Origin of the sequence: Roseococcus pinisoli, from assembly GCF_018413645.1 — a bacterium.
GTDB lineage: Bacteria > Pseudomonadota > Alphaproteobacteria > Acetobacterales > Acetobacteraceae > Roseococcus > Roseococcus pinisoli.
Window position 1 is genome coordinate 497,092 of sequence record NZ_JAHCDA010000004.1, and the last position, 52,424, is coordinate 549,515.

Here is a 52,424-nt window from a genome sequence, read left to right on the forward strand (position 1 = left end):
CCGTCCGGCGTCCAGTCGATCGCCCCGCCCCAGCTCTGCGCCACGCGGATCCGCCCCTTCAGCTCCGGATAGGTCTCGCCCATCGCGACCAGCGCCTCGTCGATCAGCGACTGCTGCGGCGCCGGGTCCAGCATGCGGATGCGCTCGAAGGGCGAGACGCCGTCCAGCGACCAGCGCGACATCGCCTCCGGCCCATCGAAGAAGGAGCGGCCCAGGCGGATGGCCAGCTTGTCGCGCCGCGCCATGAACATCGGCCAGAACTGGCGGGCATAGCGAAAGCCTTGCGGCGCGAGCTCCAGCCGGCCGCGCCCGCTGAGCCCGATCGTGTAGCCCCCGTCGAGCCGCCGACGCAGCGTGAATTTCGGCGTGGAGAGGCCGCCCGTCACCACCTCCGGCAGAGGCTCGGTGCGGAAGGAGGTGGAGCGGATGCTCGCCTGCGGCAGCGAGACCCCGTGGTGGCGCAGGAACATCGAGGCCCAGGCGCCCCCGGCCAGCAGCACGGAGGCCGTGCGGATCGTCCCCTTCTCCGTCACCACGCCGCTCACGCGGCCGGCGGTCAGGTCGAGGCCGCGCGCGGCGCAATTCTCGACGATGACGGCACCAAGGCGCATGGCGGCGCGCGCCAGGGCCGGCGCCGCCAGGCTGGGCTCGGCCTTGCCGTCGGTAGGCGAATACACGCCGCCGATCCAGGCGTCGGCGGTGCCGGTCGCCATGGCGCGCGCCTCGGCCGCGCCCAGCATGCGCGTATCCACGCCGAAGGGCTTTGCGATCCGCCCCCAGGCCTCCCAGGTGGCCAGCGTGGCGGGGTCCTTCGTGACGTAGATCAGGCCCTTGCGCTGGAAGCCGAGATCCTCGTTGGTCTCCTGCGACAGCCGCTCCCACATGGCGAGGCTTTCCATCGCCATGGGAATCTCGCGCGGGTCGCGGTTCTGCTGGCGCACCCAGCCCCAGTTGCGGCTGGACTGCTCGCCGCCCACCACGCCCTTCTCCACCAGCGCCACCGAATGCCCGGCCTTGGCGAGGGTGAGCGCGGCGCAGACGCCGACGATGCCGCCGCCGATGATCACGACATCGGCCTGGGCGGGCGGCGTGGAGCTGCCGGAGATGGGATCGGCGAGGAGCGGCACGGGCGTCACCTGAGCAATTCGCCACGATGATGCCGCCGCTCAGCGCGGCGGAACAGGCCCCACATAGATCGCCCGCGGCCGGATGAGCTGGCCGCGCGCCCGCTGCTCCAGCCCATGCGCGATCCAACCGATGGTCCGCCCGAGCGCGAAGAGGCCGAAGGCCGTGCCCTCCGGCAGGCCCAGCGCGCGCCGCAGCACGACCAGCGCGACGTCGACGGAAGGAGGCTCGCCGGTGAGGGCGGCGACCGCCTCGATCAGCCGCGCCGCCTCGGGGAAGCCGGGCAGGAGGCGCGGCAGCAGGACGCGCGCGCGGATATCGCCCTCCGGATAAAGCGGATGGCCGAAGCCTGGGATCGCCTCCCCGGCAGCGAGGCGCCGACGCAGCTGCGGTGCAGGGTCGCCCAGGTCCAGGCCGTTCCACAGCGCCTCCAGCCGCGCGGTCGCGCCGCCATGCCGGCTTCCCGTGAGCGCCGCGAGCCCGCCGATCACCACCGCGCGCAGACTGGCGCCGGTCGAGGCGACGCAGCGCGCCGTGAAGCCCGAGGCGTTCAGCTCATGGTCGGCGCAGAGGATGAGCGCCATGCGCACCAGCTCGGCGCCTTCCGCGTCGAGCCGCCAAGCGGCGGCGAGCTGGCGGTGCAGCGGGCCGGCCGCGGGCGGGCGGCCCAGCACGGCGCCGAGCATGGCATGGAGCAGCGCGCCGCAGCCCTCGGCCAGGCGCCGCGGGTCTTTCTGCCAGAGCGCGGTGGGATCGTCCTCGGTGGCCAGGGTGAAGCGGGTGAGCAGCACCTCGTCGAGCGGGCCCCGGGGCCCCTCCGGCGCGGGCGTGGCAAGCGCCGCGGCAAAGGGCAGATCCCAGAGCAGGGAAGCGACCTCCTCCACCGTCGCCGTCCGCGCCAGTTCGGCGACGTCGCGGCCGCGATAGAAGAAGCGGCCGTCGCGGATCAGGGTGATCGCGGATTCCAGCACGGGCGCGCCCCAGTCGAGCGTGGCCTTCGCCACTTCCCTGGGTTTGCGGCCGCGCCGCCGCTCGGCGCCCAGCCGCTCCACCGCCTCGGCCGAATAGCGGCTGCGGCGCGGGTCGTCGCCGCCATGGGCGCGCAGCAGCCCGCGGCTCACATAGGAGTAGAGCGTCTGGCGCGACACGCCGAGGCGGCGGGCGGCCTCCTCGGCGGTCAGGTAGCTGGACATGCGGCACCGCCCTCGATGTCGATTATCTCAATCAAGATTGACGATATGCTAGAAGAGGCCTGCCATGGCCAGGCACAAGCGGGACGCCGGACATGGACCAGATCACGCCTCACGCGGCCGATACGGACGCCGCCTTCCTCCGGGACATCTGGGAAGGGCTCGGCGGCGACGCCGCCCTTGCCGAAAAGGTGCGCTTCATCGGCGAGGGCGGGCTGCCCTCCTTCTTCGCCACCACGAGCCTCGCCGCCGCCTCGGTCGCGGCGGCCGGGCTGGCGGCGGCGGAGCTGGTCGCCGCGCGCGGCGGCCGCCTGCCCGAGGTCGTCGTGGACCGGCGCCTCGCCTCCTTCTGGTTCGGCTGGTCGATCCAGCCGCAGGGCTGGAAGATGCCCGCGACCTGGGACGCCGTGGCGGGCGACTACGCGACGCGCGACGGTTGGATCAAGCTGCACACCAATGCGCCCCACCACCGCGCCGCCGCCCTCGCCGTCCTGCAGGCGCCGGCCGAGCGGGAGGCCGTCGCCCGCGCCGTCGCCACCTGGTCGGCGGATGAGCTGGAGGCGGCCATCGTCGCGGCGGGCGGCTGCGCCGCGACGATGCGCCCCATGGCGGATTGGGCCGCGCATCCCCAGGGCCAGGCCGTCGCGCAGGAGCCGCTGCTCTGGCGGAAGGATACCGGCGCGGCGCGGCAGCGCGACTGGACCTTCGATCCCCCACGGCCGTTGGCCGGCCTGCGCGTGCTCGACATGACCCGCGTCCTGGCCGGCCCCGTCGCGACACGCTTCCTGGCGATGCTGGGCGCCGAAGTGCTCCGCCTCGATCCACCGGAATGGGAGGAGCCCGGCATCGCTCCCGAGGTCACCTACGGCAAGCGCTGCGCACGCCTCGACCTCCGTCAGGCCGAGGGCCGCGAGCGCCTGGGAGAGCTGCTGCAGGGCGCCGACCTCTTCCTCAACGGCTATCGCCCGGACGCGCTGGAACGGCTCGGCTTCGGCACCGAGGCGCGGCATGCCCTGCGTCCCGGCCTCGTGGACGTCCGTCTCGACGCCTATGGCTGGACCGGCCCCTGGAAGGGCCGCCGCGGCTTCGACAGCCTGGTGCAGATGAGCTGCGGCATCGCCGGCGAAGGTATGCGCCGCAGCGGTGCCGGCAAGCCGCATCCCCTGCCCGTCCAGGCGCTGGATCATGCGACGGGCTACCTCCTGGCCGCCGCCGCGCTGCGAGGGCTCACGCGTCGGGTGACAGAGGGCGTCGGCTCCGCCTCACGCACCTCGCTCGCGCGGACGGCAGCGCTGCTGATGTCCCGCCCTGCAGCAAAGGAGGCGCCGCTCGCGCCGGTCGGCGAGGCGGATCTGTCCGCGACGACCGAGGAGACCAGCTGGGGCCCTGCCCGCCGCCTCCGCCCGCCGGTGACCATCGCTGGCGTGCAGGTCGGAAGCGGCATTCCGGCGGGGAATCTCGGCTCGTCTCCGCCCCGCTGGGCGGAGGCCCGTTGAAGCGGCCGCTCAGCGTTTTCGTAGCAGAAAGCCCACGATGCCGCGCGGCAGGAAGAGGATGAAGAGGACCAGCAGGATCCCATAGGCGAAGGGCGCGGCGCCGATGAAGACAGTGCCGAAGCCCACGCGCAGCAGCTCCTCGAGCCCGATGGTGAAGACCGCGCCGACGCTCGGCCCCAGCATCGAGTACATGCCGCCGGCGATGGCGCCGAAGACGATCTGCAGCGAGATGCCGATGCCCGCCAGGGACTCCGGATTGAGGTAGAGCCGGTACTGCGCGCCCAGCGCGCCGCCCAGCGCCGCGATGCCGGCGGAGATGATGGTGACCCGCAGCTTCTCCCGCGTCACATGGATGCCGATGGAGGCGGCGGCGTCCTGATCCTCGTTGATGGCGGCGAGTGCGCGGGAGGCCATGCTCCGGTCCAGCCACCACCAGACCAGCAGCGCGAAGACCCAGACCAGCAGCGCCATCCACCAGAAGCCGGTCTTGCTGAACTGCATGGCGAGGAAGGGCGCGTCCGGCGCGAGGCGCGGCGTCATGCCGAGCGAGCCGCCGGTGTGCTCGCGCAGCGCCACGATCAGCAGCCGCACGATCTCGCCGGCGGCGAGCGTCACCAGGGCAAAATAGTGCCCGACGACGCGCAGCCGGAAGCAGGGATAGCCCAGCAGGAAGGCGAGCAGCATGGCCGCGGCGACGCCGATGGGCAGGCCAAGCCAGGGCGTCACCCCTACCTCGTTCCAGAGCATCGCCATCACATAGGCGGCCGTGCCGATGAAGGCGCCGTGCCCGAGGGAGACGAGGCCGAAGCGCCCCATCATCGCCCAGCCGGTGCCCGAGACGGCCATCAGCATCGAGGTGACGCCGAGATGGAGGAAGTAGTCCGGCGTGCCGAGCAGCGGCACGGCCGCGAGGAGCAGGACGAAGGCGGCGAGGGCGAGGTTCATCGCGCGAAAAGCCCCCGCGGCCGGCCGAAGATCACCGCGATGAAGAAGGCGAAGGCGATCACGTAGCTCATCTCCGTGTTCCACCAGAAGCTGCCGGTGGAGACGATCAGCCCCATCAGGAAGGCGGCCAGGAAGCCGCCCAGCATGTTGCCGAGCCCGCCCATGACGCAGATCATGAAGGTGATGGGCCCGAAGGAGAGGCCGATGAAGGGATGCACGTCGAGCTGCACGACCAGCAGGCAGGCCGCGAGCCCCGCCAGCGCGCCGCCCACCGCCGAAGCCACGACGTAGACGCGGCGCGGATCGACGCCCATCAGCGGCATCACCTCGCGGTCGCGCGCGATGGCCCGGATGGCGATGCCGATATAGGTGAACTTCAGAAAGGCCCAGAGCGCCGCCGCCCCCGCCAGCGCCGCGCAGAAGGCCGCGAGCTTGGTGCCGGAGACGAAGACGTCGTGCCATTCCATCGGCGGCAATTCGACGCCGAGGCTGCGGAAATCCGTGCCGAAGACCAGCATCGCGCCGCCCTGCAGGACGAAGAGCACGCCGCCTGTCGCGAGCAGCTGGTTGATGGGCGGCGCCCCCAGCAGCGGCTTCACCACGATCAGATGCAGCAGCACGCCGAGCAGCCCGACCAGGGGCAATGCCGCGGCGAAAGCCAGGTAGAGCGGCCAGGCCTGCTGCGTGTGCAGGAACCAGACGGCGTACATGCCGACCATCACGAGCTCCGCATAGCAGAGCCAGACCACGTCCACGACGCCGAAGACCAGGTTGCAGCCCAGCACCGGCAGGGCGAAGACGCCGCCCAGCAGGATGCCGTTGACCAGCGCCTCGAGCAGAAAGGGATCCATGTCAGTGCCCGCCGAGATAGGAGTTGCGGATCGCGGGATCGGCGGCGAGATCGGCGGAAGCGCCCTCGGCCACGACGCGGCCGGCATCGAGCACATAGGCGCGATCCACCACGCGCAGCACCTGCGCGACGTTCTGCTCGACGATGAGCACCGTCAGCCCCTCGTCGCGGATGCGCTTCACCAGCTCGAAGACCTGCGCGACGACGATGGGCGCGAGGCCGGCCGAAGGCTCGTCCAGCAGCAGGATGCGCGGGCTCGACATCAGGGCGCGGCCGATCGCGCACATCTGCTGCTCGCCGCCCGACATGGTGCCGGCCAGCTGATGCCGCCGCTGCGCCATCTTCGGGAAGAGGTTGAACACGTATTCCGACCGCTCGGCGAAGCGCTTGCGCGCCGAGGGAATGAAGGCGCCGACCTTCAGGTTCTCCTCCACCGTCAGATGCGGAAAGAGGCGGCGGTTCTCCGGCACATGCGCGATGCCGCTGGCCGGCAGCTCGTGGGCGGGCGTGGCGGCGATATCGACCTCGCCGAAGCGTGCCGTGCCACGGGTGGGGCGGATCATGCCGGAGATCACGCGCAGCAGTGTGGTCTTGCCGGCGCCGTTGGGGCCGACGACGCCCACCGCCTCGCCGGGGGTGACGCGCAGGCCGACATCGAACAGGGCCTGGAAATCGCCGTAGCCGGCACGGATTCCCTCCAGGACGAGGGCTGGCTCTTCCATCAATGCGTGACCCTCATGCCGCGCGGGTCTCCGGCGGACCCAGATAGACCTCGGCCACACGCTCATCCTGCTGCGCCTCGCGCGGCGTGCCCTGGAAGATCACGGCGCCGTGGTCGAGCACCACCACCCGGTCCACGACGGAAAGCAGCACGCCCATGATGTGCTCCACCCAGACGATGGTGATGCCGCGCACGTCCCGAATGTGCTTCAGCATATCGGCCGCCTGCCGCATCTCGCCGCCGTCGAGCCCGCCCAGGCTTTCGTCGGCGAGCAGCAGCTTGGGCTGCGTGGCGAGGGCACGCGCCAGCTCGAGCTTCTTCAGCCCGGCCGCCCCCAGGCCGCCGACACGCGCCGAGGCCTCCGTGGGCAGCTGCGCGAGCTGCAGCGCATCGCGCGCCCGGCTCTCGGCCTCGGCGCGGGTGATGCGGCCATTCGCGCCGTAATAGGCCGCGAGCGTCGCATTCTCGACCAGCGAGAGCTCGCGAAAGGGCCGCGGAATCTGGAAGGTGCGGCCGAGGCCCTTGTGGCAGATCGCATCCGCGTTCAGCCCCGCGACCTCCTCGCCGTCGAGCTTCACGCTGCCCGAGGTCGGACGCAGCATTCCCGCGATGCAGTTGAAGGTGGTGGACTTGCCGGAGCCATTGGGGCCCAGCAGGCCCAGGATCTCCCCCCGGGCCACGCTGAAGCTCACCTTGTCCACCGCCGTGAAGCCGCCGAATTTCTTCGTCAGCCCCGAGACCTGAAGAAGCATCAGCTCCTCAGCGCGAAGGGGCTGCTCGCGGGGAAGGGCAGCACGGGCGGGCCGCTGGCGATGGCGGTGGGCCACACCACCTTCGCCCGCGCGTTCTCGTACTGCATGACGACGGTCGAGCTGCGCTCGTTCTGCCCGGCCATCTCGTGGCCCGGCGGGTAGAACTTCAGCCCGTGTCCCTGGATGGTCCCGCCAACGGGCAGGTCCACGCTCTGCGTGGCGCGGATCATGGCGGCGATGCTGCCGCCGCCGTCGCGCACTGCGGGCTTCAGCACGTTCTCCAGGAAGGTCCAGGCGCTGTTGAACCCGGTGGAGGCGTGGGTCGGCAGGTCGCGCGCGCGCGTCTTGGCCTCGTAGCGCTGCATCAGCACCTGGCGGAGGTCGCGCACCTCGGGGGTGAGCTTTTCCGGCTCGAGCATCTGCGTGCCGGCGGGATCGACGTTGCAGAAATGGTTCATCTCGGCGCCAAAGGTCTCGGTCAGGCGGTCGATCTGGGAATAGCCCGCCCCCTGGCCGATGATCATCCGCGTCCGCAGGCCGCCAGCCTTCGCCTGCCGCAGGAAGAGCGTGATGTCCGGGTTGTAGCCGGTGTGCAGGATCACATCCGGCCGCTCGCGGCGCAGCTTCGTCACCAGCGTCGAGAGGTCGGGCGCGGTGGCGGCGTAGCCCTCGTGCAGGACGACGCGCATGCCCGCCGCCTTCGCCAGCGTATCGGTCGCCGCCGCCACGCCGGTGCCGTAGGGCCCGTCCTCATGGATGATGGCGACTCTGAGGTTATTGGGCGCGATGCGCATGGCGCGCTCGCTGTGCTCGAGCAGGAACTGGACCGAGGCCTCGCCATACTGGTCGGAATGCACGGTCGGCCGGAAGACATGGGTGAAGTTGCGGCCCTTGATGACGGCCGTCGAGATCGCCGTGGTGATCCAGAGCAGCTTGCGCTGAGCCTCGAAGCGCTGGGCCAGGGGCATGGCATGGGCGGAGCTGAAGACGCCCATCACGACGTCCAGCCCTTCCTGGCTGATCAGGCGCTCGGCCTCGTTGATCGCGACCTCGGCACGGCTCTGGCTGTCTGCCGCCACCACCTGGGCCGGGCGGCCGCCCGCGCCTCCCCTTTCGTTGAACAGGTCGAAGGCGATCTCCGCGCCCACCGCGCAGGCCTGGGATCCCGCCGCGGCCAGGGGGCCGGAAAGGTCGAACAGCACGCCGATGCGAATGGGAGCTCCCGAGGCGGGCTGGGCCCTCGCCGGGAGGGAAAGCGGTGCAAAGGGCAACCCGGCGCCGGCGGCGATCAGGCCGCGACGAGAAACGGACATGGACACACTCCCTGCATGATGCGGCTCTTCGGCTGCATTCCTGTTGCGAGAGCGTTGCGGGTTGATGCGCGCCGGTCAAGGAAAACCCGACATGCGGCGACAGCGGCCACCGGCCTTCCGTTACGGACATGCGCCCAGGCGAACAGGGCGCCCGGGACGACCGCCGGCAACCATGACGCGCTGAGGTGGTTACCCCTCCGACCGGACCGATGCTCGGTTCGCCGGAAGGATGCTCGATTATTGGCTGGCGCCGTCCCACCCCACTCCCTCTACTATTTCCATCACCTCCTCGCTGGCCCGCTCGTACGGTGGCCCGAGGATTTTGGTCGGATCGCATCACTCGGTTTCGAGAGCGTGGTGCTCGCGCCGGTTTTCGCGCCGGGACGGGACAATTCGGTATTCCTGACGGCGGATCATAGTCGTCTTCACACAGCCCTGGGCGGCGGCGACGCGCTGGAAGGCCTGCGCCGCATCACCCATGACGCGCGAGAGGCCGGACTTTCGGTCCTGCTGGATCTCACCACCGATCGCCTCGATACGGATGCCGTCATCCTGCGCCGTCATCCGGACTGGCGGTTGCACGACCCGCAGGCCGGCCTCCCACCCGATCCACGCCGCCCCATGGCGCAGGGCGCGGCCTTGCCCGCGCCGCCCCCGGACGATCTCCGCCTCTGGTGGCGGGAACGGCTGGCCGAATGGATGCAGGCCGGCGTGGCCGGCTTCCGCTGCCTCGATGCTTCCGCTGGCGGCGGCTTCTGGCGCAGGCTGATCAAGGAGGTCCGAGAGGCGCATCCCCAGGCCGCCTTCATTGCCTGGACCCAAGGCTGCGGCACCGCACAGGCGGCGGATCTCGAAGGGTGCGGCTTCGACCTCGCGGCCTCCTCCCTGCCCTGGTGGGATTATGAATCGCCCTGGTGGGGCGAAGAAGCGGCGCGGCTTTCCCGCGTGGCGCCCCTGCTCACCATGCCGGAGGCGCCCTTCGCACGCCGACTGGCGGCCGGCTTTTCCAGCCGCGTCCTGGCGAGAACCGCCGCGGAACGGGCCCTCCGCTTCTCGGCCCTGACCGGCACCGCCTGGCTGCTCCCCATGGGCTTCGAATTCGGCGACCTGCAGCGCATGGGCCATGGCGCCGGCCAGGCCGAGGCCTTCGCCGAGCTGCGCGGCAACCCGCGCCTCGATCTTCAGGAAGCGGTTCGGGAAGCAAATGCGGAGCGCAAGCGACGCAAGACGAGCGCCTCCGAGCCGCCGCTTCTGCTCTCCGGTGCAAGGGCGCCTGTGACCGTGGCCCTGCAGGCCGAGGAAGGCCGGCTGGTCCTGGCCAACCCGTCCCTCTCCCGTCCCGCCGTCGTTTCGGCCGCGCAGGTGGTGGGCATGTTGCCCAGGCCCGGCGCCCTGCCCGCCGACAGCACGGATGCCATCGGCCGCATCACCCTGGCGCCCGGCGAGGTTCTTTCCCTCACGGTCCAGGACACGAAGCCGGTCGTCCTGAAGCCAGGCCCCGGCGCGCGCAGCGCGAAGGCCTTCGCGGAATCGCCGCGCATCGCCGTGGAGGCCATCCGCCCCAGCGTGGATGCGGGACGCTTCCCGGTGAAGCGCGCCGTCGGCCAGCCCGTGACCGTCACCGCCGATGTCTTCACCGATGGCGCGACCAAGCTGGCCGTGCGCCTCCTCTGGCGCCCCTCGGACGAGAAGACCTGGCGCGAGGTGCCGATGCGCCACACGCTCAACGACATCCACACGGCGACCTTCGTGCCGGATCGCGTGGGGCGGCACCTCTACACCGTCTGCGCCTGGGTGGATTTCTACGCCGCCTTCCTGGACGAGATCACCAAGAAGCAGGCCGCCGGCGTCGATATCGCGCTGGAGCGGCGCGAGGGCATGGCGTTGCTGGAGGCCGCCAGATCCCATCTGCCGCGCGGCGAGGCCGCCGAGATCAATGCCCTGCTCAAGGCCCTGCCCCGCGCCGATGCGGCCGGCTCCGTCGAACTCTTCGGCATGCCCCGCGTGGTCTCGCTGACGACCAAGGCGGACCAGCGCCCCTTCCAGGTGGTCCAGGAGCCGCTGCTGCAGCTCGACGTCGAGCGCCGCGCCGCCGGCTTTGCCGCCTGGTACGAGATCTTCCCCCGTTCACAGAGCGGCGACGCGAAGCGCCACGGCACCCTGAACGACGTCATCGCCCAGCTGCCGCGCGTGCGCGAGATGGGCTTCGACGTGCTGTACTTCCCGCCGATCCATCCTATCGGGAAGAAGAACCGCAAGGGCCGCAACAACACCCTCACGCCCGGCCCCGAAGATCCCGGCAGCCCCTATGCCATCGGCTCGGAAGCGGGCGGCCATGACGCGCTGCATCCGGAGCTCGGCACGTTGGAGGACTTCCGGCGGCTTGTCGCCGCGGCGTCGAAGGAAGGGCTGGAGCTCGCGCTCGACTTCGCCATCCAATGCTCGCCCGACCATCCCTGGCTGAAGCAGCATCCCGACTGGTTCGCCTGGCGGCCGGACGGCTCCATCCGATACGCGGAAAACCCGCCGAAGAAGTACGAAGACATCGTCAACGTCGACTTCTACGCGAAGGGCGCCGTGCCGGACCTGTGGCTGGCGCTGCGCGACGTCGTGCTCTTCTGGGCGAAGGAGGGCGTGAAGCTCTTCCGCGTGGACAACCCGCACACCAAGCCCCTGCCCTTCTGGGAGTGGATGATCGCGGGAGTGCGCGCGCGGGACCCCGATTGCGTCTTCCTGTCGGAGGCCTTCACGCGGCCCAAGGTGATGTACCGGCTGGCCAAGGTCGGCTTCTCGCAGTCCTACACCTACTTCACCTGGCGCAACGAGGCCTGGGAACTCGGCCAGTACATGACGGAGCTGAACCAGTCCCCCGTCTCGGAATTCTTCCGCCCGCATTTCTTCGTCAACACGCCCGACATCAACCCGGTCTTCCTGCAGCAGTCGGGGCGGCCCGGACACCTGATCCGCGCGGCGCTGGCGGCCACGCTCTCGGGTCTCTGGGGCGTCTATAACGGCTTCGAGCTCTGCGAGGCGCGGCCCGAGAAGCCCGGCAAGGAAGAGTACCTCGACAGCGAGAAGTACGAGATTCGCGTCTGGGACTACGACCGCCCGGGGAATATCAAGGCCGAGATCACCCTGCTCAACGCGTTGCGGAAGCAGAACCCGGCGCTGCACACGCATCTGGGCACGACCATCCTCGCCTCCGGGCATGACGGCGTGCTGCTTTTCGTGAAGGCGACGCCGGATCTTTCCAACGTCGTGCTCGTGGCGGTGTCGATGAATCCGCACCAGCCGCTCGAGACGCATATCGAGCTGCCGCAGGCCGTGATGGGCCTCGGCTGGGGCGCGGCGCTGCTTGCGGAAAACCTCGTCCAGGGTGGCGAGGAGCGATGGGAGGGCTCGCATCGCCATCTCCGCCTCGACCCCCAAGCCCTGCCCTTCGCCATCTGGCGCCTTCGCGCCGCCGACAAGGTCTGATCATGCCGCGCAAGACGACACACACCGCCATGCCGACGCCTGGCCAGGATCCGCTCTGGTACAAGGACGCGGTCATCTACCAGCTGCACATCAAGTCCTTCTTCGACGCCAACAATGACGGCGTCGGCGACATTCCGGGCCTGCTGCAGAAGCTCGACTACATCGCCGAGCTCGGCGTCGACACGATCTGGATGCTGCCCTTCTACCCCTCGCCCCGGCGCGACGACGGCTACGACATCGCCGAGTACAAGACCGTGCATCCGGAATACGGCACCATGGCCGATATCCGCCGGCTGATCGCGGCAGCACATGAGCGCGGCATCCGCGTGATCACCGAGCTCGTCATCAACCACACCTCGGACCAGCATCCCTGGTTCCAGCGGGCGCGCCTCGCGAAGAAAGGCTCGGTCCATCGCGACTTCTACGTCTGGTCCGACGACGACAAGAAGTACGACGGCACGCGGATCATCTTCCTCGACACCGAGAAGTCCAACTGGACCTGGGATCCGGTCGCGGGCGCCTATTTCTGGCACCGCTTCTACAGCCACCAGCCCGACCTGAACTTCGACAATCCGCAGGTGCTGAAGGAGGTCCTTTCCGTCATGCGCTTCTGGCTGGATGCCGGCGTGGACGGGTTGCGGCTGGACGCCATCCCCTACCTGATCGAGCGCGACGGCACGAACAACGAGAACCTGCCCGAGACGCATGTCGTGCTGAAGAAGATCCGCGCGGAGCTGGATCGCGTCGCGCCCGGCCGCATGCTGCTCGCCGAGGCCAACCAATGGCCCGAGGACACGCAGCTCTATTTCGGCGAGGGCGACGAATGCCACATGTCGTTCCACTTCCCCCTGATGCCGCGCATGTACATGGCGATGGCGCAGGAAGACCGCTTCCCCATCACCGACATCCTGCGGCAGACCCCGGCCATTCCGGACAACTGCCAATGGGCGATCTTCCTCCGCAACCATGACGAGCTGACGCTCGAGATGGTGACCGACCGCGAGCGCGACTACCTGTGGGAGACCTATGCCTCCGACAAGCGGGCCCGCATCAACCTCGGCATCCGCCGCCGCCTGGCGCCGCTGCTGGAGCATGACCGCCGCCGCATCGAGCTGATGAACTCGCTGCTCCTCTCCATGCCCGGCACGCCCGTCATGTATTACGGCGACGAGATCGGCATGGGCGACAACATCCATCTCGGCGATCGCGACGGCGTGCGCACGCCGATGCAATGGTCGCCGGACCGCAATGGCGGCTTCAGCCGCGTGAACCCCGCGAGCCTCGTGCTGCCCGCCATCATGGACCCGGTCTATGGCTACGAGGCCGTGAACGTGGAGGCGCAGTCGGCCGACCAGCATTCGCTGCTGAACTGGACGCGACGCATGCTGGCGGTGCGCAAGCGCCACCGCTCCTTCGGGCGCGGCAGCTTCGGCTACCTCTATCCCGGCAACCGCAAGATCCTGGCCTATCTGCGCGAATACGAGGGCGAGACCATCCTCTGCGTCTGCAACCTGTCTCGCACCGCGCAGGCCGTGGAGCTGGATCTCACCAACTTCACCGGGCGCGTGCCGGTGGAGCTCGTCGGCGGCTCCTCCTTCCCGCCGATCGGCCAGTTGAACTACCTGCTGACCCTGCCGCCCTATGGCTTCTACTGGTTCCTCCTGGCGACAGAGGCCGCCATGCCCAACTGGCACACGCCAACGCCCGAGCCGATGTCCGAGCTCTCGACGCTCGTGCTGCGCAAGAGCCTGTCGGAAGTGCTGGCGCCCGCGCCGCTGAAGACCATCGAGACCGACATCCTGCCGCCCTACCTGTCGCGCCGCCGCTGGTTCGCCGGCAAGGGCGCGGAAGTGACGCAGACGCGGCTGGCCTTCGTGGAGGCCATCACCGGCCGCGACGGCGCCGAGGTCCTGCTGGCCGAGGTGGAGGCGGCCGATGCCAGCGGCCTCGGCCGCTACCTCCTGCCCCTGGGCGTCGCCTGGGAGGACGAGACCACCTCCCCCCTGCCGCAGCAGCTCGCCTTGGCGCGCATCCGCCGCGGCCGGCGCGTCGGCGTCCTGACCGATGCCTTCGCGCTGGATGCCCTGCCGAGCTCCGTGCTGCGCGGATTGCGGGAGCATGCGGTGATGCCGCTGGCCCAGGGCGAGATCCGCTTCCTGCCGACCTCGGCCTTCGACGGCGTGGAGATTCCGGCCGATGCGGAAATCCGCCGGCTCTCCGCCGAGCAGTCGAACTCCTCGCTCATCATCGGCGACCAGGCGGTGCTGAAGCTGGTGCGCCGCGTCACCGAGGGGATCAGCCCCGAGACCGAGATGACGCGCCACCTGACCGAGCGCGGCTTCGCCCAGACGGCGCCGCTGCTGGGCGAGGTGGTGCGCGTGACGCCGGATGGCGTGCCGCGCACGCTGGTCGTCCTGCAGGGCTTCGTGCGCAACCAGGGCGACGGCTGGGGCTGGACCACGGAATTCCTCAGCCGCGTCATCGACACCATGGCGGTCGCCGATCCGCCGTCCGAGGCGCAGGACGGCGTCTTCGACAACTACCTGGCCTTCGCCACCGCGCTGGGGCGCCGCCTGGCCGAGATGCATGCGGTGCTGGCGCAGGACAGCGACGACCCGGCCTTCCAGCCCGAGCCCGTCACGACCCAGGACGCGAAGGCCTGGGGCAAGGCCGCCGGCGCGCAGATCGAAGCCGCGCTGAACGCCCTCACCGGCGTGAAGAGCTGGAACTCCGAGGCGCATCAGGCGCAGGCCGAGAGCCTCGTGTCGCGCCGCAAGGAGCTGCTGCGCGCCGCCGATCGTCTGGCGGAAGCAGCGAAGGGCACGCTCAAGACGCGCGTGCATGGCGATTTCCACCTAGGCCAGGTGCTGGTGGTCCAGGGCGACGCCTGCATCATCGACTTCGAGGGCGAGCCCGCGAAGTCGCTGGAACAGCGCCGCGCCAAATCCTCGCCCATGCGGGACGCGGCCGGGCTGCTGCGCTCCTTCGACTATGCCGCCGCCGCGGCGGGCGCCGAGCGCCAGGGCGTGCAGGGCCTGCCGCCCGACCACGCCGCCGCGCTGCTGGAGCATTTCCGGCAGAGCGCCAGCGACAGCTTCCTCGCCGCCTATCGCGAGGCCCAGGCCCAGGCGCCCCGGCCCTGGGTCACGGCGGAGGCCGAAACCGCGCTGCTCGACCTCTTCCTGCTGGAAAAGGCGGCCTACGAGGTCTGCTACGAGGCCGCCAACCGCCCGGGCTGGCTGCACATTCCCCTGCGTGGCCTCGAGGAGCTCGCCACCCGCGTCCTCGATCAGGAGGCGGCGCATGGCTGAGCCCCATCTTCACCCGGAAGCCATCTGGTCCCTCATCGACGGCCGCCATGGCGATCCCTTCGCGATCCTTGGTCCGCACATGACCGAGGCCGGCCCCATCGTGCGGGCCTTCCTGCCGGGGGCCAGCGCCGTCACGCTGCTATCGGGCAGGAATGCCGTGCCGATGACGCGGATCCATCCCGCCGGGCTCTTCACCGGCGGGATCGAGCCCGGCCCCTATCGCCTGCGCATCGACTGGAACGGCACCATCCAGGAGACCGAGGACCCCTACAGCTTCGCCCCGCTCCTCGGCGAGCTGGACCTGCATCTGCTGCGCGAGGGCCGGCACCAGGATATCGGCCGCTGCCTCGGCGCGCATCCGATGGTGGTGGACGGCATCGCCGGCGTGCGCTTCGCGGTCTGGGCGCCCAATGCCCGCCGCGTCTCGGTCGTTGGCGATTTCGACAGTTGGGACGGAAGACGCCACCCGATGCGGCTGCGCCATGAGGCCGGCGTGTGGGAACTGTTCATCCCGCGCCTGCTGCCGGGCACTGTCTACAAATACGAGCTGCTTGGCCCGCAGGGCCAGCTGCTGCCGATGAAGGCCGATCCCATCGCCTGGCAGGCGGAGCCTCCGCCCGCCACCGGTTCGATCGTCGCCGATACCGGACGCCTCGTGCCGCCACGCCCGCTGAAGGCCTCGGGCGATCCGGCGCTCAAGCCCATCTCGGTCTACGAGGTACATCCCGGCTCCTGGGCGCGCGGCGACGGCAATGCGCCGCTCGACTGGGAGGAGCTCGGCGACAAGCTGATCCCCTATGTGAAGGGGATGGGATTCACCCATCTCGAATTCCTGCCGATCATGGCGCATCCCTTCGGCGGCTCCTGGGGCTACCAGCCGCTCGGGCAATTCGCGACGCACGCGCCCTTCGGCGCGCCGGAGCATTTTTCCCGCCTGGTGGAGCGCTGCCACGAGGCCGGCATCGGCGTGATCCTGGACTGGGTGCCCGCGCATTTCCCGACCGACGTGCACGGGCTCGCGCAGTTCGACGGCACCGCGCTCTATGAGCACGCGGACCCGCGCGAGGGCTTCCACCAGGACTGGAACACGCTGATCTACAATCTCGGCCGCCAGGAGGTGCGGAACTTCCTGATCGGCAGCGCGCTGCACTGGCTCGAGCATTACGGCGTGGATGCGCTGCGCGTGGATGCCGTGGCCTCGATGCTCTACCGCGACTACAGCCGCAAGCAGGGCGAATGGGTGCCCAACATCTACGGCGGCCGGGAGAACCTGGAATCCATCTCCTTCCTCAAGGAGCTGTCCGAGATCATCGCCGAGCGCTGCCCGGGCAAGCTGCTCATCGCCGAGGAATCCACCTCCTTCCCCGGCGTCACCCGCAAGGCGCAGGACGGCGGGCTCGGCTTCGACTTCAAGTGGAACATGGGCTGGATGAACGACACGCTCCGCTACATGGAGCGCGACCCGATCTACCGGCGCTACGACCACGGGCTGATGACCTTCGGCCTGGTCTATGCCTTCTCGGAGAAGTTCATGCTGCCGATCTCGCATGACGAGGTCGTGCACGGGAAGGGCGCGCTGCCGGCGAAGATGCCGGGCGACGAATGGCAGCGTTATGCGAACCTTCGCGCCTATCTCAGCTTCATGTGGATGCATCCGGGCAAGAAGCTGCTCTTCATGGGCTGCGAATTCGCCCAGCCGCGCGAATGGAATCACGATCGCTCGCTGGACTGGCACCTGCTGGACGAGCCGCGCCATGCCGGCATGCAGCGCCTGGTGCGGGACCTGAACGAGCTCTACGCCGGGATGCCCGCGCTGCACGCGCTGGATTGCGACCCCGCCGGCTTTCGCTGGGTGGTGCTGGACGATACCGAGGCCAGCGTCTTCGCCTGGCTACGTTTCGGGCCGGGCGGCGCCGCGCCCGCGCTGGTCGTCTGCAACTTCACGCCGGTCACGCGGCAGGGCTATCGCCTCGGCGTTCCCCAGGGCGGCGACTGGCAGGAGGTCTTCAACTCCGATGCGGGCATCTATGGCGGCTCGAACACCGGCAATGGCGGGCGCGTCTTTGCCTGGGACGAGGCGTCGCACGGGCTGGAGGCGTCGCTCTCGCTGACGCTGCCGGCGCTGGGCACGCTGGTCCTGACGCCCTCGACGCATTGAGCGAGCAAATTGCCGCCCGGCGGTCACGCCGGGCGGGCTTCAGGATCTGACCAGAACCCGCGGGATTGAGATTTCCGGCAGCAGATCCGTCCAGGTGCCGGGCGGCGGCGAAGGCGGGGTGAGATCGCGCAGCGCGCGCGTCGGGACGATCACGGCGAGGCGCCCGCCGCCGCGCGTGAAGCCGAGAACCCCCTCCCCGATCTCCAGCGCCTCATAGCCTTCGAATAATTCCGGCCGCGCGCGACGCAGCGTCAGCAATCGATGCGTCGCCTGCTGCTTCGCGATGCCGAGCGTATCCCCCGCCAGAGGCGGGACATCGCCCCCAAGAGCTTTCGCCCGCGCCGCATAATCCACCGGCCGGCGGTTGTCCGGATCGACGAGCGAGAAATCCCACCACTCCGTGCCCTGGTAGAGGTCCGGCACGCCCGGCAGCGTGAGCTGCAGGATGGTCTGGGACAGGCCGTTGATCCGCCCGGGCACGGCCAGGCGGTCGACATAGGCGGTCAACTCATCGCGGAAGGCCCTGGCTTCAGGGGCTTCCAGCAGGGCCGTCGCGAAATCCAGGCAGGCCTTCTCGTAGGCCTCCTGCGGGTTCTCCCAGCGCGTGTGGCGCTTGGCCTCGCGCATGGCCTTAGTGAGGTATTCGCGCAGCCGCTCCGCGTCGATCGGCCAGGCGCCGAGCATCGTCTGGTAAATCAGCCATTCGTCGGCCGGATCGGGCCCATCGGCCGGGCGCAACGGCGCGTTCATTTCCATCCAGCGCGTGGCGGCAGCGATCCAGGCCTCCGGCTCCAGCGAGAGAAGATTCAGCCGTGCCCGCACCTCCGGCCCACGCTTGGTGTCGTGCGTGGCCAGCGGCGTCAGATCGCGTGGCTCCCTCGCGGCGCGCGTCGCGGCCCAGGCGTGGAAGCCGGCAATGTCGCCGCCCGCCTCCTCCAGTTCCCCGCCCACCTCGTTGACCGAGGTCAGGGCCACCGCGCGGTAGAACTCCGTGTCCTCCAGGCCCTTGGCCATCAGCGGTCCGCTGAGCTGCTGGAAGCGCCGGCGCAGCTCCGCGGCCACCGGGCCCTCGCCGGAGAGGATGATCTCCGCCAACCAGCGCGCGGCGGCGCCCGTCCAGGGATCGCCCTCGACCTCGACGGCGGCGAGCATGCCCTCCCACAGCGCCAGGTCCGCCGCATCGGGCCCGGAACCGGTCAGGTAGCTGCGATAGACGGGGCAGTTCACCAGCAGCGAGGAGAGCGCAACGCGCAGGGTGGGCAGCGCGAATTCGATCGCGGCATCCGGGGTCGCGAGGGACTGCGCGAGGTCGGCGATCTGCTCCAGCTCGGGCGCGAAGCTTTCCTCCAGCATCTGGCGCTTGGCCGCGTGCAGGCGCGCCGCCGGCTCCCCCGTCACCCATCCCTGGCCATCCAGATGCTCGGCCAGCCGGCGATAGCCCTCGGCCGAGACGAATGTCCGGTTCAGGACATTCAGCCGCTCGTAGCCGGTGGTGCCGTCCACGGGCCATTCCGGTCGGATCTCCTCGCCATGGCCGAGGATCTTCTCGATCAGGATCGGCACTTCCGGCCCGACCGCCTCGCGCAGGCGCTGCGCATAGCGCGCGGGATCGGCGAGGCCGTCGATATGGTCGATGCGCAGCCCGTCCACGCGGCCCTCGCGCACGAGGTCGAGCGCCAGGCGGTGCGTGAGGAGAAAGACCTCCTCGCGCTCGACGCGCACGCCCACCAGCTCATTGACGTTGAAGAAACGGCGGGAGGAGAGCGCGTCGCGCCCGGAGCGCCAATGCACCGGGCGCCAGTGCTGGCGTTCCAGCAAGGCGGGCAGGTCCTCGGCCTTCAGCACGGCGTTCAGGACCGTCGCCTGCGACGGCGTCAGGCTCCGCAGCGCGGCGCGGGCACCGGCGAGATCGGGCGTGCGGTCCGACAGCCAGAGGCGCCCCTGATCGGCGAGGCCCGCGGCCGCCAGAAGCTGCGCCGCATCCTCACGGCGCAGCGGCCAGGCCTGCTCGCCATAGGCGCTGGCGACGAGCCATCCCTCCCCGTCCAGTTCGAGCGCGATGGAGCCCTGGGCCAGCGTCTCCACCAGCGTGTCGCCCAGCACGGGCAGCAGCACCTGCGGATGGCGCTCCCAGTCGATGTCGAAGATGGCGGCGGCCGGCCCCTCGCGCCCACCGGCCAGGGCGCCCATCCACCAGGGATTGGCGCGGTCGGCGGCCATGTGGTTGGGCACGATATCGAGTAGCAGGCCCATGCCGGCGGCGCGCAGCCCGTCGCTGAGGCGATGGAACCCTTCCTCGCCGCCGAGCTCCGGATTGATCCGCGTGGGATCGACCACATCGTAGCCATGGGTCGAACCCGGCCGCGAGGCGAAGAGCGGCGAGGCGTAGAGGTGGCTTATCCCGAGCCGCTCCAGATAGGGGAGGATGGCGAGGGCATCGTCGAAGGTGAATCCGGCGTGGAACTGCAGGCGATAGGTCGCTCGCCAATCCGGGCGGGTCATGCCCGCTCGACCCAGGCGCAGGCCGACCAGGGGCCGAGGCGCGTATGCGTCCCGTCAAAGACGACCTCGCCGATGCTGGCCCCATCCTGCCGCGGCTGGATCGCCATTTCGGAGGGGACGGTGCCGGGATTGGCCAGAAGGCAGAGCACCCCGGCCTCGAAGCGCCAGCGCCAGAGCAGCACGGAGACCTCCCGCCGCAGCTCGGCGTCGCGGTAACCGGAGGCCAGCAGCGGCCAGACCATCTTCCGGCGTTGCGCCGTGAGCGCCTGGAAGGGCGCCAGGGCCTCCGGCGTCATGCGGTCCCAGGGCAGCTTCGCCAGCTCCATCGCCCCGCGATCCAGGGGATCCGGCAGATCGCTGGCCTTCGCGAAGAAGTGGGAGAACTCCTCCGCCCTGCCCTTGCGCACCGCCTCCGCGAGATCGCCGGAGAAATCGCAGAAGAAGGGGAATGGCGTGTCGAGCCCGGCCTCCTCGCCCTGGAAGATCAGGGGCACGGCGGGGTTCATCAGCAGCAGGAAGCGCAGGAAGGCCAGCCGCTCGGGGGCGAGGCTGCCCACCAGCCGGTCGCCATGAGGCCGGTTGCCGATCTGGTCGTGGTTCTGCGCGAAATCGACGAAGGCGTCCGGCGGCAGATGCGCCGAGACCTCGCCGCGAAGCTGGCCGCCTCGATGGGCCGAGGCATCGCCCTGGTGGAAGAAGCCCTCGGCCAGGGTGCGGCCCAACGCGGCGAGGGCGTCTTCCGCATAGTCGGCATAGTAGCCGGAGTCCTCGCCCGTCGCGGTGACATGCAGGGCATGATGCGCGTCGTCGTTCCACTGCGCCGTGTAGAAGCGCGGGCGGCCCGACGCATCGCGCTCCAGCCAGCGCGCGGCATTGTGGTCGTTCTCCAGCACCAGCCAGGCCTCGGGCTTCACGGCACGGCAGGCCTCGGCGATCTCCGCGAGAAGCAGATCGCCGCCGGGCGGCGCGAAGGCATGGACGGCATCGAAGCGCAGCCCGTCGAAGTCGTATTCGGTGAGCCACATCAGCGCGTTCTCGACGAAGAAGCGCCGCACCAGTGGCTGCTCCAGGTCGATCGCCGCGCCCCAGGGCGTGCGATGGGCCTCCGTGAAGAACCGCCTCGCGTAGAGCTCGAGAAAATTCCCCTCTGGTCCGAAGTGATTATAGACCACGTCCAGCATCACCCCGAGGCCGCGCGCATGCGCCTCGTCGACCAGCACGCGCAGCGCGGCGGGGGAGCCATAGGCCTCCTCCGGCGCGAAGGGCAGGACGCCGTCGTAGCCCCAGTTCCGGCGGCCGGGAAAATCCGCCACGGGCATGAGCTCGATGGCGGTGATGCCGCAGGCCACGAAGTGGTCGAGCTTCGCGATCAGCGCCTCGAAGCTGCCTTCGGCCGTCGCCGTACCGACATGCAGCTCGGCCAGCACCACCTCGTGCCAGGGGCGGGGCGGGGCGGCCTGGCGCATCGGCGGCAGTCCGCCCCGCACCACGCTCCAGCCGGAGACGTCGCCCTTCTGCAGCCGGGAGGCGGGGTCGGGAACCGGCTGGCCGCCGACGAGGAAGCGATAGCGCTGCCCGGCCCGCGCGCCCGGTATCAGCAACTCGAAGAAGCCGTCCCGCGCTTCGGCCATCGCCATCGGTTCGCCGTCTGGCAGGACGAGCGACACGCCCTCCGCATCGGGAGCCCAGAGCCGGAAGAGCGTCCCTTCGGGTTGCAGAAGCGGGCCGAAGCGCGCCGTCACGCCCGGGCTTCCCAGACGATCAGCGATCGCCCCTCCGCGATCACCGTTTCGCCCATGTCGCGCCGCTCGCCCTCGAGCTGCGCGGCCGTGTCGAGCACCGCCTCCCACTTCCCGGAACCGCCGGGTGGAATGGTGAAGTCCACGCCGTGCTGCGCGGCGTTGAGCATGATGAGCAGGCTGACATCGCCCTGTCTGGCCGGGGCAAGGCGCACCACCAGGCACTTGGCGTGCGGCTTGTTCCACTCCTCCTCCGTCATGCGCGCGCCGTTCACGGCGAACCAGGCGACATCAGGCACGCCGCGCTCGTTGCGCACGCCGGTCAGGAAGGCCGGCCGCGACAGTGCGCTGCGCTTCTTGCGGAGCTCCGCCAGCCGCGCGACGAATTCCGTCAGCGCCTCATCCTGACGGTCCCAATCCACCCAGCCGATCTCGTTGTCCTGGCAATAGGTGTTGTTGTTGCCGCCCTGGGAATTACCCATCTCGTCGCCGGCCAGCAGCATGGGCACGCCCTGCGAGAGGAAGAGCGTCGCCAGCAGATTGCGCTTCTGCCGGGCACGGGCCTCCAGGATCTCCGGGTCGTCCGTCTCGCCCTCGACACCGAAGTTCCAGCTCTTGTTGTCGTCGTGGCCGTCGCGGTTGTCCTCGCCATTCGCCTCGTTGTGCTTGTGGTCGTAGGAGACGAGGTCCTGCAGCGTGAAACCGTCATGCGCGGTGATGAAGTTCACGCTGGACCAGGGCCGCCGCCGCCCCTCGCCGAAGAGATCCGAGGAGGCGGCGAAGCGCGAGGCGAAGGAGGGCAGAAGCCCGTCCGACCCCACCCAGAAGTCGCGCACGACGTCGCGGTAGTCGCCATTCCACTCGGAGAAGCCGGCCGGGAAGTTGCCCAGCTGGTAGCCGCCCGGCCCCACGTCCCAGGGCTCCATGATGAGCTTGCAACGACCGAGCACAGGGTCCTGCCTCATGGCGAGGAACAGCGGATGGCCGGGATCGAAGCCCTCCGGACGGCGGCCGAGCGTGGTGGCGAGGTCGAAGCGGAAGCCGTCCACGCCATAGACCGTGGCCCAGAGGCGCAGGCTGTCCATCACCATCTGCATCACGCGCGGATGGCTGGTGTTCAGCGCATTCCCGGTGCCGGTGAGATTGTCGTAGAAGCGCGGCTCCCCCGGCATGAGGTGGTAGTAGCTGGCATTGTCGATGCCGCGCCACGAGAGGGTCGGACCGAGGTGATTGCCTTCGCAGGTGTGGTTGTAGACCACGTCGAGGATGACCTCGATGCCCGCCTGGTGCAGGCAGTCCACCGCCGCCGCGATCTCCTCGAGCCCACCATTGCCGAGATAGCGCGGCTCAGGCGCGAAGAAGTTCAGCGTGTTGTAGCCCCAGTAGTTGGCGAGGCCCTTCTCGACGAGGTTGCGGTCCTGCGTGAAGGCGTGAACCGGCAGCAGCTCCAGCGCGGTGACGCCAAGGCGTTGCAGGTGCTCGACCATCGGCTGCGAGCCCAGGGCGGCGAAGGTGCCTCGCATATCGTCGGGGATCAGCGGGTGGCGCATAGTCAGCCCGCGCACATGGCCCTCATAGATGACGGTGCGCGGCCAGAAGTTCCGCGGGGCGGTGGTGGCGGTCAGCGGCAGGGTGGTGACAACGCGCGCCTTGGGCATGAAGGGCGCGCTGTCGCGCTCATCCATGGAGAGGTCGGCATCATCGCCCCCGCCCACGGGGTAGCCGTGCAGCGCGTCATCCCATTTGATCTCGCCCACGAGCTTGCGCGCATAGGGGTCCAGCAGGAGCTTCGCTGGGTTGAAGCGATGGCCGGCTTCCGGCGCCCAGGGGCCGTGCACGCGCCAGCCATAGACCTGCCCGCGGCCAATACCGGGAAGGTGGCAATGCCAGACGCCATCCGTGCATTCCGTGACGGCCACACGCTCCTGCTCCGTGCCGCCCGCGCCGTCGAAGAGGCAGAGTTCCACGCCTTCCGCATTGTCGGAGAACAGGGCGAAGTTGGTGCCGCGCTGCGTGACGGTCGCCCCGAAGGGATAGGGCGCGCCGGCCTCAACGCGCCTCACTTGTTGTTGAATCCGGCGGATTTTACGCTAGGTGCCGGGCGGGCCGGTGGCGCGGTCTCGGGGGGAGATGCATCCCGGGTACGGGGCTGAAGAAAAGTGTGTTCGTCCGACATGATGGCCTCCAACGGCCCGTTCCAGGGCAGTGAATAGAACCCTTTGTCGTGACGGGAGTTTCAGGGGACTTTGCCCCGCGCATGCGGCGCGCCGCACTAGATTCCTGATAGATCCCTCCCACTCCCAGCGCGAGAAGTAGTTCTACACCTGCTCATTGGGATCGTTCGGAAACGCCGGGCCGTTGGAAATCAGTCGGGAACACTTGCAACACACACGTTCAACATCCCCAGCGCATCCTTGGTGTGCGTCCCGCTGCCCCACGAGCGCCCATTCCAAATTGTGGAGGTCAGCCGAACCTCGCAGATCTCATCGATCTGCGGTGCATCGATGTCGCGCTATCCGCCCCATCCAAATGCCTCCCGCCAATCGGTTGCGAGAACCGCGAAACATGAGACGCTTCAGCCTCGTCACTTCCTCCGCGGATTGGCTCTTAGTAGCGACAACGACCGCACCTGGACCGTTTTCCACTTCGGGAAGCCAATCAACGTTCCGGCGATCACAATCTTGAAACCAGAAATAGAAACGCGTAATAATTTTCCGCTTAGCGCATCATTATTTGTTTCTGAGGATTTGGAATGGCGACAAGCTGGAGGGAGCGCCGAGGAGAAAATGAAGTTCAAGTCATTGACTTCGATCACCTCGAGGATGGCTCCTACGCGGCCCGTGCCCCTTTCCCTCCCGGGTTCGAGATAGCCGACAAGCCCCGAGCTTCGTACGCCTCAGCACGTTGGATCGCAGCCTTTTTGCCGACGTTCCTCACGGCGATCTATCTGTTTGGTTTTGCCGCTGATCGCTACGAGACAGAAACACAACTCGTCATCCGGACGGCCGGCCAAACAGCTTTTCCGCGCGCAAGCGGCGGCATCTCACTTGGCGTAGGCGGTCGATCTCATGATGTGAGTTCCGTCGCCCGTAATTTTATCCTGTCCCGGGATGCCTTGGCAACGCTCGAGGCAAGGCTGCCCATTCAAGCCATGCTGACGCCCCCGGCGCTCGATCCGCTCTACGCGTATCCGCCGCCCTTTCTGCCAGAAGGGCCGGAGGCTTTATTCGGGCGATACCTTCGCTTCGTTGACGCCGACGTCGATGCCAGCAGTGGCATCCTGACGCTCCGAGTGCGGGCGTTTGCCGCGCAGGACGCCGAACAAATTGCGCAGGCTCTCGCTGACGGCACGGAGGCATTGGTCAATCGGCTGAATCTCCGTCCTTCGACCTCAGCCGTGGAAGCCGCGAGGGGTGAAGTCGAACGCACACGCGCCGATACCGGAACCGCGCAGCAGGCGCTGACACACTGGCGCGCCGAGAATCGAATGGTGGATCCCGTTCGGCTTGCGCAAAGCTATGCCGATACTGTTGCGCGGCTATCGCTCGAATTGGCACAGGTCAGCGCACAACTGGGCGAATTGCGAGAAACCGCGCCGCGCAGTCCTCAGGCCGCGCCGCTAACTGCCCGGATGACAGCCCTGCGCGCGCAGATCAGGGACGAGCGTGAAACGATGGCGGGCGCAACGGCCGGCCTGGCCGATCATCTCGGTGAGTATGAGCGCCTGGTACTGAACCGTGAGTTTGCGGAGCGAAGTTTCCAGTCCGCACTCACTGTCGCAGAGGTGGCTCGCCGAGAGGCCGAGCAGCAGAAGTTGTTCCTGGAGCAGATCGTCCGCCCACAGCGCCCCGATGTTCCGCGATACCCGAGGATGATATTTTGGTTGCTCGCCGTCTTCGTGGGCAATTTCATCGTGATATTTGTGGCGCGGCAAATGATACGCGATGCGAAAACTCATGCCGGAGATTGAAAAGGGGTTGATCATGCCCACTCCGGGGGCCCTCCTGAGCACTGGCAGCAAGCATCCGCAGCCTCGTATTGAAGCGATCGAACTGAGCAAGATTTTCCGTACGGATATCGGCGCCCGCCCAGTCCTTGACCGGATCAGTTTTTCGGTAGGCCCTCGAGATCGCCTAGCCATCCTGGGGCGTAACGGTGCCGGCAAATCAACGCTCATTCAGATTTTGTCGGGCTGCTTAAAGCCCACCAGCGGTGAGGTTATCCGCACCATGACAATGTCCTGGCCGTTGGCCCTCGGAAGTCAGTTCGAGGGAATGCTGACAGGATACGACAACGTTCGGTTTATTTCAAAATTGTATAATCAAAATTACGATGAAATCATAGATTTTGTCGAAGATTTTACGGAACTTGGCTCGCATTTAAATATACAAACCAGATTTTATTCGAGCGGCATGCAAATGCGCCTGGCTTTCGCCCTATCTTTAGCCATCGATTTTGACTGCATGCTGATAGATGAAGTATTGATGGTCGGCGATGCTCGATTTCAACGCAAATGTCATATTGAACTCTTCGAAAAGAGGGCAAATAAGACGATGATTATGGCGGTTCATTCAGCGCCATTCGTAACCGAATTCTGCAATCTTGCATTGGTTCTCAAGAACGGGCGCGGCCGCGTGTTTGAAGACGTGAAGTTTGCAACCCGCATTTATGCCACCCTTTGAAAATCCTTCAGCTTTGCTGATCGATTCCCTCTTCTCCAAGGTGCTTCTCCCGAAAAAGTAATTCCCTCGAAATATAAAATACCCTCAATCGCCCCCCTGAAATTCAACAAATGCACGTCCAATGGCGTGCGGTGGCACGGATTCTCGATCGCGAAACGAACTTGAACAGGCCTTCTGCCATCCACCCTGAATGTCAGGGAAGCAAGTTGGTCTTTCGAACTGTAAACATTGATCCGAAAATCTTCGCCGTATAATTCTTCGCTCACTGAAAAGGAGAGCACGCATTGCACAAGCCCGCGCGGCATAAAGACGTACGGCCCTCCTACCAGAATGCGAGCCGGCCCGGTGACGTCGATAAAACCATCAACCGGCTCTGTAGGTGAATCGCCCAGCACGAAGAATCGTCTATCGAGAGACACCTTAAAATCATCAAGTGACAGCCAGTCACCCTCGATCAAATTTGAATGGCCTGGAATTCTTTCCGAGACGAGATTGGCAGTCTCAGCGGCAAAACGTTGGAAGGAAGAGATCACAGGACCGGCTTGATGCTGCAGATCCGGCATAAAATGCACCTCAGCCGCGGTCAATAATTCCTTCAATCCTTCCAAAACATCCATCTTACTCCGCACCGGCAAATATCGACATGTCTCCGCGCCTTCAGGAAGCCGCCCTATCAACTCCCGGTACATGGCCTTCACATTGGTGATCGCGCGCATTCCTGCTTCGAATTGACATGTGCCATTCGCCTCGAGTGCAGCCGCTGCGTGGGGAAGCGCCTCATCCACCATCAAACAGGGCACGGCACCTGACAGGATGTCTGCTATCAGGGTCGTGGAAGCGAAGTTCAGTACGACAATCTGTATTTCCTTTTCACTCACGTCGCTCGATATTGCGAAGCAATGATGCGCGTCATTTTCCGTGATGAACCGATGATCAATCTTCAACCCAGAAGACAAAAGTATTGACCGAAGTGCATCGACGATCCAGCCGTGGAAGAATCCTGGCACTGCGAGGATGGCGTACCGTTCGGGCAAGGCTATTCTCCGGGCGCGGAAGTTTAATACCGAGGGTCGATTGTGCATTTTCGACGCTCGCGGGCTAGTTCTCATGCGGAGGGTGAATGTTTTTCGTAAGGCAGGCAAAGTCGGATGCCGCTCCGGAAATTGACGATGCACCGAAGCCCGAGGCCCCAGCCGCTCTCGCGCGACCTCGGCAACAGATCTATCTTGGCGGCTTCCGAGCTCTCACAAGCCTGTTCAGCGGGCATAAGATCTTCGTCGACACGCGCGACGTGGGTATTGCCGCACACCTTCTCTGGGAAGGTCGGTGGGAACCGTGGATCGACCACCACGTCTTGGATGCGATCAAAGATGGCATGACCGTTTGCGACGTCGGCGCCTCCTTTGGGTACTACACGTTGTTGATGGCGGATCGCGTCGGCGCACGAGGCCGCGTCTACGCTTTCGAACCTAATCCTGGCGTCGCCACGCTGTTGCGGCAGAGCGTGGCGGTCAATGGATTTTCCTCGCGGGTAGAGGTCCAGGCAATCGCCCTCGGCGACAAGGAAGAGCAACTCTTCCTGCATGTGGACCCTGCGTTTCAGGGTGGCGCCTTCTTAGACAGCTTCGCTGAGGCGAAGGGCCTGGTCACAACTGCTGTGCCGGTACGGCGATTGGACGAATTTCTGCCTCCCGACATTGCGATCGACTTTCTCAAAGTGGACGTCGAAGGCTTCGAGGACGCCGTGATGGCCGGCGCCGGCGCGGTGCTTCACAATCCTGCTCTGAAGGGCGCTCTTCTCGAGTTCCGCCGCGATTCGGAGGAGATCGGTAGCCTACCCTCCTACATAAAAGCCTTGTTCGGACGCGGGATGACGGCCATGGTTCTTGAGCCCGATGGGCCGCACCCATTGCCGGACCTGGAGGCCGTGCTGGCCATCCCAAGGGGACACCTCACCAATATACTTTTCCGAGCACCTGAGAATTGCGCATCGCCCGCACCATGAAGGGCAAGCGCGTCGTCCTTGACGGCTACAATCTCCTCATGCCGCGAGGCACGGGCATTGCCACATATGCGCGCACCCTGGCCCTATCGCTTGGCGCCCTCGGCGCGGAGGTAGGGGTGCTGGCGCCCGTGCAATTTCGCACGAGCCGTAAATGGCCGGACTTGAACGAAGTCAAGTTTCATGAGGCGCTACCGGCGCCCGATATTCGACCGGGGATGCGCTGGGCAAGGAACCTTAGCGATTTCCTGGGGTCCTTCGGATCATTCCGGCCGGAGCCACTCAAGTTGCGAGGCGTCGCGTCCGGCAGCGGCGAAGCCTTGCTCCCCGACAACATAGAACTCCTCCTAGCACACCGCTTGGTAGAGCGAGCTGAGGCCCGCTTCTCCATGCTTGGCCGCGATTTGAACGTGCGCCTGCCCAACGCACCGAGCGTGTTTCACAGCACCTATCACTTGCCAATCCGGATCCACGGGGCAGCGAACATCTACACCATTCACGACCTCATTCCCCTTCGTTTGCCGGGAACGACGCGCGACAATAAGCGATACACTTATCGACTTCTGAAACATGTCACGGCGCGCGCCGACCATATCGTCACGGTCTCCGAGCACTCCCGACGTGACATCATGGAACTGCTCGACGTTCCGCCAGAGCGCGTGACGAACACCTATCAGGCGGTGGCAATGCCGGCAGACGTGCTCGCACGCGAAGCCGATCATGTCGCTGAGGTAGTACGGCGTATTTTCGATTTGGAATATCAGGAATATTTTCTTTTTTTTGGCGCCATCGAACCGAAGAAGAATGTCCTTAAGCTGATCAACGCCTATGTCAGCTCGGGTGCCGAAAGCCCGCTGGTTATTGTGGGTTCCGAAGCCTGGATGGCCGATGCCGAAATGGAGCGGCTGCGCGATCCGTCCTTCGAATCTTTCCATATTCTCGGCACGGAGATCCGCCGCCGCCACCGTGTCCGGCACATCAAGTACCTACCGCGGAACCTGCTCCTTTATTTGATTCAGGGAGCGCGCGCGGTGGTTTTTCCTTCGCTCTACGAGGGCTTCGGATTGCCTGTCCTGGAAGCCATGATGCTGGGTACGCCGGTAATCACATCCAAAACCAGTTCGCTAGAGGAGGTTGCCGGCGAGGCTGCGCTCCTGGTCGATCCACGCGACGCATCCTCGATTTCCTCCGCGATCCGCGTGATGGACAACGACGCCGATCTCCGACGACATCTTTCACAGCTGGGGCGGATACAGGCGCAGAAGTTCAGCGAGCATTCCTACCGCGAACGGCTCGACGAACTGTACCGCCGCGTCGCTTGACGACCTCAGCGGGGCTCTCCGAGGGAAACAGTGTTCCAATCGGCCTCCGGTGGTAGAGGGGATGTGACGTATCCAGCGAGTTCCGTGATGCTCGACCGCGCCGCTGTCCGATACTCGGAACTCCGTCTCCTGCCGGGCAAAATTCCGGGAGCATCTCGCGCCGCCTTCACCATGGCCTTCGCCCAAGCCTCCGGGTCGTCACATGGCAGCAAGTTTTCGCGGGCTGGAACGAATTCCCGATGGGCCGGGATGTCGGAAGCCAGAACTCGTACGCCCGCAACCAGCGCTTCCTGCACCGGATAGTCGTATCCCTCGTCGAGCGACGGCGCGAGCAGCCCGCTACTGGCGCCCAATAGCCGCCAATAGGCCTGATCGCTCAACCCTTCCGCCCGTAGCAGCCGCACCTTTTCCGCCGCCCCCGGAAGAGCTGCCAGCGACGAGGCCGCATCCCGGCCTGGCGCGCCGACAAAGACGATGTCGAAGGGCGTCACACAGGGTAGCCGGGCCGCGATCGATGCCGCCGCGCCCAGCACGGCGGCATTCTTGCGGCGGGTGAACAAGCCGGTGGTCACGAAGAACCGTCGCGCCGTGGCCAGAGCAGGCGGCGGTGACAGGAAGGGCGAACTCAACGGCGGCAAAATAACCCGAGGGCGCATTGGCCCAAGGCCCATTCCGACTGCCGTCGCACACAAGCAGTCAGCCGAAAATCGCGAGTTCGTCAGCACCTCGAAGCGCTCCGCGGCCACATACCGGAACATCTTCCCGAACGCCCTCGTCAAGGAGGGAAGGGAAAGCTCCGGAGCCCGCAGGGGGATATCGTCGTGCAGATAAGCAATGCGCCGTCCGAAGCCACGCAAAGCCGGATACAATCGCCCGTCATCCAGATTGCGATGTGACACGTTCACATAGGTGGCGGCCGCGCGGGCTTCTGGAGACAGGCGTAATGCCCGCCAACGGCCGAAGCGCAGCATCGCGAGGCCCCACTCGGCGAGTTCACCGACGCCCAATCGACCATCTCGCCATGTCGCGCACATGGGAGGGAAAACTTCACTGCCGGAGAGATAGGCGAGCACCCGACGTACCGCGGTATCCCTCGCATCCCCCCGCCATCGTCGAGCGGCCTCTTTCAAAAGTGCTTTAGCCGCGACGCTGTCAAATTGCCGAAGCCGCCCGCCGTCGGTGAAGACGAAGCGGACGTCGCCCCCGGATGCCAGCAACACCTCGGCCAGCGCGAGTTCCACCCGATCGATTCCACCAGGCGCCGCCCGTTGGGAGCGCCATAGAAGGCGGGACAGGTCCATGAAAATCGGAGGGTGCATATGGGTCTCCCTCACCTTGGTCGGCGGCTCGAAACGGGCGAGCCATACGCTCCCAGTCGCGCACGACATCGCGCACGCGCCATCAATTCAGGCCGTCGTCCAAGAAGAACCATTGGTCGAGATTCGCGAGGATCGGCGGCTCGATCAGACGATTGAGCATCAGCACATCGGCCAATGGATCCGAGCAGTCATCCGAAAACCGGACAGTCGGCATCCACCTCACGGTAAACCGACCATCATCCTCTCGGAGCACATAAGCTGGCACCACGGGCACTCGAGCTTTCCGTGCCAATCGGGCGATGATGGCGAGGTTCCCCTCTTTTTCCGGCGGCCGGCCAAGCAATGGCGCCATGATGCGGCCGCCACGTAGATGGTCAGCGAACAGGCAAATCACTCGGCCATCAACCAACTCCCGCATGGCTCGGCGAAGGCCCGTCGCGTTGGCCTCAAGAAGGTCGACGCCCACGTCTTGCCGGATCTCCCGCAGAATCCTCGTCTGCACTTCAGTCTCGGCCTCCTCGTAGAAAGTCGAGGCCTGCAGGCCCAGTTGCCGAACGGCTTCGCTGAGGATCTCCCAGTTGCCCAGGTGGAGGCCCATGAGCACTACACCGCCGGTCCGATAGGCGCTGAGCACATTCTCCGCACCTTCGATCCGGACCCGCCCGGCCGAGGATTGACGGCCAATCGTCGGCACCTCGCCCACGAAGGCCGCCAAGTGGTCGAGGAAGCGCGCGACCGCCATCTCCCGTTCCTCCGCGGTGTCGTGGGGCCGCAAGCGCTGCAGATTGGCGCGTGCATGTTCCGCTACCCAAGGGCGGTTGCTCTGCAGCTCACGCCGCGTGAGCCATCGCCCAGGCGCGGCGGCCCAGCGAAGCGGCAGGCGCCGAAGAAGCCGGAACATGCCGATTTCGAAGCGATCCCGCACGGCGTTCGACCAAGTGCGCTGCCGTCGCGCGGAACGGATGCTCTCATTCGGATCAACCGCGCTCATCGCGGCCTGACCTGGGCAAGGATCGGATGGCGCGGCCGCAGCGACAGGCGGCAGACAGGCGTTGCGACGAAGCCTGGCCTGAGCTCAAGGTGCATGCGCCCCATGATCGTCGCCAGGCAGATAACGGCCTCATTGATACCGAAACTCATGCCTGGACAGAGGCGCGGTCCGGCTGAGAAGGGAAGATAGCTGTATGGCTGTGGACGTGCTTCGCCCAGAAACCGCTCCGGCCTGAAGGCCATCGGATCGTCCCAGAGATCCGGCGACCGATGCAGCAGCCAGGGGCAAACGAGAACAAGCGCATCTTGCTCCACGTCCAGCGAGCCGATGCGGGCGTCGCGCAATGCCTGCCGCGGCAATATGGGCACCGGCGGATAGAGGCGCATCGTTTCATCGATGATGGCCCGGGTAAGAAGCAGATTTGGCACATCCCCGACCTCGACGGGTTGCCCACCCGAGATGGAATCCACTTCCTGGCGCAAGGCTTCTACCGCCCAAGGGGCCTTGCCAAGGATGTAAAGCGCCCAAGTCAGTGTTGTGGCCGTGGTTTCGTGCCCAGCCATGAACAACGTTACAGCTTCATTCCGAAGACCCGCCTCACCTTCGAAATGACCTCGACGCAGCATGGCGGCGATCATCGAATCCTCATCGCCCTCGCCCCGTCGATGCGACGCAATCACATCCTCGATCACGCTTCTGATGCGGCCGACGGTCTCCGCGAGTTTTCGATTGCCGTGAAGCGATCGCCCTTCCGGATTTCCCAGAAAGTATAATAAGTTAAGTGAATCAACCTGTGCCTGATAGGCCGCAAAGCCTTCCACGATTTCCCTGAGCGCTTCACCGGCGAGGCTCACTCCGAAGACTGCGCGCGCGATGATCCCGGCCGTCAGTGTGGCCATGGTGGGCAGGAGATCCACCTCTTCCCCCGCGCACAGCGTCAGCCAATGATCGACGAGTTCCGTGACGCCATTCGTCATCGCCGGACCGAACAGCGGCAGCCGCGCCTTGTGCACAAGATCGGCCACGAGGGGCCGGCGCCTCTGCCATGTATCCCCATCACTGATGAAGAGACCATCTCCGAGCAGCGGTTCCAGCGAGCGCCGCATCATGGCGCCCTTGCGCTCGAAAAGGCTGTTCTCGGTCACCAGCACGCTCTTGACCGAGGCGGGCGCATTAAAAACGCAGACCTGCCTTCGGAGAAGCCGGAACTCGAAATCGGAAGCGTCGTAGCAATCCTCTGTCCATCCATAGAGCAGACTTCGGCGAGCCAGCACTGCCTGACGAATGATGCCAGGCGGTGCTGTCAAAGCCGCCGGATAGGCAGGAACCAATCTCCCATCACCGACCAACTCTATCGTCAATGGGTCAGGAAAGAGCCTCTGCAGGCCTCGTGATGCCCAACCGGCAATGTGCCGCATCAGATCGCGGAGCGGCGGTACATCTTCGCCACGAGTCGGCCCTGCTGCCAGCGGAATACCGCATCCAGTATCCTGGGCATCTGGTGAAACAACTTGGTGCCACGGCCAGGTGCAACATGTCTTTGGCCACGCTCAGCCGCGGCTATAATTTCCCGAGCTGCACGATCAGCGGACAGAATCGCGTTGCCATGCAAAAATTCGGCCGCCACCGGCGGCCGTTGGCGCTTCTCCTCATCGAACTGCGGCGTGTCCGTGTCCGGCGGAAAGGCTGTTGTCACCGAGATTCCGTGCGGACGCAGTTCCAGCCGGAGAATATCTCCCAGCGCGCGAACCGCGAATTTAGACGGCGAATAGGCGGAGTAGCCGTAGAAAGTGCCCAAGGCAGCGGCCGAGGAGATCAGCACAAGGCGTCCGCGCCCAGCGCTCACCATTTCCGGTGCGCAGAGACGAACGGTGTTCATGGTTCCCAGATAGTTCGTCGTCCACTGAACTTCGTGGCTCTCGATTGGGAGGTCGAGAAAACGCCCAGGTTGCGCGACACCGGCGCACGTAATGACCCAATCCGGCGGACCATAAAGGCTGATCGCGGACGCCAAGGCCGCTTCCAGTGAAGCAGGAACACGAACATCGGCCGCGCGGAATTCCAGGCGCTCGCACAATTCCGCCGAAAGCGACCGGCGACGCCTCTCAAAGGTGCCTCGGCTACGAGCGATGATTAAAACGCGGTAGCCGGATGTGAGCAGGTGCAGGCAGATCGCCCATCCAATGCCGCTACTCCCCCCCGTCACGATGGCGAAACCCGCGGAAGCGCATGTCGACATTGGCCGACGCGCTACGGCGGCATCCGTTATCGCCATCACTCAACGCGTCTCCCGAAGCCAATCTACTGTCGCTCGGTATTACCAAAGCGATATTGTATCAACCATAGAGATAATTTATACGTAAATTTTACAGGAGAAATAGTAGTGCTTCGGCCTTTATAACCATGCCCTGGAATTCACCCATCAAAGTCAGTACCGCTATTGCCAATGGCCCAGCCCTAAAGCGGAGGATTACGCTCTCCGCTCCGATGCTGCTCCTATCGAGTTGTTCGATGGTACCTCGTGCGGGGCCAAATCGCCGGCAGATAGGCGGTCCAGGCTTGTCGTCCGACTCTGCCTCGAGCGGGTACTATGTTGTCGATATTGATGAATCAGTCATCAACACCCTCCATAGGTTGGCACCACCTTCGTTCAGCGGTCAGTTTGACGATCACCGGCCCGTGAATGCCCAACGCCTCGGCGTGGGAGATGTTCTGGCCGTGACGGTTTGGGAGGCAGCTGGCGGCGGTCTTTTTTCCGCACCCATCTCGGATCGCGCGGCGAGCGGCGCGCGTTCGGCCGTCATTCCCGAGCAGCAGGTCGGTCAGGACGGCGCCATTACCGTGCCTTTCGCTGGAAGAATCCAGGTTGTCGGCCGGACGGCCGATGCGGTCGAGCGCCTGATCGTGCAGCGATTGCAGGGACAGGCCATCCAGCCCCAGGCTCTGGTGACGGTAACGCGCAACCTCAGCAGCACGGCAACCGTACTTGGCGAGGTCACGACCGGCGGCCGGCTGGCGCTCACAACGCGCGGCGATCGCCTGCTCGATGTGATTGCTTCGGCTGGCGGCATTCGCACACCGCCGCACGAAACCTTTGTTCGCCTCTCACGCGACGGACGGTCCACCGCGATCCCTCTACAGTCCTTGCTGCAGCGGCCTCGGGAAAACATCATCGTCAGGCCGGGCGATACTATCACTGTCGTTCGTCAACCGCAGACCTTCGTTTCAGTGGGGGCCACCGGCCGTAACGCCCTCATCCCGTTCGAAGCCATGGGCATCAGTTTATTGGAAGCCGTGGGCTCTGCCGGCGGTCTGATTGATTCACGTGCCGACCCCGCAGGGGTTTATGTTTTGCGCCAAGAACCATTGACCGTAGCCAAAGCAATCGGCGCACCGGACAGCATTACTTCTGCCGACGCCACTACGCGGGTTGTTTATCGCTTGAACCTGTCTGAACCCGCCGCCCTATTCCACGGGCGCGAATTCATGATGCGCGACAAGGATGTTCTTTATGTCGCCAGCGCCGCGCTGAACGAGCTTCAGAAAGTTCTCCAGATTTTCAACCTTGTCGTTCAGCCCGTGGTCACCGGGGCGACGATCAGCAACGCCGTGGGCCGCTGATCCATGACCATCCTGATCATGGTCGGCCAAGAAGAATTTGGCAGTGCGCTCCCTGCGAATGGTCGCTGAGCGCATGCCTCCGACGATCTCTCCGTCCCTACCGATCCTGGGTCTTGCCACGCGCCTCCCCGGCGCCGCGAACCTCGACGAACTTTGGTCGGTGCTCGCCGATCGCCGCTCTACCGTCAGAAATGCTCCACCAGTCGGCCGCTGGCGCAGCGAACGCTTTCTCAGCCCCGATCGCCATGCGCGCGGCATGGCCTACACCTTCGCTGGCGGCTATCTGGCCGATCCCTTCGCCTTCGATGCCGCAGCCTTCGGGTTGTCGCCGCGCGAGGCAGCGCAAATGGATCCACAGCAGCGTCTTCTGCTGGAGGTCACGTGGGAGGCAATGGAAGATGCCGGCCTGCCGCCCTCCAAACTGAGGGGGCAGCGCGTCGGGGTCTATATCGGCGCCTCGACGACCGATTACGCCGACGTGCCGCTGCTCGATCTGGGGGCGATCGAGCCGCATTTCATGGTCGGCAACAGCCTTTCGATCCTGTCCAATCGAATTTCTCACATCTACGACCTACGCGGCCCCAGTCTGACCATCGATACGGCCTGCTCCTCCTCAATTGTCGCTTTGGCTCAAGCCGCTCGCGCGTTGGAGACAGGCGAGATTGATCTGGCCGTGGTCGGCGGCGTGAACATCTTCACCTCGCCAGCGCCCTTTATCGGGTTCTCCCGGGCCGGGATGCTGTCACCGACCGGGCTGTGCCGTCCCTTCTCTGCCAATGGCGACGGCTATGTACGCTCCGAAGGAGCCGTCGCCCTCCTGCTCGGCCGTGCCGGCGGGATTGCCGGCGGCTACGAACGACCCAGGGCCGTTCTCCGGGCGATCAGCGTCAATTCCGATGGGCACACGGATGGCATCTCCCTTCCCTCGATCGAGGGCCAGCGTCACCTGCTCAGCACCCTTTATAAGGATGCCGGTATTGCGCCGGACGAACTCGCCTTCGTGGAGGCCCACGGAACCGGAACGCGTGTGGGTGACCCGATCGAAGCGCGAGCGATCGGCCTCGCCCTCGGCCGTCACCGGTCAACCCCGCTGCCGATCGGATCGGTGAAGTCGAATATCGGCCATCTGGAGGCGGCATCCGGGTTGGCCGGCCTCGCAAAGGTGGTTCTCGCCCTTGAGCATCGCCTATTCCCCGCGACCCTTCACCTCGAAGCGGTCAATCCCGACATCGATGTCGAAGCGCTGGGCCTCCGCCCTGCTGCCGAGGCCTTGGCTCTGCCGGAGAATGGCCGCCTTCTGGCAGGCCTGTGCAATTACGGCTTCGGCGGAACCAACGCTCACGCGATCCTCGAGGCACCAACCGTCCTTCACACGCCGTCGGCGTCTGCCGCCGCGCCGGACGTGCTGATGATCTCCGCCCACACGCGCGAGGCATTGCGCACGCTCATGGCGGACTACGCACGCCTCGGCAACGACGCTGGACTGCCAGCCGTCGCGGTCGAGGCCCAGCATCTCCGTGACCGGCTGCGCCATCGTGCGGTGCTGGATCTCACTGCGCCCGAGGAAGCGCTCCGCGAGCTCACCACGCCCGACACACGCTCGGATGAGAATCGGCTGATCGTCGCTGAGGCCCCCGCTCCCAAGGCCCGTACTCTTTTTGTGTTTTCCGGGAACGGCAGCCAATGGCCCGGCATGAGCCGCGACGCCTACGCGACCAATGCTATCTTCCGTGAAACCTTTGACGACCTCGCCGCACGTATCCGGTCGATGGGCGGGGTCTGCCCGTTGGAGACCATGCAGTCCGACGACGTCGCGGACCGACTGCGACGTGCCAGCGCGGCACAACCGCTTCTGTTCGCCAGCCAGATCGCGTTGACGCATGCCCTGCGTGCGGCGGGTCTCAGGCCCATGGCGGTACTTGGCCATTCGGTCGGCGAGGTCGCAGCCGCAGCCGTCTGCGGGGCCCTGGACCTGGATGCCGCCGTTCACCTGATCGTCCAACGCAGCGCTTGCCAGGAGGCCGTGCGTGGCATGGGCGGTATGGCGGTCCTGGCATGCGACGCTCAGCGCGCAGCCCTGATACTCGATGAGGCAGGTGTCGATGGGGTCGAGATTGCGGCACGAAACGGGCCCAGCTCGACCACGCTCTCCGGCCCCACCCCAGTGCTCGAGGCGGTGCTCAGTGTCGCTCGTCGCGCCCGACTTCCCGCCGTCCTGCTCGACATAGAATATCCCTTCCACCACGCGCTGCTGGAGCGGGAGAAGGAGGCCATAATCGGCGCGCTGCAGGGGCTGGCGCCATGCGAGGCCGAAATCTCCTTCTTTTCGACCGTTACCGGCAGCGAGTTGGAGGGCGCCTCCCTCGACGCGGCTTATTGGTATGCGAATGTCCGCGAGCCGGTTCTGCTCGAGGATGCCCTGCATACCGCCCTGCCCCACACGGACCTGATCATCGAGATCGGCCCACGTCCCATTCTCACCTCGGGTATGGCCGACGTCGTCCGGAGCGCCGGACGCGCGGCCAGCGTCATTTCCAGCCTCACCCAAGAAGGAAATGGCAGCCGTGATCCGGTGCGGAGGGTGATTCTCCGTGCCATCGCGCATGGCGCGCTGCTCGACGAGCCGGTTCCGAGCCCTTTCCCCGGCCAACGCGGCTTGCCGCGCATGCGTTGGAATCGGCGCACCTTCCTGATGCCCCGAACCCCGGAGGCCTTCGACCTTTATGGCGTGCCCTTCGATGGCAAGCCGCTCCATCCGCTGATCGGGGCTCGAATCTCGCCGGCCGGCCCTGAATGGCGGCACGTCCTCAGTCTTGAAACGCTGCCGCTGCTGCGTGGACACGTCGTGGACGGAAATGTGGTTTTCCCTGCCACCGGCTTTATCGAGGCGCTGCTCGCGGTCGGCCGAGAGATCCACGGGACTGCGCGTCTGCGAATAGAAGACCTGGACGTGTTGCGCGCCTTGGTGTTCGAACCCGGCACGCCCCGCGAAATAGCCACCCTGTGGCATGAGGCCGATAGGGTCGTGGAAATCCGTTCCAGGCGCCGCTTCGATCCGGCGGATAGCTTCACGTTGCATGCCCGTGGCGTTGTGGTCGTGGATACGGAGGTCCACACGACATCACCGCCCGACCTTGAAGGGGCGGCATCGCATTCCCGGGCGGCCGTCTATGCGGCGGCCCTCGCCGCCAGGCTCGACTACACCCAAGCTTTCCGGGTCGTGGCGGCAGCCTGGACGCAGGGCGCTTTGACCGTGGCGGATCTCGAACCGATTCCGTTGGACCTCGGCACCTTCAGCGACGTCCTTGTGATCGATCTGGCCACCTTCGATGCCAGCTTCCATGCCCTCTTCCTTGGTGTATCGCAGGAGAAAGGCTCGACGCGCGGCGAGCTGCCCATTCGTATAGGGCGCATGTCACTTCTGCGGCCGGACCTGCCCATTCGCCGCACAATCACGAGGCTCCGCCGCGAAACCGGCGGGACCCGCGTCTTCGACGCCGAGTTGCTCGCGGCAAATGGCGCCACGGTCGCTGTCGTGACCGGGGTCGTCATGCGGCGCGTAACCTACGCCGCATGGACCGAAGGCGATCGCGTTCTCACGCTCACCGCTGAGCCCTGGGCCGGGCGGGCGGCAGCGGATGTAGCGTCCTTCCTGGAAGATTTGCTGGAATTCCCGCCGGACAAGCCCAGCCAACGGGTCACGCAAGTCGCGGTCGGCAATCTCGTGGTGGAAATGGCGGCGCAGGTCGTCCGCCAGGTTACGGGCGATGCCTTCACCGCCTCCGGCGTTGCGGGCAGGCTTGGCATGACGCAGGCCGCACAATGTGCCTGGTACGCCATCGTCGAGCTGCTTCAAACAGCGAACCGACTGCAGCCCCAGGGCGATCAGTTGAGGGTCATCGAGGATCCTTCAGCACGTGATTGTTGGCGCGACTTCCTCGCCAATTACCCGCAGGCATCCACTGAGCTCCGGCTCGCGCGCCATGCGTCAGAAAACCTCCCCGCGCTGCTGGCCGGCACCGCCGACGGCGCACATTGGAATGCACAGATCGGCGAGGCCTTTCTCGCTCACTCGGTGTTCTCGGCACCCGCCGTGGAGGCGATCGTGGAGGCGATCGAGCAGCTCGTGGCGGCACGGCCGCAGCATATCCTGACACTGGGGCTTCTGGAGCCCGGTCTGGGCATCCTTCTGCCAAGCTTGGCGTCGCTCGCGCGCTCCCGCCGCGTGCAGCTCCTTCTGCTTGTGGCCGACCGGTCGGCGGCCCAGGACATCGCTACCGGCCTCGCCTTGCGCGACCTCGTCGTGATCCCTGATCCTGCGCGTGGTGACGTTCTACGACTGGATCTTGTCGCTTGCCTGGCGGTGACACCCTTGAATGTCGGCGCGCCTTCGCCGCTCGGCCTCCTCGCCTCCTTCACCATGGAAAGCCCTCCCCTCCTCGTCGCCGCGCCGGGACATGATCCCATCCTGGATGTGCTGCATGGCGCGAAGCCAGGTTGGTTCGATCTTTCCGTCAGCCCTGACATGCCGGTCGGCCAGTGGCCGCTTCCTTCGGAGACAGAGGAGGCCCTGGCGATTGCCGGCTTTGCGCCGACCAAGACCGTTCCCATCGGTGCCGCGGGCGGGCAGCTCCTCCTCGCCCGCTCAGAGGACGCTAGGCCGTCTGTCGAATCGGCTGTGACGTCGACGGATGATTTGCTTCTCCTCGTCCTCAGCGAGGCCAGCGAAGCGGTGATCCATGCTGCGCTGCCCGGCCAGGACCTGCTGCTGTCCAAGGACGCTCAGGCCACCGCCAGGGAGATGACCCGACAACACCGGCTGGGTCGACGGCCGATGGTCCTCGATATGGCCGACGTGGCGGCCGATGGATCGCGGCCGTTACTCCAAGCACGGATCCTGCGCCTGCGGGCCCTCCTCCTGGCGCTGGGGCATGAAACACCTTTCCCGGCGCGCCTCTATGTGACGGTGCAGGCCGAAACCGCACATGGTGAAGCGATCGCCGGCTTTACCCGCTGTCTGATGAACGAGTTCCCGAATATCGGGATCCATCTGATCCGCGTGACCGGCGACGCATCGTCGCAAGTGTTTTTGACGGCACTCCTCGCTCACGAGTCCTCATCGGGAACAGAGCGGGAGCTCGAAGTCTCGGCCCGGGGTGCCTTCGTGCGCCGCGCCACCCGTGCTGTACCGGCCGTCCTGCGGTCCCGCGCGTCGGGCGAGCGCAACGTCCTCGCCGCCGCCGGTGGCGAGCTGGAGCAATTCACCTGGACGATGCAACGTCGCCCGACGCCGGCCGATGACGAGGTTGAGGTCGAGGTCGTCGCATCGGGTCTCAATTTCCGCGATGTGATGCTGGGCCTTGGTCTGCTCGACGACGAAATCCTCGGTGAGGGCCTCACTATCGGATCGCTCGGCTTCGAGTTCGCCGGCCGCGTCAGCGCGGTCGGACGGTCGGTGACGTCATGGCATCCGGGCGACCGTGCGATGGGCTTTGGCAGAGGGGCCTTCGCCTCTCATCTTTGCGTTCCCGCCAGTAGTCTGACTCGCGTTCCATCAAGTTTGAGCCTCGAGGCAGCAGCCTCGATCCCGGTGGCCTTCGTCACCGCCTGGTACAGCCTTGTGGACAAGGCGCAGCTTGTCCCCGGCGAGACCCTGCTTGTACACGGCGCGGCCGGCGCCGTTGGCATCGCGGCCGTGCAAATCGCGAAAAGGCGCGGGGCCCGCGTGGTCGCGCTCGCCGGGACGGCGGAGAAGCGCGACCTTCTCCGATTGCTCGGCGCGGATATCGTTCTGGATTCCCGGTCGGCGAACTGGGCGCAGGAGGTCCGATCGGCAACCGGCGGCGTGGACGTCGTGCTCAATTCTGTCTCCGGCCAGGCGGCGCGGACCACACTTGGCCTGCTTCGTCCCTTCGGGCGTTTCATCGAGCTCGGTAAGCGCGACTTCCTTGAGAATTCCCGGCTCGGCACCCGGCCCTTCGTCCGCAACCTCAGCTATATCGGCGTCGATATCGATCAGCTGCTTGTTCATGCGCCGGCGACTGTGCAGGCGGTGATTCAACAAGTCATGGAAGCCTTCGAAGACGGCCGCCTGCACCCGCCTCCTTCCGTGGCCTACGACGGCCGGGACATCGCCTCGGCGATGCGGCTAATGCAGGCGTCCAAGCATATCGGGAAGATTCTCATCCGACCGGCAGCCCGTGCACGGGCCTTGGAGACGCCGGAAGGAAGCTTCCTGCCGCGCGACGGAGCACATGTCGTGATTGGTGGCACGGGCGGCTTTGCCCTTGCCACGGCAATCTGGCTTGCAGAACGAGGCGCCGGAACGGTGATCGTGGCCTCCCGGCGCGGGGAGATCGAGCCAGCCCAAGCGGATCGCGTTGCCGACTTGCAGGCGCGTGGTGTGCGCTTCGTGGTCGAACGTCTCGACGCGACTGATTCCGATGGGGTGATGCGTGCCTTCACGCGTTGGCGGACGGAGCATCGCAGCATCGCTGGTGTTGTCCATGCGGCGATGGTGCTCGACGATGGCCTCGTTTCCGGTCTGAATGAAGAGCGTCTCGCCGCGGTGCTGGCGCCGAAGGTGGATGGCATGCGTGCCTTGACCGCGGCCCTTCATGACGACGCCCTGCAATATCTGGTGGTTTATTCCTCGGCGACGACGCTGGTCGGCAGCCCAGGCCAGAGCGCCTATGTCGCAGCGAACGGTTTCCTGGAAGGCGCGGTGGCCGAGTTGCGCTCCCGTGGCGTTCCCGCCTTCGCGGTATGCTGGGGCGCCATCTCGGATGTGGGGGTGATCCAGCGCAAGGCAGGCCTTGCGGAACGGCTACGGCAGACCACCGGGATGAAGGGCGTTTCCTCTTCTGAGGCGCTTGGGTACCTCGGAGAACTGCTGGCAGACCCGGCCAGCGCCCCGGTGGTCAGCGCCTACACGGCACTGCACTGGAGTCTGGCAGCGAGAAAATTGGCGACCCTGAACTCTCCTCTTTTTGCAGAGGTGTTTGGCCGGGATAGCAACGCGACCGATGGGGAAGCCGAAGGGACTCTGGATCTTACCGGCCTATCCCCGGAGGACGCCGCGGCGGCCTTGTGTGCGGCAGTTTCCGAGGAGGTGGCACGGGTTCTTCGGCTGCAGGTCACGGAGATCGATCCAGATCGCCCCTTGATCGAAGCTGGGCTTGACTCGCTACTGACCTTGGAACTTCGCCTCGGATTGGAACGGCGGATCGGTTTCGAACTGCCGATGCTCTCTCTGGGTGGGGATCGTTCCGCACGGCAAACGGCCGACCGGATCCTGACTGCCCTTTCGTCCCATGCCACAGCGATGGCCGAGGCGGAATGAAACCGATGATGGAGCGGCCCGGCCGAAGCTTTTTGATGGACGCCGAGCCGGAGCCCACGGCACCGGCCGCTCGGCCGCCGCGCTTGCGGGCGCTGGGTGCACATGCCCGGCCCAGGAGCCTCCCCTTCGACCAGCATCCGACCTTCCGTGAACTGCATGCCGCGCGGCAGCTCGGCATGCAGACGGGCCTGCGTGACCCGCATTACCGAACTCATGAGGCCCGCGCCGGCGCCCATACTCGGCTCGACGGACGTGAGCTCATCAACTTCGCCAGTTACGACTACCTCGGGCTGAACGGTCACCCCGAAGTGCTGACAGCGCATGCCGACGCCGCTGCGCTCTATGGAACGAGCGTTTCGGGGAGTCGCCTCACTTCAGGCGAGCGGCCGGTACACGCAGCCTTGGAAGCAGCACTTGCTGATCTTTACGAAGCCGAGGCCGGACTTCTCTTCGTCAGCGGGCATGCGACGCCTGGTTCCGTCCTGCACGCCCTGCTCGGCCCACGCGATCTGATCCTGCACGACGAGCTGATCCACAACTGCGTCGTCGTGGGTGCCGAAGGCGTGCGCTGCCAACGCAAATCCTATCGGCACAACGATATGGAGGATCTCGAACGTTACATGGTGCGACACCGCGACCAGTTCGAGAATGTGCTCATCATCACCGAAGGCCTCTTCTCGATGGATGGCGATGGCTGCGACCTGCGCGCGCTGATCGACATCAAGGAGCGTCACGGAGCTTGGCTCATGGTCGACGAGGCGCATGCCCTCGGAGTCATGGGTGCGACCGGAAAAGGAAGTGCCGAGCACGCGGGTGTAGACCCTCGCCGGATCGATATCTGGTTCGGAACGCTCTCGAAAGCTCTCGTCGGCTGCGGCGGCTATATCTGCGGGAGCCGTGCCTTGACGGACATCCTGCGCGCCCGTGCGCCCGGCCTGGTCTACAGCGTCGGAATGCCCGCACCGGTGGCGGCGGCGGCGCTCAGCGCGCTTGGGATCATGCGGCGGGAGCCGCAGCGGGTGCAGGCGCTACAGGCCCGCAGCCGCGATTTGTGGGAGGGCATGCGGGCGCTCGGTCTCGATCTCGGCACCAGCTGGGGCGTAGGCATCGTGCCGGTGATCCTAGGTGGCGATCTCGCGACCTTGGCCGCGTCACAACGTCTGGAGGCCCTCGGGATCAATACCTTTCCGGTGCTGCAGCCAGGCGTGCCGGCGAACTCGGCGCGGCTTCGCTTCTTCGTATCGGCCGCCCATGCCAGCGCCGACATCGAACGCGCCCTCGAGGTGTTGCGCGTGGCGGCCCCCCTTTCATGACGCCGGTGCGCCGTAACCGAGGCCTATTGGCCCGACCGGAAGCCGCTGCGCTGGCATTCCTTGCCCCACGGATCCCCCGCTGGGTGACGCCCGATATGCTTTCAGCCTTGAGCCTGTTGGGGGCCGTCGTCGCGGCATCGGGCTTCGCCATGGCGATCGATAATCGTCTATGGCTGGTGTTGGCCGTCGTCGGCCTGACCATGAACTGGCTCGGCGACTCTCTGGACGGAAAACTGGCCAGGGAGCGCGGTCCGGACCGTGGAAAAGCTGGGTTCATGCTCGACAATGGGCTCGACATGATCTCCTACCTGATTCTTGCCGGCGGCTTCTCTCTTTCTGGGCTTGTGGCTCCCGCAATCCCGTTCCTACTGCTCGCGCTGTATCTCATGCTGGCCAATCTTGCGCTCGCTCGACTGGCTGTATCAGGGATATTCGATTTGGCGGTGGGGAGGATCGGCACGACCGAACTACGCGTGGGCTTTGTGAGCTTGGCGTTGGCCCTCGGATTCGTCCAGGATACCCATGTGATGACGCCGATCGTCATGGATTTTCTTATCCTCGATGTGGCGTCGCTGGTCTGGCTGGCGAGTATGACGATCGGCTTCACCATGACTCTACGGGCCGACGTGCGGACGAACCTCGCCACAGCAAATGCCGACACACAATCCACATCGAGCATCACCCGCCCCTCATCTCCGCCACCATGACTGAGCCGAACAAGATGCAGAACAGGTCGGCAATTCGCGGCCGCTCTATCGCGGAGCACCTCAAGAGCTGGTTGCTCCTTCTGATCGTACTGTCTCCAGGCTGGGTATCGTCGGTTTATCTCATCTTCGTAGCAAAGCCTCAGTACGCCTCCGAGGCATCCTTCGTTGTGCGCTCCGCATCGGGGAATTCTCCAACTGCAGGATTGGCGACATTGCTCGCGACGTTCGGCATCGGCCAGCCGCATGAACATGCCTATTCGGTTCAGGAATTCATGTTGTCACGCGACGCTGTCAAACAGCTGGACGAGCGCATTGGGTTTCGCCGCGTATATGGGCAGGTGACGTGGGATCCCTACTTCGAGTTTCCATCGCTGCTCAATGGTCGCTCCGCCGAGCACATGTGGCGCTTCCATCGCCGTATGACGGAGGTCATATTCAACGCGAATACGAGCATCACCTCCATCCGTGTGCGCGCCTTCACGCCCGATGACGCGCGGGCGATGGCACGGGAACTGCTCGTCCTCGGCGAGCAGACAGTGAACACAATCAATCAACGCCTCTTTGCGGATGCCATCCGCCTCGCCGCGCTTGAGGTTACCCGCGCAGAAGAACGCGTCACGACGGCACAAGCAGCGCTGAGTGAGTTCCGTGGGCGGGAGTTGACGCTTGACCCATCGCGCGGCTCGATCATCGTCACTGAGTTGATTGGCCGTCTAAATGCAGAGCTGGCGGCGACGCGGGCCCAGCTGTCTGAGTTGCTCGCTCTCTCCCCAAGCAGCCCGGGCCTACCAAATCTTCGAAGCCGGATTGCGGCGCTTGTCGCTCAAATCAACGAGGAACGCGAACGCGCCGTTGGCGGTGCGGACGGCCTTACGCAGCAGCTCGGTAAATATGATCGGCTCAATTTGGATCGCGAATTCGCCAATCAACAGCTGGCGAGCGCAATGCAGGCTTTGCAGGTTGCCCGGTTGGAAGGCCAGCGCCAGCAACTCTTCATCGAGCGCGTCGTCGAGCCCGGTCTTCCCGACTATGCAGCCTATCCTGAAGTTACGCGCTGGGTGTTTACCAACATGGCGCTGAATCTAATCATGTTCATGATCGGGTGGCTGATGGTGGTGGGGGCACGTGAACACCGCCGAGGCCTTCAGGTAAGGCAGCGGGCATGAAAACAATTATCAAGCAGTTTCGTGTCCTCCGAGCGCTGATCGTTCGCGAGCTGATGATGCGCTATGGGCGCGAGGGCGGCGGCTTCGCCTGGGTCGTCATCGAACCGATGCTATTGTGCGTTGGAGTCACCACGGTCTGGATGCTGCTTAAACCGGGTTATGAGCGCGGCGTGGTAGTGGCCGCACTTGTCTTCACCGGATACATGCCCTTGACACTGTGGCGACACCTAACCAATCCGGCGGTCCATATGCTTCGACGGAATCGCCATCTTTTCTATCATCGTTCAATTTCCACACTCGATCTATTCTGGAGCCGCCAGATCCTCGAGTTTACTGCTACCACGGCGGCTTTTCTCATCGTTTACGTCGCGCTTCGCGGTCTGGGGTTGGTCGAGCCGATCTATAATTGGTCTCTGTGTTTGATGGCTTGGCTTATCATGGCCTATATCGCCGGCGCCGCGTCATTGATCATGGCCGTCGTCACAGAGAACTTCGAATGGTCAGAACGGATCGTCCAGCCGTTCCAATATCTCGTGGTACCGCTTTCCGGCGTTTTCTTTGTGGTAGATTGGCTTCCCCAAGGAGCCCAGAACATTATTTGGTTCAATCCCCTCATTCATTCTTACGAAATGATGCGCGCAGGCTTCATTGGTCCCGGCCTGACGACCCATTGGACTTGGTGGTATCCCATTTTGTTTTCGTCAATCTTAGTTTTTTTTGGCACCGCAGGAATTACACGGGCACGAAAGCGTTTAATTTTTTAAATTTAATATTGTCCAATAAGGTTTATTTCAATTATCTAGGGCAGAATTCTCAAATTTACATACCCCCCCACAACAGCCGATTGAGTTTATTCAATTGTCGCTAGCACCCTTCCTAGACATGCACGCACGGCGAGTACTTCACGATAGCGGGGCTTGCATTGACATATATTCGATGCCCATGTTATATATTTTTTATAACTCGACTTGTACCCTCTTCGAGCCGACTCCCTAAGTGCGCCATGTCGCTGTCAAAATCCGCGGCGCGAATGCCTTCCCGTATTTCGCCAAGGCTCTATCTTACACCCAAAACGGAACCCACAAATTCGCCCAACCTCGCCTGCCGCTCTGGCGCTCAGAGCGTCAGATCAAGGTAAGGACCCTAGGCCGACACGCTGTTGTAGGTTCGCCCTTGCCGAACTTAATGAAGATTGATGCCAAGACCTACAGGCCGGAAGTCTTCCACGGCGCGCGAAAAATGAATGAAACGGCTTGCCTTTGAAGTACATGCGTGTCGCTACCGAAGGTCGCCTCAGCGAAATTGTCAGTGTCGCTTGCCTGACTAAAAAGGCCTGGCTACCATTTTATCCGAAAAGGACGTGACCTTCGTCACTCACGAAATCGAGGAAATTCTTCCGTCTAAATTTGCCGCAGATCCAGCAATGGGTGTCCAAAGCAGAATTCAATCCAATTCATTACGTGCAGGGGCCGATCGCGAAATAGCCGGATTATTCCTCCACAGAGTGGAAGAGACCCGCGATACCGCTGCCTTCTCGGGAAACTGCTGCGAGTAAGGGCAAGGGTAAAGGTAAAGGTAAAGGTAAACATCATGATAGACAATAATATGGATATTGATGCAGTAATCACGTGGGTTGACGGCAATGATCTTGCGTTCGCTGACGCGCGCTCTCGATATCTCAGTCAGCCGGGACCGTGCAATGCTCCCCGCAAATGGGAGCAACTATCGAGCTATACGGGCGCCTCCGAAGCTGCTGAGATGGCCCAGCGCCTGCGCAAAACGAATTCGATAGATGCCGTTACTTCGGCAATATCGCCCAACCGTTTTCGCAGTAATGATGAACTTCGCTTCGCGATTCGGTCAATTGAGCAATTCGCTCCATGGATTCGCAAAATCTTCATTGTCACGAACGGACAAATTCCTGCTTGGTTTAATGCCAAACAAGAACGAGTCGTCATTGTCAAACATGAAGAAATATTCGACAAAATAGAGAATTTACCTACTTTTAACTCAAATGCAATTGAGTTACATCTTCATCGCATCAAAAAATTATCGGAAAATTTCATTTACTTCAACGATGATATGTTTATTGGAAGACCCGTCACTATAAATGACTTTATTGATAATCGAGGTCGCTTTCGTTTATTTATCGAAGATGGTAAATCACTGCCGCTCAAAATGAGTGATCGATCCCTTGTGGGGCATTGCTGGGCATTCAATCATCAACTTCTGAACGCCGTGGTACCAAAATCTGGAAAGCGGAAAAATTTTCCACATACACCACAAATTTACAACAAATCTATCTTAGCGGAAATACAACTTATTTGGCGAGAAGAAGTAGAATTAACAAAATCCCACAGATTTCGCACGCCATTTGACGTGGCCTTCAGAATACTTTATATTTACTACGCAGGCCATCCGAAACAACCCATTATGAGTGCGGGAGGACGCAAGGGCGTCGGCATCAAGGAAATCTTAACCAATAAAGACTTCGCGTTCGTTCAATTCGGCGACGACCGAACCGATTATGTAGGCGAGCTAGAGCATGCACTGATGCGTCAGCCTCGCTTCATATGCATTAATGACGAAATAAATGTTGACAATTGCAATGAATATCAAGATATTTATTTAACAATTCAACGTTTTCTCTGCGATTATTTTCCAAGCCGGAGCGGAGCTGAACTCATAGGTAACGATCTCCCCGCCGGAAACCCGAAATGCCAATCACCGAACACCTCGTCTGCGATGGTGAACGAAGAATTCTTCTGCGGCGTGGATATATTAAGCATCCACACAGATCATCCCAACGTTTTTATTCGCAACCGCTTTAATAAAGATGCCTGGACTCTGCGCATTGCTCCCGCTGATTTTGAGAATAAGCGGCTTAGGCTGGGGCAATCGATCGAGTTAGAATGCGACGACCCGGGCCCCGCGACGATCACATTCACACTCAACGCGATTGTGCCGGAGGAAACCGTTAACGTGCTCGCGGGCTTTCCTAAAAATCGTAATTTTGTCATTATAATTGAAATTAACGGCAAGAAAATAATTGAGGTTGACGATTTTATTTTTGAATATCGCCGCCGCTCCCGCATTCTCGCAACGATTGCCGGCGATGTAGGGCCGCTTTTGGATTTGCCGCCTGTACATCCAATGTCTCATTTCATGGCTGCGGACCGGGATATACGCCTCCTTAAACCGACCCAGAGGACAATACGACACCTAGATGTAGCTCTTTCGGGCGGGGTCGATCCTTTCTGGGTCTCGCACCGCCGCGCACTTGTGGCGGCCTCTTTGGGCGACAGGGCTGCTTTGCAGGAGGCGGTACGGTTTGCCCTCACAACACGCCCCGCGGAGACAAGCATTTTCGTCGAACTGACAGAAGGCCTGATTAGGCAAGGTATGTTTCTTGAGGCACTCGACATCGCCGACGTACTCGTCGATTTCCGCAGTGATGTAGAAAGCAAGTACCTACGGAGCCTTTGCCGCTATCACACCGACGGTGACGATCCCGAGATCATCGCCCTCATAGTTGAAGGCCTAGATGTTCCGAAACATATTGCGCTTTGGGCAAAGGTGCAGATTAAGAACAGCGAGTTCACTTCCCATAATTCCGACATCGTTTATGAGGCACGGTTGCGCCACCCTCGCGACACGGGGCTTGCAATGGCGGCGTTCCAGTTCTTCTCTGCGACCGGAGAGCTACAGAAGGCACTTTGGGCAATTGGCCCGGCGCTCGCGAGTTTAGGTGCGTCTAAGCCCTTGCTTGATCTGCTCCGGACTGAGGCTGGGAGCCGTCGATTTGAAGGGGCTCTCGCTCTTCTGTCCGTGATGAAGGCTCGTTTTTTTGAAGAAGATGATATATTGGCCGCGGTGGAAAAGGAGATTTTTCAGATCTGGGCCGAATATGGCGGCCGGTTAAATATCGAAACGGAAGAAGTTAAATTTATTAACACCTTAGCACAAGTTGAATTTGAGGAATTAATGCCGCAATTAAAATATTGACCGTATATGCATATTTGACGAGCGGGAATTTTTCCCTGAAGGGCGATTAGCGCCGGGCGGGCCCTTAGCTGGAAGCTTAAGTTGTGATTTAAATAGCGCATCCTGAGACAGGCGGCTGCGAAGCTTCGGGCGAGGTTCGCAGCGCTTGGCCTGTCGGCTAAATTCTTTAGGCAGCGGCGCAGACGGTGGATGATTTGCGATGGCGAGGGGCATGCCGGCACAATGGATAGGGATTGCCGCACGTCGGGTGAAGGCAAGGAACACTTTAATTTCCTGGCTTCACGCGGATTGAGCAGTGATCTGCGCCGCAGATGATATCGGCCGGCAGGCGGTCATTGGACGTCTCACCTGATCAGATGAAATCATCTGCCGGGATAAATATGCTCTAGACTGCGGACTCAATCAGGCCCATCCGGTGATGATGGCTGCGATGGCGATGGCCGAGGCGAAGTTATTGGCGAGCTTGTGGTATCTGGTGTGGCTGCGTCGCCAGTCCTTGAGGCGTCAGATGGTTCGCTCGATGCGATTGCGCAGCTTGTAGGCCGTGTCGTCGAAGGGATGGGGGTGTTTTCGGGTGGGGTTGTTGGGAATGACCGGCAAGGTTCCGCGCGAGATCAGGAAGCTGCGCAGTCCGTTGCTGTCATAGGCGGTGTCGGCGGCGCAAAGCGCTGGGGCGGGAAGGTTGGCCAGTAGGCCGCGGGCGGCCCGGATGTCGCCCATTTGGCCAGGCGTCGCGACGAAGGCGAGAACACGCCGTTGCCCGTCGACGACGAGGTGGATCTTGGTCCCTCTGCCACCGCGAGAACGCCCTATGGCCTGAGCGTCGTCCCCCGTTTTCCGCCTGCGGCACTGCGCTGTGCCTTGGCGGTCGTGCTGTCGATCAACTGTACGCCCCCAGGAGTTGCCTCGATCATGGCGGCAAGCAGCCCCTGCCAGATCCCGCGCTGCGACCAGCGATGATAGCGGTTGTAGACCGTCGTCGGCGGGCCGTAGCGCCGCGGGCAGTCCTGCCAGCGGCCCCCATGCTTCAGAACATGGACAATCCCGCTGATCACGCGCCGGTCATCCACCCGGCGTGCGCCGGGTTGGTTTCGCGGCAGCAGCGGCTCCAGAGCCGACCACTGCCCATCACTCAGCAAAAGCTCTGCTCCATGATCCACGACCTCCTGAAAGACGTGAATCACAGTGCAATGCCTCGACGCCAGATCTGATTGGGTTTGGAGCCTAAAAACAAAGTGTGGAGCGTTATCGTGAGCCGTTGCGAAGGGATAATGCTTTTAAGATGCCGTATGAACACGGCGCGACGCAATTCCAGTAGCGGAAAAATTATCTTCAACGCCAGGACGAAGATGGTAGATTAGTTTTGAAGATGCTCCGACCATGGCTCTTGCTAGCCCGCACGCTACATAACCGGCCAGTCCTTCCGAATGGCGTTCTGGCATACGGTGAAAAGGTATTCCTGGCTGTCTGGTAGTTCGATCGAGATTACGCCACCAGCACGCAGCCGCATCAATACCAATTTCATCGCCTGGTGGCTTTGTCTTTTTTCTGTATTTCCGGAACGCCGGAAGGAAGATGCAGAGATCGTTATTGTCTGTCCTCGGGGCCGATGTTAGGCTAAGAAATACTTATCTCGAAATAACACCACCGGACGATATGACATTGCAGCTCACTGCCGCGCTTGGGTCGCCGCATACCACCGCCGGTGGTTGCGATAGGAGTGACAGAGACGTTCGGCGTCGCAATTCCGATGTAGTTGAGCAACCAGAACATTCTCTATTTGTTGGGGTCATACCCGGCTGCACCGAAGTAGTTGGTACATTTTGTGGGCGAGAAGAGCTCGCCGATTCGCCCGATGGCCTTCCACAGAAGCACTCAACGCTTCGCTTTGCAGCTTTTCACAACACGGCCCAGAGCTTGGCGAAAGCGTTCTCGATCGGGTTGAAGTCGAGGCTGTAGGGCGGCAGGGCAGAGCAGGCTCGCACCAGCGACCTCGATGGCACCTCGGATACGGAGCCGCTTGTGGCCGCCAAGGTTGTCCATCATCACGATATCGCCGGCCCGCAATTCGAGGAACCAGGTTCTGATCGACCTAAGCCTGAAAGGTCAGACCGTTGATCGGTCCGTCGGGCACCATGGGCGCGACCATGCCGGTGTTACACAGATTGGCGACGAAGGTCGTGATCTTGCAGTGCCGGCGCAGGATCGCAGCTCGGAATCGTTCGCCACGCAGCGCCGGACATTAGGATGTTTAGTCCCGGCATTTCCTGGTGCGGATTTTTGCTGAAGCGTTCGGGCGTTTCTGCTCATGTTTTGCAGATGAATTCGTAGGGCGTGAGGCCGCGCAGCCGTTTGAGGCGGCGGGCGAAGTTGTA

At 64.3% G+C, this 52,424-nt stretch carries 30 protein-coding genes and 1 pseudogene (1 of these 31 running past the window's edge); 15 read left to right on the forward strand and 16 right to left on the reverse strand.

What is annotated here, in order from left to right:
* Positions 1-1,127, reverse strand: the 5' portion of a protein-coding gene (locus KHU32_RS20635; protein ID WP_213672047.1) for an NAD(P)/FAD-dependent oxidoreductase. It extends 205 nt beyond the left edge of the window; the window shows 1,127 of its 1,332 coding nt (coding positions 1-1,127); it begins with the start codon at positions 1,125-1,127; the stop codon falls past the left edge of the window.
* Between the two features lie 39 nt (positions 1,128-1,166).
* Positions 1,167-2,318, reverse strand: coding sequence for a citrate synthase family protein (locus KHU32_RS20640; RefSeq protein WP_213672048.1), 1,152 nt, complete (start codon positions 2,316-2,318; stop codon positions 1,167-1,169).
* Positions 2,319-2,410: 92 nt separating this feature from the next.
* Between KHU32_RS20640 and KHU32_RS20645 the strand changes: the two genes are divergently transcribed.
* Entirely contained in the window at positions 2,411-3,811 is a 1,401-nt protein-coding gene (locus tag KHU32_RS20645; protein WP_213672049.1) for a CoA transferase, read from the forward strand.
* A gap of 9 nt (positions 3,812-3,820) precedes the next feature.
* On the opposite strand, the gene KHU32_RS20650 is transcribed toward KHU32_RS20645, so the two are convergent.
* The 5 genes from KHU32_RS20650 to KHU32_RS20670 are packed head-to-tail and all read right to left on the reverse strand — an operon-like array spanning position 3,821 to position 8,392.
* Positions 3,821-4,756 (reverse strand): branched-chain amino acid ABC transporter permease, encoded by a 936-nt coding sequence (locus tag KHU32_RS20650; RefSeq protein WP_213672050.1) that lies wholly within the window; start codon positions 4,754-4,756, stop codon positions 3,821-3,823.
* Positions 4,753-5,607 carry a branched-chain amino acid ABC transporter permease gene (locus KHU32_RS20655; protein ID WP_213672051.1) on the reverse strand — a complete coding sequence of 285 codons (855 nt, stop codon included), beginning with the start codon at positions 5,605-5,607 and terminating at the stop codon, positions 4,753-4,755. Before KHU32_RS20655 ends, KHU32_RS20650 begins: the two co-directional genes overlap by 4 nt.
* A 1-nt stretch (position 5,608) precedes the next feature.
* Positions 5,609-6,328, reverse strand: coding sequence for an ABC transporter ATP-binding protein (locus KHU32_RS20660; protein WP_213672052.1), 720 nt, complete (start codon positions 6,326-6,328; stop codon positions 5,609-5,611).
* Positions 6,329-6,341: 13 nt separating this feature from the next.
* On the reverse strand, positions 6,342-7,079 hold the full coding sequence (locus KHU32_RS20665) for an ABC transporter ATP-binding protein (protein ID WP_213672053.1): 738 nt from the start codon (positions 7,077-7,079) through the stop codon (positions 6,342-6,344).
* Positions 7,079-8,392 carry an ABC transporter substrate-binding protein gene (locus KHU32_RS20670; protein WP_213672054.1) on the reverse strand — a complete coding sequence of 438 codons (1,314 nt, stop codon included), beginning with the start codon at positions 8,390-8,392 and terminating at the stop codon, positions 7,079-7,081. Before KHU32_RS20670 ends, KHU32_RS20665 begins: the two co-directional genes overlap by 1 nt.
* 357 nt (positions 8,393-8,749) lie before the next feature.
* On the opposite strand from KHU32_RS20670, the gene KHU32_RS20675 reads away from it, so the two are divergent.
* From KHU32_RS20675 to glgB, 3 genes are read left to right on the forward strand one after another with little or no spacing between them, the layout of a single operon-like run.
* Positions 8,750-11,869: a maltotransferase domain-containing protein gene (locus KHU32_RS20675; RefSeq protein WP_347265580.1), complete on the forward strand. Its 3,120-nt coding sequence runs from the start codon at positions 8,750-8,752 to the stop codon at positions 11,867-11,869.
* A 2-nt stretch (positions 11,870-11,871) separates the two neighbouring features.
* Positions 11,872-15,180, forward strand: a complete 3,309-nt coding sequence (gene treS, locus KHU32_RS20680) for a maltose alpha-D-glucosyltransferase (protein WP_213672055.1) — start codon at positions 11,872-11,874, stop codon at positions 15,178-15,180.
* Positions 15,173-17,338, forward strand: a complete 2,166-nt coding sequence (glgB, locus tag KHU32_RS20685; RefSeq protein WP_213672056.1) for a 1,4-alpha-glucan branching protein GlgB — start codon at positions 15,173-15,175, stop codon at positions 17,336-17,338. The genes treS and glgB overlap by 8 nt, the downstream gene beginning before the upstream one ends.
* 39 nt (positions 17,339-17,377) lie before the next feature.
* On the opposite strand, the gene treY is transcribed toward glgB, so the two are convergent.
* Genes treY through glgX form a run of 3 tightly spaced genes read right to left on the reverse strand, consistent with a single transcriptional unit; the run spans position 17,378 to position 23,642 of the window.
* Positions 17,378-19,840: a malto-oligosyltrehalose synthase gene (gene treY, locus KHU32_RS20690; RefSeq protein WP_213672057.1), complete on the reverse strand. Its 2,463-nt coding sequence runs from the start codon at positions 19,838-19,840 to the stop codon at positions 17,378-17,380.
* Positions 19,837-21,582 carry a malto-oligosyltrehalose trehalohydrolase gene (gene treZ, locus KHU32_RS20695; RefSeq protein ID WP_213672058.1) on the reverse strand — a complete coding sequence of 582 codons (1,746 nt, stop codon included), beginning with the start codon at positions 21,580-21,582 and terminating at the stop codon, positions 19,837-19,839. The genes treY and treZ overlap by 4 nt, the downstream gene beginning before the upstream one ends.
* Positions 21,579-23,642, reverse strand: a complete 2,064-nt coding sequence (glgX, locus tag KHU32_RS20700) for a glycogen debranching protein GlgX (RefSeq protein WP_347265581.1) — start codon at positions 23,640-23,642, stop codon at positions 21,579-21,581. Before glgX ends, treZ begins: the two co-directional genes overlap by 4 nt.
* A gap of 689 nt (positions 23,643-24,331) precedes the next feature.
* Between glgX and KHU32_RS20705 the strand changes: the two genes are divergently transcribed.
* Both KHU32_RS20705 and KHU32_RS20710 read left to right on the forward strand, forming a co-directional pair.
* Positions 24,332-25,549: a hypothetical protein gene (locus tag KHU32_RS20705; protein WP_213672059.1), complete on the forward strand. Its 1,218-nt coding sequence runs from the start codon at positions 24,332-24,334 to the stop codon at positions 25,547-25,549.
* The gene (locus KHU32_RS20710; RefSeq protein ID WP_249681443.1) at positions 25,536-26,261 is read left to right on the forward strand and encodes an ABC transporter ATP-binding protein; all 726 of its coding nucleotides are present in this window, start codon (positions 25,536-25,538) and stop codon (positions 26,259-26,261) included. Before KHU32_RS20705 ends, KHU32_RS20710 begins: the two co-directional genes overlap by 14 nt.
* Here KHU32_RS20710 and KHU32_RS20715 read toward each other — a convergent pair.
* Positions 26,246-27,295, reverse strand: coding sequence for a hypothetical protein (locus KHU32_RS20715; protein WP_213672060.1), 1,050 nt, complete (start codon positions 27,293-27,295; stop codon positions 26,246-26,248). The two genes, KHU32_RS20710 and KHU32_RS20715, sit on opposite strands and share 16 nt — an antisense overlap.
* 86 nt (positions 27,296-27,381) lie before the next feature.
* On the opposite strand from KHU32_RS20715, the gene KHU32_RS20720 reads away from it, so the two are divergent.
* Positions 27,382-28,266, forward strand: coding sequence for an FkbM family methyltransferase (locus tag KHU32_RS20720; protein WP_213672061.1), 885 nt, complete (start codon positions 27,382-27,384; stop codon positions 28,264-28,266).
* A complete protein-coding gene (locus KHU32_RS20725) occupies positions 28,245-29,585 on the forward strand; it encodes a glycosyltransferase (protein ID WP_213672062.1) in 1,341 nt (446 codons plus the stop codon). The genes KHU32_RS20720 and KHU32_RS20725 overlap by 22 nt, the downstream gene beginning before the upstream one ends.
* Positions 29,586-29,590: 5 nt before the next feature.
* Here KHU32_RS20725 and KHU32_RS23490 read toward each other — a convergent pair whose 3' ends face one another.
* The 4 genes from KHU32_RS23490 to KHU32_RS20745 all read right to left on the reverse strand — a co-directional run bounded on the left by KHU32_RS23490 (position 29,591) and on the right by KHU32_RS20745 (position 34,170).
* Complete coding sequence (locus tag KHU32_RS23490) at positions 29,591-30,826, reverse strand: glycosyltransferase (protein WP_213672063.1); 1,236 nt, start codon at positions 30,824-30,826, stop codon at positions 29,591-29,593.
* 160 nt (positions 30,827-30,986) lie between these two features.
* Complete coding sequence (locus KHU32_RS20735) at positions 30,987-31,895, reverse strand: lysophospholipid acyltransferase family protein (RefSeq protein ID WP_213672064.1); 909 nt, start codon at positions 31,893-31,895, stop codon at positions 30,987-30,989.
* Positions 31,892-33,226 (reverse strand): cytochrome P450, encoded by a 1,335-nt coding sequence (locus tag KHU32_RS20740; protein WP_213672065.1) that lies wholly within the window; start codon positions 33,224-33,226, stop codon positions 31,892-31,894. Before KHU32_RS20740 ends, KHU32_RS20735 begins: the two co-directional genes overlap by 4 nt.
* Positions 33,227-33,312: 86 nt before the next feature.
* Positions 33,313-34,170, reverse strand: a complete 858-nt coding sequence (locus tag KHU32_RS20745) for an SDR family NAD(P)-dependent oxidoreductase (RefSeq protein WP_213672066.1) — start codon at positions 34,168-34,170, stop codon at positions 33,313-33,315.
* A 284-nt stretch (positions 34,171-34,454) separates the two neighbouring features.
* Between KHU32_RS20745 and KHU32_RS20750 the strand changes: the two genes are divergently transcribed.
* The 7 genes from KHU32_RS20750 to KHU32_RS20780 all read left to right on the forward strand — a co-directional run bounded on the left by KHU32_RS20750 (position 34,455) and on the right by KHU32_RS20780 (position 50,049).
* Positions 34,455-35,516 carry a polysaccharide biosynthesis/export family protein gene (locus KHU32_RS20750; protein ID WP_213672067.1) on the forward strand — a complete coding sequence of 354 codons (1,062 nt, stop codon included), beginning with the start codon at positions 34,455-34,457 and terminating at the stop codon, positions 35,514-35,516.
* Positions 35,517-35,589: 73 nt separating this feature from the next.
* Entirely contained in the window at positions 35,590-42,858 is a 7,269-nt protein-coding gene (locus KHU32_RS20755) for a type I polyketide synthase (RefSeq protein ID WP_213672068.1), read from the forward strand.
* Positions 42,855-44,171 carry an aminotransferase class I/II-fold pyridoxal phosphate-dependent enzyme gene (locus KHU32_RS20760; protein ID WP_213672069.1) on the forward strand — a complete coding sequence of 439 codons (1,317 nt, stop codon included), beginning with the start codon at positions 42,855-42,857 and terminating at the stop codon, positions 44,169-44,171. Before KHU32_RS20755 ends, KHU32_RS20760 begins: the two co-directional genes overlap by 4 nt.
* The gene (locus tag KHU32_RS20765) at positions 44,168-44,878 is read left to right on the forward strand and encodes a CDP-alcohol phosphatidyltransferase family protein (RefSeq protein ID WP_213672070.1); all 711 of its coding nucleotides are present in this window, start codon (positions 44,168-44,170) and stop codon (positions 44,876-44,878) included. The genes KHU32_RS20760 and KHU32_RS20765 overlap by 4 nt, the downstream gene beginning before the upstream one ends.
* Positions 44,875-46,044, forward strand: a complete 1,170-nt coding sequence (locus KHU32_RS20770; protein WP_213672071.1) for a hypothetical protein — start codon at positions 44,875-44,877, stop codon at positions 46,042-46,044. The genes KHU32_RS20765 and KHU32_RS20770 overlap by 4 nt, the downstream gene beginning before the upstream one ends.
* Positions 46,041-46,808, forward strand: coding sequence for an ABC transporter permease (locus KHU32_RS20775; RefSeq protein ID WP_213672072.1), 768 nt, complete (start codon positions 46,041-46,043; stop codon positions 46,806-46,808). The genes KHU32_RS20770 and KHU32_RS20775 overlap by 4 nt, the downstream gene beginning before the upstream one ends.
* An 826-nt stretch (positions 46,809-47,634) precedes the next feature.
* Complete coding sequence (locus tag KHU32_RS20780; protein ID WP_213672073.1) at positions 47,635-50,049, forward strand: stealth conserved region 3 domain-containing protein; 2,415 nt, start codon at positions 47,635-47,637, stop codon at positions 50,047-50,049.
* A 402-nt stretch (positions 50,050-50,451) separates the two neighbouring features.
* Here KHU32_RS20780 and KHU32_RS20785 read toward each other — a convergent pair.
* A pseudogene (locus KHU32_RS20785) lies at positions 50,452-51,209 on the reverse strand (IS5 family transposase).
* Between the last annotated feature and the right edge of the window lie 1,215 nt (positions 51,210-52,424).

What these genes read in the sequence shown, in the direction of transcription:
- KHU32_RS20645 (WP_213672049.1), top strand. Translation starts at nt 2,411, where the DNA reads ATGGACCAGATCACGCCTCACGCGGCCGATACGGACGCCGCCTTCCTC.
- glgB (WP_213672056.1), top strand. Translation starts at nt 15,173, where the DNA reads ATGGCTGAGCCCCATCTTCACCCGGAAGCCATCTGGTCCCTCATCGAC.
- KHU32_RS20650 (WP_213672050.1), bottom strand. Translation starts at nt 4,756, where the DNA reads ATGAACCTCGCCCTCGCCGCCTTCGTCCTGCTCCTCGCGGCCGTGCCG.
- KHU32_RS20765 (WP_213672070.1), top strand. Translation starts at nt 44,168, where the DNA reads ATGACGCCGGTGCGCCGTAACCGAGGCCTATTGGCCCGACCGGAAGCC.
- treS (WP_213672055.1), top strand. Translation starts at nt 11,872, where the DNA reads ATGCCGCGCAAGACGACACACACCGCCATGCCGACGCCTGGCCAGGAT.
- KHU32_RS20660 (WP_213672052.1), bottom strand. Translation starts at nt 6,328, where the DNA reads ATGGAAGAGCCAGCCCTCGTCCTGGAGGGAATCCGTGCCGGCTACGGC.
- KHU32_RS20665 (WP_213672053.1), bottom strand. Translation starts at nt 7,079, where the DNA reads ATGCTTCTTCAGGTCTCGGGGCTGACGAAGAAATTCGGCGGCTTCACG.
- KHU32_RS20720 (WP_213672061.1), top strand. Translation starts at nt 27,382, where the DNA reads ATGTTTTTCGTAAGGCAGGCAAAGTCGGATGCCGCTCCGGAAATTGAC.
- KHU32_RS20755 (WP_213672068.1), top strand. Translation starts at nt 35,590, where the DNA reads ATGCCTCCGACGATCTCTCCGTCCCTACCGATCCTGGGTCTTGCCACG.
- KHU32_RS20770 (WP_213672071.1), top strand. Translation starts at nt 44,875, where the DNA reads ATGACTGAGCCGAACAAGATGCAGAACAGGTCGGCAATTCGCGGCCGC.
- KHU32_RS20780 (WP_213672073.1), top strand. Translation starts at nt 47,635, where the DNA reads ATGATAGACAATAATATGGATATTGATGCAGTAATCACGTGGGTTGAC.
- KHU32_RS20760 (WP_213672069.1), top strand. Translation starts at nt 42,855, where the DNA reads ATGAAACCGATGATGGAGCGGCCCGGCCGAAGCTTTTTGATGGACGCC.
- KHU32_RS20655 (WP_213672051.1), bottom strand. Translation starts at nt 5,607, where the DNA reads ATGGATCCCTTTCTGCTCGAGGCGCTGGTCAACGGCATCCTGCTGGGC.
- KHU32_RS20775 (WP_213672072.1), top strand. Translation starts at nt 46,041, where the DNA reads ATGAAAACAATTATCAAGCAGTTTCGTGTCCTCCGAGCGCTGATCGTT.
- KHU32_RS20710 (WP_249681443.1), top strand. Translation starts at nt 25,536, where the DNA reads ATGCCGGAGATTGAAAAGGGGTTGATCATGCCCACTCCGGGGGCCCTC.
- KHU32_RS20640 (WP_213672048.1), bottom strand. Translation starts at nt 2,318, where the DNA reads ATGTCCAGCTACCTGACCGCCGAGGAGGCCGCCCGCCGCCTCGGCGTG.
- KHU32_RS20735 (WP_213672064.1), bottom strand. Translation starts at nt 31,895, where the DNA reads ATGAGCGCGGTTGATCCGAATGAGAGCATCCGTTCCGCGCGACGGCAG.
- KHU32_RS20705 (WP_213672059.1), top strand. Translation starts at nt 24,332, where the DNA reads ATGGCGACAAGCTGGAGGGAGCGCCGAGGAGAAAATGAAGTTCAAGTC.
- KHU32_RS20670 (WP_213672054.1), bottom strand. Translation starts at nt 8,392, where the DNA reads ATGTCCGTTTCTCGTCGCGGCCTGATCGCCGCCGGCGCCGGGTTGCCC.
- KHU32_RS20745 (WP_213672066.1), bottom strand. Translation starts at nt 34,170, where the DNA reads ATGGCGATAACGGATGCCGCCGTAGCGCGTCGGCCAATGTCGACATGC.
- treY (WP_213672057.1), bottom strand. Translation starts at nt 19,840, where the DNA reads ATGACCCGCCCGGATTGGCGAGCGACCTATCGCCTGCAGTTCCACGCC.